Source organism: Campylobacter sp. CNRCH_2013_0855 (genome assembly GCF_025773025.1).
Taxonomy (GTDB): domain Bacteria; phylum Campylobacterota; class Campylobacteria; order Campylobacterales; family Campylobacteraceae; genus Campylobacter_D; species Campylobacter_D jejuni_C.
In genome coordinates, this window is sequence record NZ_JAKMTE010000010.1 from 1 (window position 1) to 52,748 (window position 52,748).

General features: G+C 28.9%; 52 protein-coding genes, 8 tRNA genes and 1 pseudogene. 20 read left to right on the forward strand and 41 right to left on the reverse strand.

Annotated features, from left to right (window positions below; genetic code table 11):
- Positions 1–246: 246 nt before the first annotated feature.
- The 15 genes from L8X40_RS06235 to L8X40_RS06305 form a co-directional block, all read right to left on the reverse strand.
- The gene (locus L8X40_RS06235) at positions 247–933 is read right to left on the reverse strand and encodes a class I SAM-dependent methyltransferase (RefSeq protein ID WP_263667545.1); all 687 of its coding nucleotides are present in this window, start codon (positions 931–933) and stop codon (positions 247–249) included.
- 128 nt (positions 934–1,061) lie between these two features.
- A tRNA-Glu gene (locus L8X40_RS06240) sits at positions 1,062–1,137 on the reverse strand.
- Between the two features lie 6 nt (positions 1,138–1,143).
- Positions 1,144–1,219, reverse strand: a tRNA-Lys gene (locus L8X40_RS06245).
- 2 nt (positions 1,220–1,221) lie between these two features.
- Positions 1,222–1,298: transfer RNA gene (locus tag L8X40_RS06250), tRNA-Asp, on the reverse strand.
- Positions 1,299–1,317: 19 nt separating this feature from the next.
- Positions 1,318–1,393: transfer RNA gene (locus L8X40_RS06255), tRNA-Val, on the reverse strand.
- 15 nt (positions 1,394–1,408) lie between these two features.
- Positions 1,409–1,484: transfer RNA gene (locus tag L8X40_RS06260), tRNA-Lys, on the reverse strand.
- A 2-nt stretch (positions 1,485–1,486) separates the two neighbouring features.
- Positions 1,487–1,563 (reverse strand) — tRNA-Asp (locus L8X40_RS06265).
- A 19-nt stretch (positions 1,564–1,582) separates the two neighbouring features.
- Positions 1,583–1,658, reverse strand: a tRNA-Val gene (locus L8X40_RS06270).
- 15 nt (positions 1,659–1,673) lie between these two features.
- Positions 1,674–1,749: transfer RNA gene (locus L8X40_RS06275), tRNA-Lys, on the reverse strand.
- An 87-nt stretch (positions 1,750–1,836) separates the two neighbouring features.
- Positions 1,837–3,945, reverse strand: a complete 2,109-nt coding sequence (locus tag L8X40_RS06280) for a polyribonucleotide nucleotidyltransferase (RefSeq protein WP_263667546.1) — start codon at positions 3,943–3,945, stop codon at positions 1,837–1,839.
- Positions 3,946–4,078: 133 nt separating this feature from the next.
- Entirely contained in the window at positions 4,079–4,735 is a 657-nt protein-coding gene (locus tag L8X40_RS06285; protein ID WP_214100441.1) for a phosphoribosyltransferase, read from the reverse strand.
- Positions 4,735–6,771, reverse strand: coding sequence for an LPS-assembly protein LptD (locus L8X40_RS06290; RefSeq protein ID WP_263667560.1), 2,037 nt, complete (start codon positions 6,769–6,771; stop codon positions 4,735–4,737). Before L8X40_RS06290 ends, L8X40_RS06285 begins: the two co-directional genes overlap by 1 nt.
- On the reverse strand, positions 6,761–7,219 hold the full coding sequence (locus L8X40_RS06295) for an RDD family protein (protein ID WP_087700065.1): 459 nt from the start codon (positions 7,217–7,219) through the stop codon (positions 6,761–6,763). The genes L8X40_RS06290 and L8X40_RS06295 overlap by 11 nt, the downstream gene beginning before the upstream one ends.
- Positions 7,216–8,466, reverse strand: a complete 1,251-nt coding sequence (gene purD / locus L8X40_RS06300) for a phosphoribosylamine--glycine ligase (protein ID WP_263667547.1) — start codon at positions 8,464–8,466, stop codon at positions 7,216–7,218. The genes L8X40_RS06295 and purD overlap by 4 nt, the downstream gene beginning before the upstream one ends.
- A 263-nt stretch (positions 8,467–8,729) precedes the next feature.
- The gene (locus L8X40_RS06305; protein ID WP_214100445.1) at positions 8,730–10,169 is read right to left on the reverse strand and encodes a hypothetical protein; all 1,440 of its coding nucleotides are present in this window, start codon (positions 10,167–10,169) and stop codon (positions 8,730–8,732) included.
- Positions 10,170–10,281: 112 nt separating this feature from the next.
- Here L8X40_RS06305 and L8X40_RS06310 point away from each other — a divergent pair, with 112 nt between their 5' ends.
- Entirely contained in the window at positions 10,282–10,833 is a 552-nt protein-coding gene (locus tag L8X40_RS06310) for a class I SAM-dependent methyltransferase (RefSeq protein ID WP_214136333.1), read from the forward strand.
- On the opposite strand, the gene guaA is transcribed toward L8X40_RS06310, so the two are convergent.
- Together guaA and nhaD are read right to left on the reverse strand one after the other, a co-directional pair.
- On the reverse strand, positions 10,834–12,369 hold the full coding sequence (gene guaA, locus L8X40_RS06315; protein ID WP_039641066.1) for a glutamine-hydrolyzing GMP synthase: 1,536 nt from the start codon (positions 12,367–12,369) through the stop codon (positions 10,834–10,836).
- A 9-nt stretch (positions 12,370–12,378) separates the two neighbouring features.
- Complete coding sequence (gene nhaD, locus L8X40_RS06320) at positions 12,379–13,737, reverse strand: sodium:proton antiporter NhaD (protein ID WP_214100446.1); 1,359 nt, start codon at positions 13,735–13,737, stop codon at positions 12,379–12,381.
- Positions 13,738–13,871: 134 nt separating this feature from the next.
- Here nhaD and L8X40_RS06325 point away from each other — a divergent pair, with 134 nt between their 5' ends.
- From L8X40_RS06325 to L8X40_RS06335, 3 genes are read left to right on the forward strand one after another with little or no spacing between them, the layout of a single operon-like run.
- The gene (locus tag L8X40_RS06325) at positions 13,872–14,345 is read left to right on the forward strand and encodes a hypothetical protein (protein WP_214126375.1); all 474 of its coding nucleotides are present in this window, start codon (positions 13,872–13,874) and stop codon (positions 14,343–14,345) included.
- Positions 14,338–16,131, forward strand: coding sequence for an excinuclease ABC subunit UvrC (gene uvrC / locus L8X40_RS06330; protein ID WP_087700076.1), 1,794 nt, complete (start codon positions 14,338–14,340; stop codon positions 16,129–16,131). Before L8X40_RS06325 ends, uvrC begins: the two co-directional genes overlap by 8 nt.
- On the forward strand, positions 16,128–17,147 hold the full coding sequence (locus tag L8X40_RS06335; RefSeq protein WP_087700077.1) for a hypothetical protein: 1,020 nt from the start codon (positions 16,128–16,130) through the stop codon (positions 17,145–17,147). Before uvrC ends, L8X40_RS06335 begins: the two co-directional genes overlap by 4 nt.
- On the opposite strand, the gene recR is transcribed toward L8X40_RS06335, so the two are convergent.
- The 3 genes from recR to L8X40_RS06350 are packed head-to-tail and all read right to left on the reverse strand — an operon-like array spanning position 17,134 to position 19,608.
- On the reverse strand, positions 17,134–17,706 hold the full coding sequence (recR, locus tag L8X40_RS06340; protein ID WP_087700079.1) for a recombination mediator RecR: 573 nt from the start codon (positions 17,704–17,706) through the stop codon (positions 17,134–17,136). The genes L8X40_RS06335 and recR overlap by 14 nt on opposite strands.
- 1 nt (position 17,707) lies before the next feature.
- The gene (locus L8X40_RS06345; RefSeq protein WP_087700082.1) at positions 17,708–18,940 is read right to left on the reverse strand and encodes an ArsS family sensor histidine kinase; all 1,233 of its coding nucleotides are present in this window, start codon (positions 18,938–18,940) and stop codon (positions 17,708–17,710) included.
- Entirely contained in the window at positions 18,937–19,608 is a 672-nt protein-coding gene (locus tag L8X40_RS06350; protein WP_087700084.1) for a response regulator transcription factor, read from the reverse strand. The genes L8X40_RS06345 and L8X40_RS06350 overlap by 4 nt, the downstream gene beginning before the upstream one ends.
- Positions 19,609–19,721: 113 nt before the next feature.
- Between L8X40_RS06350 and dnaJ the strand changes: the two genes are divergently transcribed.
- Positions 19,722–20,843, forward strand: a complete 1,122-nt coding sequence (dnaJ, locus tag L8X40_RS06355; protein WP_087700085.1) for a molecular chaperone DnaJ — start codon at positions 19,722–19,724, stop codon at positions 20,841–20,843.
- Here the strand turns inward: dnaJ and L8X40_RS06360 are convergent.
- From L8X40_RS06360 to gatC, 8 genes are read right to left on the reverse strand one after another with little or no spacing between them, the layout of a single operon-like run.
- Positions 20,840–21,622 carry a shikimate dehydrogenase gene (locus L8X40_RS06360; RefSeq protein ID WP_263667548.1) on the reverse strand — a complete coding sequence of 261 codons (783 nt, stop codon included), beginning with the start codon at positions 21,620–21,622 and terminating at the stop codon, positions 20,840–20,842. The genes dnaJ and L8X40_RS06360 overlap by 4 nt on opposite strands.
- Positions 21,619–22,425, reverse strand: coding sequence for an SPOR domain-containing protein (locus tag L8X40_RS06365; RefSeq protein ID WP_263667549.1), 807 nt, complete (start codon positions 22,423–22,425; stop codon positions 21,619–21,621). The genes L8X40_RS06360 and L8X40_RS06365 overlap by 4 nt, the downstream gene beginning before the upstream one ends.
- Before the next feature lie 19 nt (positions 22,426–22,444).
- Positions 22,445–22,990, reverse strand: a complete 546-nt coding sequence (locus L8X40_RS06370; RefSeq protein WP_263667550.1) for a DUF1882 domain-containing protein — start codon at positions 22,988–22,990, stop codon at positions 22,445–22,447.
- Positions 22,987–24,228: a serine hydroxymethyltransferase gene (locus L8X40_RS06375; protein ID WP_087700093.1), complete on the reverse strand. Its 1,242-nt coding sequence runs from the start codon at positions 24,226–24,228 to the stop codon at positions 22,987–22,989. Before L8X40_RS06375 ends, L8X40_RS06370 begins: the two co-directional genes overlap by 4 nt.
- The gene (gene lysS / locus L8X40_RS06380; protein WP_263667551.1) at positions 24,229–25,731 is read right to left on the reverse strand and encodes a lysine--tRNA ligase; all 1,503 of its coding nucleotides are present in this window, start codon (positions 25,729–25,731) and stop codon (positions 24,229–24,231) included.
- Between the two features lie 11 nt (positions 25,732–25,742).
- Positions 25,743–26,198 carry a Fur family transcriptional regulator gene (locus tag L8X40_RS06385; RefSeq protein ID WP_039617809.1) on the reverse strand — a complete coding sequence of 152 codons (456 nt, stop codon included), beginning with the start codon at positions 26,196–26,198 and terminating at the stop codon, positions 25,743–25,745.
- Positions 26,188–26,757, reverse strand: a complete 570-nt coding sequence (locus tag L8X40_RS06390; protein WP_087700098.1) for a CvpA family protein — start codon at positions 26,755–26,757, stop codon at positions 26,188–26,190. The genes L8X40_RS06385 and L8X40_RS06390 overlap by 11 nt, the downstream gene beginning before the upstream one ends.
- Positions 26,758–26,778: 21 nt before the next feature.
- Entirely contained in the window at positions 26,779–27,066 is a 288-nt protein-coding gene (gene gatC / locus L8X40_RS06395) for an Asp-tRNA(Asn)/Glu-tRNA(Gln) amidotransferase subunit GatC (protein WP_039625566.1), read from the reverse strand.
- Positions 27,067–27,217: 151 nt separating this feature from the next.
- Between gatC and L8X40_RS06400 the strand changes: the two genes are divergently transcribed.
- The 6 genes from L8X40_RS06400 to pyk all read left to right on the forward strand — a co-directional run bounded on the left by L8X40_RS06400 (position 27,218) and on the right by pyk (position 32,619).
- Positions 27,218–27,763 (forward strand): hypothetical protein, encoded by a 546-nt coding sequence (locus L8X40_RS06400; RefSeq protein WP_087700100.1) that lies wholly within the window; start codon positions 27,218–27,220, stop codon positions 27,761–27,763.
- Positions 27,760–28,755, forward strand: a complete 996-nt coding sequence (locus tag L8X40_RS06405) for a hypothetical protein (RefSeq protein ID WP_087700101.1) — start codon at positions 27,760–27,762, stop codon at positions 28,753–28,755. The genes L8X40_RS06400 and L8X40_RS06405 overlap by 4 nt, the downstream gene beginning before the upstream one ends.
- Position 28,756: 1 nt before the next feature.
- A complete protein-coding gene (locus L8X40_RS06410; protein ID WP_087700103.1) occupies positions 28,757–29,089 on the forward strand; it encodes a hypothetical protein in 333 nt (110 codons plus the stop codon).
- Positions 29,076–29,699, forward strand: a complete 624-nt coding sequence (locus tag L8X40_RS06415) for a type III pantothenate kinase (protein ID WP_087700105.1) — start codon at positions 29,076–29,078, stop codon at positions 29,697–29,699. Before L8X40_RS06410 ends, L8X40_RS06415 begins: the two co-directional genes overlap by 14 nt.
- A 109-nt stretch (positions 29,700–29,808) precedes the next feature.
- A complete protein-coding gene (locus L8X40_RS06420) occupies positions 29,809–31,155 on the forward strand; it encodes an FAD-dependent oxidoreductase (RefSeq protein ID WP_087700107.1) in 1,347 nt (448 codons plus the stop codon).
- A 12-nt stretch (positions 31,156–31,167) separates the two neighbouring features.
- Positions 31,168–32,619, forward strand: coding sequence for a pyruvate kinase (gene pyk / locus L8X40_RS06425; protein ID WP_087700109.1), 1,452 nt, complete (start codon positions 31,168–31,170; stop codon positions 32,617–32,619).
- 7 nt (positions 32,620–32,626) lie between these two features.
- Here pyk and gmhA read toward each other — a convergent pair whose 3' ends face one another.
- From gmhA to L8X40_RS06445, 4 genes are read right to left on the reverse strand one after another with little or no spacing between them, the layout of a single operon-like run.
- Positions 32,627–33,187, reverse strand: coding sequence for a D-sedoheptulose 7-phosphate isomerase (gene gmhA / locus L8X40_RS06430; protein ID WP_087700111.1), 561 nt, complete (start codon positions 33,185–33,187; stop codon positions 32,627–32,629).
- Positions 33,177–34,550 carry a D-glycero-beta-D-manno-heptose-7-phosphate kinase gene (gene rfaE1 / locus L8X40_RS06435; protein ID WP_263667552.1) on the reverse strand — a complete coding sequence of 458 codons (1,374 nt, stop codon included), beginning with the start codon at positions 34,548–34,550 and terminating at the stop codon, positions 33,177–33,179. Before rfaE1 ends, gmhA begins: the two co-directional genes overlap by 11 nt.
- Positions 34,543–35,496 carry an ADP-glyceromanno-heptose 6-epimerase gene (gene rfaD / locus L8X40_RS06440; protein ID WP_087700115.1) on the reverse strand — a complete coding sequence of 318 codons (954 nt, stop codon included), beginning with the start codon at positions 35,494–35,496 and terminating at the stop codon, positions 34,543–34,545. The genes rfaE1 and rfaD overlap by 8 nt, the downstream gene beginning before the upstream one ends.
- Positions 35,493–36,008, reverse strand: a complete 516-nt coding sequence (locus tag L8X40_RS06445; protein WP_261545234.1) for a D-glycero-alpha-D-manno-heptose-1,7-bisphosphate 7-phosphatase — start codon at positions 36,006–36,008, stop codon at positions 35,493–35,495. Before L8X40_RS06445 ends, rfaD begins: the two co-directional genes overlap by 4 nt.
- Positions 36,009–36,137: 129 nt before the next feature.
- On the opposite strand from L8X40_RS06445, the gene L8X40_RS06450 reads away from it, so the two are divergent.
- Positions 36,138–36,443: a c-type cytochrome gene (locus L8X40_RS06450; RefSeq protein ID WP_087700117.1), complete on the forward strand. Its 306-nt coding sequence runs from the start codon at positions 36,138–36,140 to the stop codon at positions 36,441–36,443.
- A gap of 11 nt (positions 36,444–36,454) precedes the next feature.
- On the opposite strand, the gene ccoS is transcribed toward L8X40_RS06450, so the two are convergent.
- Together ccoS and L8X40_RS06460 are read right to left on the reverse strand one after the other, a co-directional pair.
- The gene (gene ccoS, locus L8X40_RS06455; protein ID WP_087700119.1) at positions 36,455–36,664 is read right to left on the reverse strand and encodes a cbb3-type cytochrome oxidase assembly protein CcoS; all 210 of its coding nucleotides are present in this window, start codon (positions 36,662–36,664) and stop codon (positions 36,455–36,457) included.
- The gene (locus L8X40_RS06460; protein WP_263667553.1) at positions 36,661–39,006 is read right to left on the reverse strand and encodes a heavy metal translocating P-type ATPase; all 2,346 of its coding nucleotides are present in this window, start codon (positions 39,004–39,006) and stop codon (positions 36,661–36,663) included. The genes ccoS and L8X40_RS06460 overlap by 4 nt, the downstream gene beginning before the upstream one ends.
- 175 nt (positions 39,007–39,181) lie before the next feature.
- Here L8X40_RS06460 and rho point away from each other — a divergent pair, with 175 nt between their 5' ends.
- Together rho and L8X40_RS06470 are read left to right on the forward strand one after the other, a co-directional pair.
- Positions 39,182–40,486, forward strand: a complete 1,305-nt coding sequence (rho, locus tag L8X40_RS06465; RefSeq protein ID WP_087700123.1) for a transcription termination factor Rho — start codon at positions 39,182–39,184, stop codon at positions 40,484–40,486.
- Between the two features lie 2 nt (positions 40,487–40,488).
- On the forward strand, positions 40,489–42,021 hold the full coding sequence (locus L8X40_RS06470; protein ID WP_263667554.1) for a DNA polymerase III subunit gamma/tau: 1,533 nt from the start codon (positions 40,489–40,491) through the stop codon (positions 42,019–42,021).
- On the opposite strand, the gene L8X40_RS06475 is transcribed toward L8X40_RS06470, so the two are convergent.
- On the reverse strand, positions 42,018–44,108 hold the full coding sequence (locus tag L8X40_RS06475) for a TonB-dependent receptor domain-containing protein (RefSeq protein ID WP_263667555.1): 2,091 nt from the start codon (positions 44,106–44,108) through the stop codon (positions 42,018–42,020). The two genes, L8X40_RS06470 and L8X40_RS06475, sit on opposite strands and share 4 nt — an antisense overlap.
- Positions 44,109–44,263: 155 nt before the next feature.
- On the opposite strand from L8X40_RS06475, the gene exbB reads away from it, so the two are divergent.
- Genes exbB through L8X40_RS06490 form a run of 3 tightly spaced genes read left to right on the forward strand, consistent with a single transcriptional unit; the run spans position 44,264 to position 45,727 of the window.
- Positions 44,264–44,695: a TonB-system energizer ExbB gene (exbB, locus tag L8X40_RS06480; protein ID WP_039625543.1), complete on the forward strand. Its 432-nt coding sequence runs from the start codon at positions 44,264–44,266 to the stop codon at positions 44,693–44,695.
- Positions 44,688–45,077, forward strand: coding sequence for a TonB system transport protein ExbD (gene exbD / locus L8X40_RS06485; protein ID WP_087700129.1), 390 nt, complete (start codon positions 44,688–44,690; stop codon positions 45,075–45,077). The genes exbB and exbD overlap by 8 nt, the downstream gene beginning before the upstream one ends.
- Positions 45,074–45,727: an energy transducer TonB gene (locus L8X40_RS06490; RefSeq protein ID WP_263667556.1), complete on the forward strand. Its 654-nt coding sequence runs from the start codon at positions 45,074–45,076 to the stop codon at positions 45,725–45,727. The genes exbD and L8X40_RS06490 overlap by 4 nt, the downstream gene beginning before the upstream one ends.
- A 10-nt stretch (positions 45,728–45,737) precedes the next feature.
- On the opposite strand, the gene L8X40_RS06495 is transcribed toward L8X40_RS06490, so the two are convergent.
- The 5 genes from L8X40_RS06495 to L8X40_RS06515 form a co-directional block, all read right to left on the reverse strand.
- The gene (locus tag L8X40_RS06495; protein WP_087700133.1) at positions 45,738–46,190 is read right to left on the reverse strand and encodes a DUF411 domain-containing protein; all 453 of its coding nucleotides are present in this window, start codon (positions 46,188–46,190) and stop codon (positions 45,738–45,740) included.
- 22 nt (positions 46,191–46,212) lie between these two features.
- On the reverse strand, positions 46,213–46,677 hold the full coding sequence (locus L8X40_RS06500) for a hypothetical protein (protein ID WP_087700135.1): 465 nt from the start codon (positions 46,675–46,677) through the stop codon (positions 46,213–46,215).
- 113 nt (positions 46,678–46,790) lie between these two features.
- The gene (locus tag L8X40_RS06505; RefSeq protein ID WP_263667557.1) at positions 46,791–48,059 is read right to left on the reverse strand and encodes a citrate transporter; all 1,269 of its coding nucleotides are present in this window, start codon (positions 48,057–48,059) and stop codon (positions 46,791–46,793) included.
- A 12-nt stretch (positions 48,060–48,071) separates the two neighbouring features.
- Complete coding sequence (locus L8X40_RS06510) at positions 48,072–49,046, reverse strand: asparaginase (protein ID WP_263667558.1); 975 nt, start codon at positions 49,044–49,046, stop codon at positions 48,072–48,074.
- 75 nt (positions 49,047–49,121) lie between these two features.
- Positions 49,122–49,322 (reverse strand): hypothetical protein, encoded by a 201-nt coding sequence (locus L8X40_RS06515; protein ID WP_039628089.1) that lies wholly within the window; start codon positions 49,320–49,322, stop codon positions 49,122–49,124.
- A 143-nt stretch (positions 49,323–49,465) separates the two neighbouring features.
- Between L8X40_RS06515 and L8X40_RS06520 the strand changes: the two genes are divergently transcribed.
- Complete coding sequence (locus L8X40_RS06520) at positions 49,466–50,110, forward strand: helix-turn-helix transcriptional regulator (RefSeq protein ID WP_087700140.1); 645 nt, start codon at positions 49,466–49,468, stop codon at positions 50,108–50,110.
- A gap of 4 nt (positions 50,111–50,114) precedes the next feature.
- Here L8X40_RS06520 and L8X40_RS06525 read toward each other — a convergent pair.
- Positions 50,115–50,470: pseudogene (locus L8X40_RS06525) on the reverse strand (phage tail tape measure protein); the annotation flags it as partial.
- Between the two features lie 41 nt (positions 50,471–50,511).
- Between L8X40_RS06525 and L8X40_RS06530 the strand changes: the two are divergent.
- Both L8X40_RS06530 and L8X40_RS06535 read left to right on the forward strand, forming a co-directional pair.
- On the forward strand, positions 50,512–50,817 hold the full coding sequence (locus tag L8X40_RS06530) for a hypothetical protein (protein ID WP_087700144.1): 306 nt from the start codon (positions 50,512–50,514) through the stop codon (positions 50,815–50,817).
- Between the two features lie 840 nt (positions 50,818–51,657).
- On the forward strand, positions 51,658–52,536 hold the full coding sequence (locus L8X40_RS06535; RefSeq protein ID WP_263667559.1) for a hypothetical protein: 879 nt from the start codon (positions 51,658–51,660) through the stop codon (positions 52,534–52,536).
- The last annotated feature ends 212 nt before the right edge of the window (positions 52,537–52,748 follow it).

Below are 52,748 nucleotides of genomic sequence, written 5' to 3' on the forward strand. Positions count from 1 at the left end.
AAAAAGAGAGAGACGGGGATGAATGTTTGACAGTGGAAGAATAGAGAAAGAATAGAGAAAGAAAGATAGAGGTTGTATTATGATATGTAATATATAGGTTTGATATTGAAAAGTTGAAGGGGATAGATATATAATATAAGTATTAGAGTTTAGCAAAAAAGGATTGGGATATTGGTTGATAGTATGCGGTAGTTATAATAGCAAGAAAAGTAAACTAAAGGCTTGTTAAAACCTTTAGTGTAAAAATTATTTTTGCCCTATGTAAATGAAGTGTTGTATACTTCCTTCAAAATTATATAAATTTATCAGCTCATAATCTCCCCAAAACAATGGCTTGAAAGGTTTAAATTTTTCTTTTAGTTCTTCAATCGTATTTGTAAAATTTATATAAGTAGATTCGCCATTTAATCTTGGACTCGATTTTACTTCTACTAAACTATTATCTTTAACATCTCCTGCAACAAATTCCTGATAAGCTTTAGAGCTAATCATTGTCGCGAAAATTATTGCACCATCATTGCATAAATCATAAAATTCTTCAATAGTTTTTTGAAAGTCTTTGTTTGGTAGATAATATAAACTTTGATTTGCAAAAATAAAATCCATTTTTACATCAAATAAATTTTTAAAGCTAGAGTTAGGTGCAATTACGTGAAAATTATTTTCATTTATCCTAGAATCTTTTTTCCAGGTATTTTTTAAACTAGAAACAATATCTATACCATAAGTCTTAATACCCCCCCCTGTTACATCTTGAAAATACTTAGAATGCACTCCATTCCCACAACCAAAATCAAGTAAATTTCCATTTGTTTTATTTAATTTGTATTTTAAGATTCTCTCATAAAATCTTATAACATGTCCATCAGGATATTGCAAGCCATATCCTTCATTGTCGTATTTTTTAGTATATCCTGATAATGAATTATCCATTATTTCTCCTTTAAATTTAAGATACAATTTCATTATACAATAAAATAAAAAATATTATAATAATTTTTAATTCTTCTTTTAGAAAAGTAATAAAATATATTAAAAATACAAATGCTAATTTAATTTTATGGCGACCCCTAGAGGATTTGAACCTCTGTTATCACACAGAGAGAGTGACGTCCTGAGCCACTAGACGAAAGGGTCAATAAGTGGTGTCCCGTGTTGGATTCGAACCAACGGCCCCCTCCTTAAAAGGGAGATGCTCTACCGGCTGAGCTAACGAGACAATGGCGCGGCGGACGGGGCTCGAACCCGCGACCTCCGGCGTGACAGGCCGATATTCTAACCAGCTGAACTACCGCCGCACCTAAAACAATAAAAGAATGGTGGTCACTATAAGACTCGAACTTATGACATCCACCTTGTAAGGGTGGCGCTCTACCAACTGAGCTAAGCGACCATTAAAGATTTTTAGTGGTGTCCCGTGTTGGATTCGAACCAACGGCCCCCTCCTTAAAAGGGAGATGCTCTACCGGCTGAGCTAACGAGACAATGGCGCGGCGGACGGGGCTCGAACCCGCGACCTCCGGCGTGACAGGCCGATATTCTAACCAGCTGAACTACCGCCGCACCTAAAACAATAAAAGAATGGTGGTCACTATAAGACTCGAACTTATGACATCCACCTTGTAAGGGTGGCGCTCTACCAACTGAGCTAAGCGACCATTAAAGATTTTTAGTGGTGTCCCGTGTTGGATTCGAACCAACGGCCCCCTCCTTAAAAGGGAGATGCTCTACCGGCTGAGCTAACGAGACAATCAAAAAATGAAATTATGCCAAAAGAATATTCTTTTGTCAAGATATAATACAAAATTTTGAGCATATTTTTAATATGCTCAAAATTTAGGCTAAATCTAAAGAGACTTTTCCGTTTTTAATTTCCGCAACCTTAACTTTAATTTCATTGCCTACTTCTAACTTTTCTTTAATCTTAGAATTATGCAATAAACCATCCACTCCATCTTTAAGTTCTACAAAAACTCCAAATTCTACAACTTTTTGAACTTTTCCTATAAATTCTTCTCCGATATCAAATTTAGGCATTTCTTTTCTATCGCGTTTTTTATTAGAGCCTTTGGAATGGAGCAAATTTAATATATATTCTTTGCTTTGAGAAATCAAATCATGATTAACTCCTGCTATTTTAACTTCACCTTTATCTCTATCTAAGTCAATATTAACTTCAAATTTTTCGATGATTTCTTTTATAGTTTTACCACCTTGACCTATGATATCAGGGATTTTGTTTGGATCTACATTAAAGATCTCAATCTTTGGCAAAATAGCTTCATTAACAATGATGTTTCTATCAGCTTCTTCCATTAGTTTTAAAATATGTTCTCTAGCTTCTTTTGCTTGATATAAAGCTTCTTTTAAAACCTGTTGCTCTATACCACCAAGTTTTATATCCATCTGCAAAGCGGTGATTCCTTCATAACTTCCTGCCACTTTAAAATCCATATCTCCATCGTGATCTTCAAGCCCCATAATATCTGTTAAAATAGCATATTTTTCATCTTCAAAAACAAGCCCCATTGCCACACCTGCTACTAGTTTTTCACTTTTTATTCCTGCAGCTCTTAAAGCCAAAGCACCACCACAAACAGTGGCCATAGAACTAGAACCATTGCTTTCTAAAATTTCAGATACCAAACGAATGGTATGAGCATAATCTATATCTACGCTAGGATGTAAAGCTCGTTTTGCTAAATTTCCATGCCCCAGTTCTCTTCTACCAGGAGCTTTTATAGGGCTAGCTTCACCTACAGAAAAACCTGGAAAATTATAATTAACCATAAATTTTTCACAAATTGGATTTTTTTCTGTTAGCAAATCTGACATTTGAGCATCATTATCATTTCCTAAAGTTGCAACAACTAAAGCTTGGGTTTGTCCTCTAGTAAAAAGACAAGATCCATGAGCGTTTGGTAAAATATTTGTTTCTATGTCTATTTTCCTAACATCTTTCAAACCTCTACCATCTGCTCGTTTATTTTCATTAATAATTTGACTTCTAATAAGTTCTCTTTTACATACATGCAAAGCTTTTTCAATATCTTCAAATTTCCATTCATTTTCGATAGCTATTGCTTCGCTTTCAATTTCTTTTGCAATTTGCAAAATTTCACTCGCTCTTTCACTTTTTGCCATTTGATTAATAGCAATTTTAAGTTTTGTTATATAAGTATTTTTTATATAATCAATAATTTGAGCATTATCTAGCTCTATTTTAAACTCAAGTTTGGAATTTTTTCTATAAGCAGCAAATGTTTTTTCATATTCATTGGAGCCACGTAAAATTGCATTACCTGCAAAATCTAAAGCTTTTAAAGTATCATCTTCACTTAACTCATTCATACAATGTTTATTGTTTTGATTATTTGCCAAAGCTCTCATTTCTATCATTAAAAGCTCATCTTTCACACCTGCTACATAAAGATCTAGGGTGCTATTTTTTAGCTCACTGTTGCTTGGATTTAAAACAAATTCATTATTTATACGACCTATTCTTACACCACAAACTGGCGCTTTAATAGGAATATCACTTAAATATAAAGCAACACTTGCAGCATTTAAGCTCATTACTTGTAAATCTACTTCAGGATCAGCAGAAAGAACCATAACTACAATTTGGGTTGGATAAGCATAGCCTTTTGGAAAAAGAGGTCTTAAGCTTCTATCTATAATCCTTGCACTTAAAGTTTCATTATCACCTGGTTTAGTTTCTCTTTTTACATAGCCACCTGGAATTTTACCTGCTGCATAAGCTTTTTCTATATATTGCACCGTAAGAGGTAAAAAATCCTCTTCTACCATTTTTTCTTCTCTTGCTACAGTTGCTAAAACTACTGCATTTTTTTCTTGCATTAAAACTGCACCTGCGGCTTGTTTTGCTACCTTATCGGTATCAAATATTTCAATATGATTATTGATATTTATTTCATGTCGCATGATTTTTCCTTTAAATTTTTATCATAGACAAAACCAAATAAGCTTTTTAAATTTTAAAAATTAAAACTTAAAAAGCCTGTTTTTATTTTGCCTATAAATTTATATCTAAACAACAAATTGTTTAGATATAAATTTACTTTTTTAAAGGAAGATAATATTTACTTTCTTCTAAAATATCTAAAATTTCATGGGCTTGCAAAATCGTTTTATTTTTAAAATAGAACTCAATATTCACAAAATGATCAATTTTTTGCGCGCAATAAACCTCATCTACAAAAACACTAATATAATCATACACATCGCTTGGCATTAAAGCAGTGGCATAAATAATGCTATTTACTTCTTCTTTTAGCAAACTTTTAATACATGAAGAAGCAGTAATCCCACTTTCACAGCCCTCATGCAGCATTAAAATATTTTTTCCTTTTAAACCTTTTAAAAGATTTCCTTTTCTATAACGATATACATTTTTTAAAATTTTTTCTTCATAAGTCCTGTTTGCCTCACCATAAATATAATCTAAGCTTATATCAAAAGCTTTAACTAAAGCCTTATTGTAAACAAGCTCTTTTGTCTCGCTAATCATAGCTATTTGACACTCATCATTATTAGGAGCTTTAATTTGCTCTGTGAATAAAAAATCATATGGAATTTCTAATTTTTGTGCCAGCGCATCAACAAAAACTATAGATTTTAAAGAAGGTGTGATGATAATATAATCTTTTAGTTTATTCAACGGCAATATATCATATAATCTCTCAAGTGCATCTTTTTCATCTTCAAAAAACATTATATAGACCTTTCATTCTCTTCCAAAGAAAAATCATAAGAAACTCCACCCAATGGATAAAAATTAAACATAAAATATACACCGCTTTGATCTTTGGCGCTAATCCCTCCGCTAGTAAGCTTAGGTGAAATATCTTTACGATACATCAAAGAATAATTCCAACATTTTCTTTGATAAGTATAACCCACCTCCCATTTATCAGGATTTTTATCTAAATCAAACCATAATCCACCAAAAATTTGATAATTAGTGTTTATATCATATTGGGCTTTAGTTCCCAAAAAGTTATATTTTTCCTTTTCATAAATTCTATAAGCATGATTTAGGCTAAATTTCCATTTATCATAATCAAATAATACTTCACTAAAAACTTTATCAAAACGACTATCTACTCCTGAATATTCTGCTTCATTTCTAAAGCTTATATAATCATTGTAAAAATATTCTACAATATTATCAAAACCACCAAAACTACCTTCTTTGGTAAAATATTTTAATTTTAAACTATGGTATAATTTTTTTTTGCCTAAAGTATTATAAAAATACTGAAACATTGAAAAATTAAATTGTTCAGGATTGTTATCAATATTTATAAAATCTTCTGTTATTTCTCCAGACTTGGCTCCAGGTAGAAAATAATTAACTCCTAAATACAAAGTATGATAAAAATTTTCATATGGCTTAGAAAGATCTGTATATAAAGAAAAATTATGAGAATTTTGAAATAAGTGCTCTTGGTTTTTAATATCTGTATTGGAATAATCCACAAAATTAGCATAAACCCTTTCGGTAAAGGTAAAATTTAAAAAATCATCCATAAAACTTGTATGATAAATTAATGGTAAATCAAAATCTAAAATTTTAGCATAAATACCAGTATGTCTATAATATCTATGAAAAGAAGTATCTAGACTATACTGTATATAATTATCAAAAAAACCATTTAGATATCTATGATATTGAAAAGATGGATATTCTTGCAAAGTATCTTTATTGCTAATTTTAGAAGTATCTATATAATACTTTGCATAAGCACCGTAATAATTATCATCATCTGATAAAAAATAATTTATTTTAGAAGTGACCAAAGAAGCTTCTGTTTTTGCGCTAGAACTCAAATTCATATAATCAACATCATTTAAATAAGTAGCATCAACCCATAAACCTTCTTGAAATTCATCACTCAAAAGACTTTTAAACAGAGCTTCACTTGAATATTTAATTTCTAAACCATAGTGTTCTTTGTTTTTTAAATTTTCTTCTCTTTTATAGCTTGATTTTTCTCCAAAAATACCACCACTAATTTCGCCTTGAGAATAAGGACTATCGATAAATCTTAAAGTTGAATATAGTCCATAACCTCTTTTTGTTCTAATTTGAGGTTCAAATTGTATATCTGCATTATCATCAATAACATAATAGATTGGTTGATTATAATATAATCCCTCGCTTTGTTTTAAAACTACCTGAGGAATTAACAAACCACTTTTTCTTTTGGTATCCACACTAAAACCAAAATACGGCAAATACATCACAGGAGTATTTTTAACATATAATCTTGCATTATAAAGATGCAAAAAATTACTTTCTTTGTTTAGTTTTCCTTCATCAAAACGAATCTCCCAATCAGGATTTTCAACATTACAACTAGACACAACAGACTTTTTACTTATTATAAATTTATCATCAATTTTAGCTTGATGACACTGCAACCAAACTTCCAAATCATTATTTGAAAAAAATAAATTTTTAAAAGCTGTTGTATTATCTTTGAGATTAATTTTAGTATAAGTAGAATTAGTTCTTTCTTTCTGTCCTCTTAAGATATTTATATCACCAAATAATTCTAAATCTTTAGTTATTTCATTAAATTTAGCCTCGCTTGCGGTTATTAAATACAAATCAGAAACTACAACTACATTATTTTTTGCTTCTATAGTATCATTTTTTTTTACAACATCTAAAGCATAAATATCTACTTTAGAAGCATATAAACTTCCTATGCAAGCCAAAGAAAGTAATATTTTACGCAAGATCTATCACCACTGTTTTTGCTGCATAATCATGCCAAGTTTTTAAAACAATGTTACTCAAAGCCCAAGCAAAACCTAAACCATATAACATATCACTAACTTGTCTTATACCTGCCCTTAAGGCACTTTGGGTAAAATTTGGTTTATCTAGTAATTCTTGATCAATCACCATAATTTTCAAAAGTATTTTTCCTAAAGTTGCACCATATAAATAAGTAAACAAGCTATGATACGCAAACTGCAAAATCAAAATTCCACTAGCAAAACGCATTAAAAGATTATGAATTTCATCATAAGTTTGCATAGAGTCAATCTTATCAAATAAAATAATACTCACAATAGTTAAAATCACAAAACTATCAACAATATAAGCTAAAAATCTTTTTTTAAAACTTGCTAATTTTAGCTCTTCTTTTTCTAATTTATCAAACAATTCTTGATTTGCACTCATTTAAGAACCTGAAAAGCAATATCTTTTCTATATTGTTTTCCTTTAAAATGGACATTTTCACAAAGTAAATAAGCGTTTTTTTGAGCTTCTTCAATGCTTTTTCCAGTTCCCACACAAACCAATACGCGACCACCACTAGCGTATAATTTATCATCTTCCAAACTTACACCAGCATAAGAAATATGAGAATTTTGCGGGATATTGTCTATCTCAATCAAGGCTTTTGGTGAGTCCTTGTAAGGATAATTTTTACTTGCACAAACTACGCCCACAGCAAATTCGTTTTTAATTTTTATATGAGCATTGGCAAGATTTTTATTCACACATGCTAAAAATAAATCCAAAGGATTTTCTATCAAAGGCATCAAAACTTCACACTCAGGATCGCCAAATCGCACATTATATTCCAAAACATAAGGTTTATTATTTACAACCATCAAACCTATAAATAACACACCGACAAATTCAGCACCTTCTTCTTTCATGCCTTTAAGAGTCGGTGTTATTATATCTTTTTTTACTTGCCCTAATAAGATTTCACTTGCTAAAGCACTTGGAGCATAAGCCCCCATACCACCTGTATTAGGTCCTTTATCGTTATCTAATAATCTTTTATGGTCTTGCGCAACAGGTAATAATACAAAATCATTTCCATCACAAACCGCAAATACACTTAATTCAAAACCATCGAGATATTCTTCAATTACAACAATTTTTCCAGCTTCGCCAAAACTTTCACCACTAAGCATATTTTTAGTAACTTCCAAAGCTTCTTCGTGACTTTGCGCTATAATTACTCCTTTACCTGCACACAAACCATCTGCTTTCACAACAATAGGAGGTGTTAAGGATGTAATAAATTTCTTAGCCTTTTCATAATCTGTTGTATTTAAAAATTTAGCTGTTTTAATTTTATATTTTTTTAAAAAACTCTTCATATAAGATTTTGAAGCCTCTAGCATAGCAGCAGCTTTAGTAGGCCCAAAAATAGCAATATTGTTTTCTTTAAAAAGATCTACTATACCCTCTGCTAAAAAATTTTCGCTCCCAACTATACAAAGATCAATTTCAGATGCTTTTGCATAAGCTGTAATCACCTTAGGATCTTTCATATTAAGATTAGTTCCTATTTTAGCAGTAGCACCATTTCCTGGAGCAAAATAAAATTCTAAATTATCATTTGTTTTTTGAAGAGCCAAAGCGATAGAATACTCTCTTGCACCGCTTCCTAATATTAAAATTTTCATTATTTTCCTTAAAAGTGTTGCAAAAACCCAAATGGCCGGAGTATAAGTGTCTGACCCTCAAAAAGTCAAAGTATGCCATTAGGTGATTTTTAAAGGCTGCAGCTTCTCGCTTTTTTCAAAACTCAAACGAAGTCACAGAACACGGTAAATCACACATCACAGCTTATAATTAATGTGTTGGATCCTCTTTAATACCATATCGAACCATTTAGGCAATATAATTATAACTAAGAAAACTTAAAAATAGGGTTTAAAAAGGATTTTTATAAAATTTTAAATTTAGTTTTAGAATCTTTTTTTAAGAAATATTTCCCTTCTAAGATAACATCAGCAACAGGTGCCCATATAGTCTTTTCATCTACATAAACTATATCAAATTCAGTATTTTTCATTAATCCTTGATAATTTACTTTTTTAGGCGCATGCTTAACTACATAATAAGGATTCATTGCAAAAATTTGAATCTTCATGCTAACATATAAATCAGGATTAGAAGTAACTACTAAAAAACTCTTTTCGCATTCCTTTCTTACTTTTTTAACATAAGAAAATAAAAGCTGATCATTTGGGTTTAGTGCATGTTTGTTTAATCTATTTAAGTAAAGTTCAGCAAAAGAAAGAGTACAAAAAGAAATTTCACTTGCTGTTTTAAAATAAGAATTTTTTATACTTGTCGACTTTAAAGATTTTTTCCAAATTTCTATATCTAGTTTTGTAGCACAAATATTCAAGCCTTGCTTAATTTTTTCAAAAAGTTTTTCTCTTGCCATATTAAAACTATTACTAAAAATAGTAAGATTTTTTTCATAAAAAGACTTTTTCATCGCCTCTAATTTTTCTACACTTTTTGTAAAATAATCCGCTTCATTTTTAATTTCTATTAATTTTTGTTTTTTACTTTGTATTAACTCTTCAAATTCTTGGCGTTTTTTACCATTTTCAGATTCCAATCTTGCTTGTTTTGATTTTATATCTGTAATTAAAGTACTCATTTGACGATCAAGTGCTAATTTCCTATTTTTCCTATTATCAATTGAAGCCAAAAGAGCTTGATAATGACATTGATGAGATAAAAATACCTCATCATACAAACGTTCCATATTAATATGTTTTTGCTTATCTTTCATATCTTTATATGCCATTTCAAGGTGTACTATGATATTTTTCATTGCAGAAAAATCAGCTTGATTGATGGTATTATCTGAGAACAACAAAGTATCTAAAGCCTTATATAAGAAACGTTTCATAGCAAAAAAATCTATAATATATGGCACTTCATCTGTGTTAATATCTTTTACTGCATTAATTGACAAGGTTTCATTATAAAAATACCTTTGAATAGCTTGCGGAATGGTTAAATTTAATGTGATTTTATCAAGATTATCATAATCAGTTTCTCTATAAAGTTCTTGAACATAAGCATCACGTCTTGTTAATCTTAAATCTTCTAATTCATCATCACTATCTGTTTTCCAAAAATCTCTTTCTTTAATAAAATCATTATCTGTAAATTCTTGGAATTTAGAAGGTCTTAAATCAGTAATATGCTTTCCATCGGATCTAAATTCAACAAACATACCAACCGTTGGCATACTTCTTTTATCATGCCATGCATGTTTATTAAATTCAAAAAATGTTTTTGCTAGATTAATTACTGTTCCTCTCCCAGTAGCATCCACATAAACCATTATTTTTCCGTGCATATCCAAATCCTTGATCTAAAGAAAAATTAAATTCTTATTTTAACTTTGTTTTTATAAATTTACAATAATATTTTAGAATTTCTTCAAAACAAATATTTTAGGTATTTTATTTATGTTTTTATATCAATATTTTAAAAACCCAAAACAAACAGGAGCGTTTTGTGCAAGCTCTAAAAAATTAAGCAAACTCATAACTTCCCATGTTAAACATGCAAAAAATATCGTTGAAATAGGACCTGGCACAGGAAGTTTTACAAAATATATTTTCAAGCAAAAAAATCATAATGCAAGTTTTTTTGCCGTTGAAATCAACCCTCACATGGCAAAAAAATTAAAGCAAAATATAAAAAATATAGATATAGAAATCAGCTCAGCAGAATTCTTGCCTAATATGCTAGAAAAAAGAGCGATCAACAGCGTTGATTTGATCATCTCAGGAATTCCTTGGGCTTTATTAAATTCCAAAGAGCAAGATTTATTATTAAAATCTATCCATGATGCTTTAGAGGAAAACGGTTGTTTTGCAACATTTGCTTATATACTCCCAACACCAAAAGGAAGGGCTTTTAAGAAAAAACTTTTTGCTACTTTTAGCAAGGTAGAAATTTCACCTATCATTTGGCAAAATCTTCCCCCTGCTTTTGTATATTTTTGTACTAAATAATCATTCCCATTCAATCGTTGCTGGTGGCTTACTAGAAATATCATACACCACGCGATTGATTCCTTCTACTTCATTAATAATACGGCGCGAAATATTTTCTAATAATTCATAAGGCAAATGAGAAAAAGTCGCAGTCATACCATCACTTGCATTAACAACACGCACACAAACTGCGTTATCATAAGTCCTATTATCTCCCATTACACCAACACTTTGTACGTTTAAAAGCACACAAAAAGCTTGCCATGTCTTATCATACCAACCACTACTTTTTAATTCTTCAATCAAAATAACATCTGCTTTTCTTAAAAGCTCCAAACTAGGCTCATTTACCTCACCCATTATACGTATAGCAAGACCTGGCCCTGGGAAAGGGTGACGATAAACCACATCTTTACTTAAGCCAAGCTCCATTCCCAAAGCTCTTACCTCATCTTTAAAAATTTCCTTTAAAGGCTCGATGAGTTTTAAATTCATCTTTTCAGGTAAACCACCCACATTGTGATGAGATTTTATAGTTTTACTAGCTCCTACGACCGAACTTTCAATAATATCAGTATACAAAGTCCCTTGCGCTAGATATTTTACATCTTTATGTTTTTTAGCTTCTTCTTCAAAAACTTCTATAAAAGTATTTCCTATGATTTTTCTTTTTTGCTCAGGATCTCTCACCCCTGCCAAACGACTTAAGAAAATTTCTCTAGCATCAATACTAATTAGATCAATACCCAAAGTATGTCTAAACATATACTCAACTTGTTCTTTTTCACCGCTTCTTAAAAGACCATTATCAACAAAAACAACCACTACTTGATCTTTAATTGCACTTGCTAACAATGCAGCCACTACGCTACTATCCACTCCACCACTTACTGCACAAAGTACTTTATCATTTCCTACTTCTTCTTTGATTTTTTGTGCTTGAGTTTTTGCAAAAGATCCCATATTCCATACACTATCACAATTACATGCATACTTAGCAAAATTTTTCAAGATGCTTTTTCCAAATTCACTGTGTTGCACTTCAGGATGAAATTGTAAAGCAAAAAATTTACGCTTCTCATCTCCAAACACACAAAATGGACTATTTTCACTAGTTGCTAAAACCTCAAAACCTTGTGGTAAATTTTCAACCTTATCAGAATGGCTCATCCACACTGTTTGCTTTTTAGGTAAGTTTTTAAACAAATCACTATCATTTTGAATATCTATAGTTGCTTTACCATATTCTTTATGACCTGCTGGAGCGACATTTGCTCCAAAATGATGCGCCATAAGTTGCATACCATAGCATATCCCTAAAACAGGTATATTTAAATCAAAGACACCCTTATCACAAAAATAAGCATCATTTGCATATACACTAGCTGGTCCACCACTTAAAATAATACCCTTAGGCTCTTTAGCCTTAATCTCATCTAAACTCACATTAAAAGGTAAAATTTCTGCATACACACCCTGCTCTCTTAATCTTCTAGCAATGAGTTGTGTGTATTGTGAACCAAAATCCAAAACTAAAATATCTGCTTTTTTCATCTAACTCCTTTATAAATTTAACAATTGAAATTGTACATACCAAACTATAATAGATATTATATAACCAACCAAAATCGTCCATGCATATTTTAAATGAGCATTAAAAGTATAAATTCCTTTCATTTTACCCATTACTCCTACTCCAGCAGCCGAACCAAAACTTATTAATGACCCCCCTATTCCTGCTGTAAGAGTTACTAAAAGCCATTGAGTATCATCCATGCTTGGATTTGCTTTTAGTACCGCACTCATAACCGGAACATTATCTACAATAGCAGATAAAAATCCTACGCCTATATTAATACTAGTAGCTCCAAATTTTGCATAAAGATCAGAAGCGTAAGCAAGCCAACCAACAAAATGCAAGGCGCCAACTGCAGATAAAATACCAAAGAAAAACAATAAAGTATCCATCTCTATACGCGTCATATAATGAAAAATATTTAAGTCTTTCTTTTTTTGCTTTCTATTAAAAAAATATACATATAAGCTAAGCAAAGAAAGGCCAAATATCATACCCCACATCGCAGGTAAATCGCAAATACTATGAATAAATACTGCTAAAGCAATAGTTAAAAAACCAAGTACAATAAAAACTTTGCCACCTGGTTTAATCTCAATTTTTTCTAGATTATTTTTGTGAAAATTTGGCTCAATATTAGGCACATAACGCGATAATAAATAAGCAGTAAGCAACCAACCAATAAAAGAAGCAGGAAAAAGAGCAAAAAATTCAAAAAATGTAGCTTTTTTTGCCGTCCAAACCATTAAAGTAGTAATATCACCAAAAGGCGACCAAGCTCCACCTGCATTAGCCGCCACTACAATATTTATAGCACCCGGGATTAAAAATTCTTTGTTATGCTTATCTATGGTTAAAAGCACGGTAGATAAAATCAAAGCAGTTGTAAGATTGTCTGCAATTGGGGAGATAAAAAAAGCTAAAATTCCTGTTAGCCAAAATAACTTTCTATAAGTATAACCCTTGCTCACAAGTTTGTATTTTAAAGTTTCAAAAACTGATCTTTCTATCAAAGCCTCTATAAAAGTCATAGCGGCTATTAAGAAAAAGACAATTTGTGCAATTTCTAAAATAAGGTGGTTAACACTTTCTTCAAGTATCTGCGTATCTAAATCATTCATTACCATATATATACCTATGATAACAAAAGACAAAGTTCCTATAAATAAAGCGGGTTTGGTTTTATTAATATGATATTTTTCTTCTGCTGCAATAAAATAATAGCCTAATATAAAAATTATTAAAACGCCTATACCCAAAGCACTAAAAGCTAAATTTAACTCATGTGTTTGACTAGCTAATAAAAAACTAACGCCAAAACAAAGTAAAAAAAGTATTTTACTCATATTTCACTCTCCAAAGATTGGAATTTTTTTATCTCTTTTACACTACCATTATTATCTTTTATTTCATAAAATGGAGTAGCTTTATAGCCACACGCACTTAACAATATTAATAAAAAAAATGTTACAATAATCAAATGAAAGTTGAAAATAAAATTAAAACAAGTCATGATGTTATCAATACACTTGCCAATTCTGAAAAATATAAACATTATAGACCTTTAAAAGTACTTTTACAATATAAAGAGTTTTTAAATTTGTTAAACCTTAATCACCAACAAATGATTACTAAACTCTTTATAAAAAATAATACTTTGGTTATTTTAGTTAAACACCACATTGCATATATGGAGCTTAATCACGATAATACCAAAAAAATGATTAAAAGTCTCATAAAAAACTATACTTTAGCTAAGCCAATGAGTAATTTTGCAAAAGTAGAAAACATAAAAATACTTAATGATAAAAACTTTACATCTAAAAATAGTATTTTTATTGAACATAAAAATACTCATCTAGAACTTTCTAATGGAGATTTTAGAAACCATTTTAAAAATCCTATTTTATATAATAAATTTGAAGAACTGCGAAAGCTTATAAAAAATGCTTGAAAACGAACTCAAGACTTTACCCAATTTACCTGGCGTGTATCAGTATTTTGATATACAAGGTAAGCTTTTATACGTAGGTAAAGCCAAGAATTTAAAAAACCGCGTTAGAAGTTATTTTAATTTCACTCCAAATCTTTGCCCAAATCCCAACAATAGTTTAAGAATTCAAAAGATGATCAGCCAGACTCATCATTTAGAATTTATTACCACAAAAAGTGAGGCCGATGCTTTAATATTGGAAAATTCTTTTATAAAACAGCTTCATCCAAAATACAATATACTATTAAGAGATGATAAAACCTACCCTTATATTTATATAGACTTAAATGAAGATTTTCCAAGATTTGAAATTACAAGAAAAATCATCAAAAAAAATAAAATAAAATATTTTGGTCCGTTTTTTAAAGGAGCAAAAGAGCTTTTAAATGCTTTGTATTTATCATTTGAACTAAGACAAAAAAAATCTTGCAAAGAACTTTGTCTTTTTTATCAAATTAAGCGTTGCAAAGGACCATGTGAGCAAAAAATTTCTAAGCAAGAATATGAAAAAATTATCCAAAAGGCTACTCAAGCTCTTTTAAATCCTCTATCTTTAACAAAAAAATTAGAAAATAAAATGCTAGAGTATGCAAAAAACGAAAACTACGAAGAAGCAGCTATTATAAGAGATCAAATCAAAACAATAGAAGATTTAAGCGTAAAAATACAAATAGACCTTGCAAAATTAGAAGATTTTGATGTTTTTGCCATATACCATGAAGCAAATATACTCTCTATGGTGCGTTTTGTCATCAATAATGGTAGGATAATTAGCTCAAACCATAAAGTGCTAACCCTAAATCATCAAGATGAATTTGACTTAAATGCAGTATACAAGCAATACATATTAGAAAATTACACCCAAGATAGCCCAATAAATTCAACCCGAATTTACACACATGAAGAATTTGAAGATATGAATCTTTTGCAAAATTTACTTAGCGAGAGATTTTCTAAAAAATTTCACCTTAAGACTCCAAAACTTGGTGAAAAAAAGGCCTTGTGTGAGCTTGCATTAGAAAATGCAAAAATAAATATACAAAAACACTTAAAAAGTGATGATTATTTATTTTTAAAAGAATTAAAAGAATTTTTTAACCTACAAAATTATCCTAATCATATAGAAATTTTTGATAATTCTCACATGCAAGGTGAAGCAAATGTCGGTGCTTTGGTAGCCTATAAAGATGGAAAATTTGACAAAAGTTCTTATAGGCACTACCATTTATCCTATAAAAATGATTACGATCAAATGCTTCAAACTCTTAGTAAAAGAGCCATGTCGTTTGATAAAAATCCTCCGCCTGATTTATGGTTAATTGATGGAGGAGATACTTTATTAAAGCTAGCAAATAATATCATCAAAAGTTCTGGAGCAAATGTAGATATTTTAACAATTTCTAAAGAAAAAATAGATACAAAAGCTTATAGGGCAAAAGGAAATGCAAAAGATAAAATTTATACTCAAGAAGGCAAAATTCAACTTTCCACCGATGATAAAAAATTACAATTTTTACAAAAATTGCGTGATGAAGCACATCGCTTTGCAATTAGTTTTCATCAAAAAACAAAAAGAAAGCAAGATTTGCAAAGTTCTAAGCTAATGCAACTTGGAATTTCCCAAGGATATATTAAAAAATTTTTAGATTATTATGGTAGTTTTGATAAGATTAGTGAAGCTAATTTTGATGAGTTAAAATCACTTTCTAATGCAAAAATAGCCAAATTAATCAAGGATAATTTATGATATTACTTATTAGTCTTTTGACTTTAATTTTATGCTTTTTAAATTATTATTTTTTATACCCTATTGACCAAAAACTATTCTTCGTTTATACCTTTGTGAGTATTTTGATTTTTATCATTGCGTGTATTTGTATAACTCTAAAAAATCAGAAAATCAAAAAAAATAAATTTTTAACTCAGGAGATTGAAAAATATTTTTCTTTGCCAAAATCAAATTCTTTGGAAGAGTTAAAGGAAAATTTAAAACTATTATTTGATTCAATCAACAAGCAATTACAAGATCAAAAACTACAAAATAAACTTGTACAAAAAAATTTCCAGTATCTTATTCAAGGTTTAAGTTATTTACAAGCAGATAATTTATCTACACTAAAGCCAATTTTACAGCAATATCACCACAATAAAATTTCCACAAATAATTGTTTTGAAAATATTCATGTGGGTATTATAAACAACAATGTTATTGAAAATTTTCTTTTACAATGTATATTATTAAATATAGGAATTAGCAGTGAAATTATAAATGATTATAAAGAAAGAAATTTTACTTTTATTATCTCAAAAGAAAGAGTTGATGATATTTTAAATTTTACTTTTACTGAAATTTACACTGAAGACATAATTAATTTTTTAAATGTTAATTTTGCGCAAGAGAACTATAGAAAAGAAAATTCTAATGTTTTGATTTTTAAATCTACTAGTTTTGAAAATAATCTTATTTTAAATATAACCAATCAATTTTGTCCAAATAATCAAGCTGTAAACAATTTAAGTGATTTTAAAAAGGCTTTACAATTAAATTTCAAATTGATTTTAATAGATTATGAAGTTATTAAATTTGATTTAATACATATTAGCCAAATACTACATGAATACAAAATAAAAAATCCCAAAAATACCATTTTGCTTTTTTCCAAAGATAGGATTAAAAACTGTGACTTTGCCAATATGGTCTTAAATGACATTAACAAAATTGAATGGTTAGCACTGTTAAAAAAATACATCAATCAAGCTTAGTTCTATGATTTACTGCCTTATGCAAAGATATAAAATCCACATTTTCTAAACTTACACCACTTGGAATACCTTGGGCTATTTGTGAAAAGCTTAAATTTAAATCTTTTAGTTTTTCCTCTATAAAAAAAATAATAGCATCAGAATTTAATCCTTGTGTGAAAGCAAAAAATATTTCTTTTACATTTTTACTTTCAATTATTAATCTTAATTTTATAATATTATCCTCACTAGTATTCTCTAGTACAAAATAAAGTCCATCATAACTTCCACTATCTTCTAAAACCAAAACATCTTTTGGATCTTGTACTATACAAACTATATTATTATTTCTTTCTATATTAGAACATACTTCACATAATTCATTTTCGCTTAAAGATCCACATTGGATGCATTTTTTAATCGCTCTAATAGATTCTTCAATATGATAAGCAAGTTTTGAACCAAGTAAAGGATCTTTTATACACACATGATATGCAAGCCTTAAAGCCGTTTTTTTACCTATAGTGGGAAGAGCAGAAAAAATCTCTACTAACTCATTGAATTTTTCTATACCCTTCAAGCTATTTTAACCTTGAAAAAACAATTTTGAAGGTGTGATATCCATCTTCATAACTATAGGTTAAATTATAACCATGAAGATTACAAATATTATTAATAATATAAAGTCCTAACCCCATGCCCTCAACTTGGGTATTTTGTTCTCTTACAAATGGCTTTAAATAATAATCAAAAGTTTTTTTAAGCTGCACACCCTTATTTCTAACAATTATATAATCTCCAGAACATATAATTTCACAGCTTTTATCATCAGAATATTTAATAGCATTATCAATTAAATTTTTAAGCATTAAAGAGAAGAGTTCTAAATCTGCCACAATCATAACATCATCTTTATATACAATCTTAACCTTCTGATAAAAATCATCTCTCATCAAATAATCTTCAGCTTGTTCTAAAATTAAACTAAGATGGTAGGTTTGCAAATTGAGTTGACAATTTCTTGATAAAACCTTTTCAATCTTTCCAAATTCATCAATCAATAGTTCAAGCCTTTCAAAAATCGCCACCAAGCGATCTTTTTGTTTTTGGTTGTCTAACATCTCACAAACTATCCTACCCTTTCCAATAGGTGTTTTAAGTTCATGCATAATCATTCTTAAAAAAAATTGTCTAGATTTTACAAGTTCTTGTATTTTATTAATTGCGTGATCAAATTCAAAAGAAATTTCAGAAATTTCATCATTAATTTGAGAATACTCAGATAAAGGTTCTATTTTACCTGTACTAATATTTTTAATTTTTTTCTTTAAAATTTTTAAAGGTGTTAGTGATTTTAATACAGAAAAGTATAAAAATATAATTAAAATCAAACTGAAAAAAAAGCTAAGCAAAAACAAATATTCTAAACGTGTGGAAGAATTTAATTCATAAAGCCATCTTGTTTTATCTTGCTCAACATAAAAATAAATTTGATTATGATAAACAATAGAAGCAAAGTTGCCATATAAAGAATTGATTCTAAAAACCTTTTCACCTTTTGTAACAATATGTTTTATACTACGCTCACTTTCAACCAAGACAAAGGACTTAGAAAGAAGATAATCATGAACAGAAAATTTCTCCTTTCTTTCCAAATTATAAATAATCTTTTCGATAATATCTTTTTGTCTATTTTGCTCACTTGTTAAATACGAATCAATTTGAATTTTTCCAAGCAAAACAAATAATGCACAAACAAACAAAAAAGCTGTTGCAAAAAGAGCAGTAATCTTAAGATTAATTGTGATTTTCATCCTATCAACTTATACCCTATTCCTCTAACAGAAAAAATATGCTTTGGTGCTTTAGAACTATCACCGATCTTAGTTCTTAACCTACCAATAATTACATCTAGACTTTTGGAATCTTTATCTTTTAGGCTTTTACAATGATACACAAGCTGCTCTCTACTTACCGAAAAGCCATGCTGTCTTATCATATAACTTAAAATTTCATACTCAGCAGGTGTTAATATTAAAACTTCATCATTATAACTTATCTCATGTCTTTTTTCATCAATTTTAAATGCTGAATTGATTATTTTTTCAGGAGTTTCATTAGTTCGCTTAGAACGACGAATCAAACTCATAATTCTTGCATGCATTTCTTTTGGATCATATGGTTTTGGTAAGTAATCATCTGCGCCTATTTGAAGGCCTACAATTTTATCACTTAAATCACTTCTAGCTGAAGAAATAATAATAGGAATACTATATTTTTCCCTTATTTCACGACAAACTTCAAGACCATCAAGTCCAGGTAAAGTTAAATCAAGAATTAAACAATCATAGTTTTTTATACCAGCACTCATTCCCAAATATGGATCTTCATAATTAGTAACTTTTATATTAAACTGGGCCAAATATTCTGCCAAAAACTCTGCAAAATCTGGATCATCTTCGATCATTAAAACATTAATCATCTCTACCCCTTTAGTGAAAATATGTTACAAACTTAACATTATAACACATAATTTAACTATTCATTTATTTTTTTGCTAAAATTACAATATTAATTTTTCAAGAGAGGAAAAAAGTGGAACTTAATTACTATGAAATACTAGAAATTTCTCAAACTTCAGATAAAGAGACCATAAAAAAAGCTTATAGAAAAATGGCATTAAAATATCATCCTGATAGAAACCAAGGAGATAAAGAAGCGGAAGAAAAATTTAAACTTGTTAATGAAGCCTATGAGGTGCTTAGCAACGATGAAAAAAGAAGCATATACGATAGATATGGGAAAGAAGGGCTTAAAGGACAAGCAAGTGGATTTGGCGGTTTTGGAGATGTTGATTTAGGAGATATATTTTCAAGCTTTTTTGGAGAAGGATTTGGTTTTGGCAGTTCAACACGTAAAAAGGAAAAAGAAAACAAATACCCCCATGACTCAAAGATAACAACAAAAATTAATTTTAAAGAAGCTGTGTTTGGTTGTAAGAAAAAAATTGATTTTACCTATAAAAGTTTTTGTAAATCTTGCAAAGGAAGTGGCTCAGAAAATGGAAAATTAAATACTTGTTCTCATTGTGATGGGAAAGGTCAAGTTGGTATTAGGCAAGGCTTTATGACCTTTGTACAAACTTGTGATCATTGTAAAGGTAGCGGTCAAATTATAAAAGATAAATGCAAAATATGTCATGGTAATGGTTATGAAGAAATTAAAGATTATATAGAACTTGATATACCAGAAGGTATAAATAGCGGTATGAGTCTTAGAGTGCAAAACAAAGCCAACGAGCTTCCAAATTATTCTCAAAGAGGTGATTTATATATCAAAATCATTGTAGAAGATGATGATAAATTTATCAGACATGATGATGATATCTATACTATAGTACCTGTATTTTTTACTCAAGCTGCTCTTGGAAAAACTATTAAAGTTTCTACCATAAGAGGAGAAGCTGATCTTAAGCTTCCAATAGGTGCAAAAGATAAGCAAAAATTTGAATTAACCAATGAAGGTGTTAAAAATATTCACAATGGAAAACTTGGTTCGCATATTGTACAAATTGAAATAAAATTTCCAAAAACTCTCACCGAAGAACAAAAAAATCTATTGTTACAACTTGAAAAAAGCTTTGGCTTGGCAGATGAAGAAGCTTTTATAGAACAAGAAAGCTTGTTTGATAAAATCAAATCCTGGTTTAGTCATTAAGGAAGTTTTAAAGCCATCTCCATGGCTTTAAAAATTTCTTCTGTTTTTTGACATTCCAAAAACAACTCAAAAGCAAAAACACCTTGCCATAAAAGCATTTGTGTACCATCTTTTATTTTCAAGCCATTTTCTCTTGCTAATTTTAAAAAAGGTGTATTTTTACCATAAATCACATCAAAAGCATATTTGGCTTGTTGAAAAACACCTTTTAAAATCTCTTCTTGACAAGGTAATTTTTCATCATTTAAGCCTGTGCTAGTTGTATTAATAATTAAATCAAATTTTTCATTTAAGTCAAGTTGATCATATAAAAAACACAGATAATTACTTAAATTTTCAAACCTAGCATTAGAGCGATTTGCTATTGTGACTTTAATATTCTTAGATTTTAAAGCATATGCCAAAGCCTTGGCTGTACCTCCAGCACCCAAGATCAAGGTATTTTCAACAGAAGAAAAATCTTCAATCGCTTTTAAAAATCCTAGATAATCTGTATTATAAGCATAAATTTTATTATTTTTATTCAATAAAGTATTAGCAGAGCCTATATGCATAACGCTTTCATCTTTAAAATCAGCGATTTCGCAAGCTACTTCTTTAAAAGGTATGGTAATATTAGCCCCATCTAACTTCTGAATAGTTTCTTTTAATTTTGTTTTATCTTTTAGGTGACATCTTATATAAACTGCATCCTTTTTGAGAGCTTGTAAGGCATTATTATGCATTCTTGGGGATTTAGAATGCATAATAGGATCGCCTATAACTGCAAAAGTTTTCATTTTACTCTAAATGTAAAAGCACCTTTTGCAATTTTAGAACGTACTTTTTCTAATTCAGTCTTTAATTCACTTTCTTTATAAGGCCCAACTAAAACTTTTGTTAACTCTTTACCATTTACTGTTGTTTTATAAATTTTGTAATCATATCCATTTTCTTTAAGTATATTCAATTCTTTTGATTTAGGATCCAAACTATTTAAAGAAAAAACTTGAATATACGCACCTACAGGAAGTTGCGTTTGAACACTTGGAGTTTTTATACTCTCAAACAATTCATTTGTATTGCTTTGCTCTGGAGCTTTTGGCTTTTCAACTACATTATTTTTTGGTTTTTCAGAAGGTTTTTGAATTGGTTTTTCTATAGATTTTTCTACAGGCTTAATCTCTTCTTGTTTTTCTTCTACCTTAGTTGACTCTTCTTTTGATTCTACTGTAGCAATTTGATCTAACACACTATTATTTGGAACTTCTTGCTTTTCCTCTATAGTAGTATTTGTATCAACCAAAGAGCTTTCTTCTTTTAATTTTCTAGCCAAAGCTTCAAATTCATCTTCTTCTTTAGTACTATCTGTAATAGGTAAAGAATTAAAATTATTTTCATAAGCAGCTTGCTCTTGTGGTTCTGATGGCATTTGCAAAGTTTTTTCTTCACCTGGATCATTAATTAGCTTCATTACTATCATAACAACTAAAAATACAATGATTAAAATAATCGATCTAAATAAAATTTTTTTGAGTTTTTCGCTTTTATTGCTTTTTTGCAAAATAATATCATCAAATTCGTTTTTATTGTTTTCTTCCATTTTTCATCCTTTCAAAAAATTACATATGTTTAGACCAAGAAGCACCGCGTTCTTTTTGATAAACTTCATAGGGTAGGGTTAAAATATTAAATTCTCTAGGTATATCCATACTAGGAAAAACTTTCCACTCTACAGGCATTTTTTGAGAAAAAAGTAAAGATAATTTTGAACCCAAAGAACAAGCCTCATTAAAGGTTGTATGTCCTTTATGGATATATAAATGCAAATGATTATTAGCTCTTGTTCTATAAGCAGTAAAATTAATAAAACCTTCTTCTCTTAAAATAAGTTGTGCTCTATGCCAAAAACGCTCCGCATTAAAACCATTATAATCAAATACAATATTTTCAACTTTATCAAAACTATTGATCAAAGAATGTGCCACGATTATCTTTTTTTCCATATGCTCTTGTATAACACTAGCAGTTAATGGAGCATTGACTTTCTCAAATTTGTCAAAGAAAATTCTACCCTTGTATTCGTATTTATTTACTATAGTATCACGCTTTATATAATAATGGCTTGTAACCATTTTAATTAAAGCTAAATCCATTGTTGTAATCAAAATAAAGCCCTTTCATAAATAATAAAATTACTTGCTAAATCCTTCAGTTTAACCTTGATTTCTTCTTGTAATTTAGTATTTTGTATATCATCTAAAATATCAGCTATATAATTTGCAACAGTAGCAATTTGCTCTTCTTTAAAGCCTCTTGCCGTTAAAGCTGCTGTCCCAAGTCTTAAACCACTCGTTACAAAAGGACTTCTAGTTTCACCTGGAACAGTATTTTTATTAGCTGTAATACCTGCTCTTTCTAGCGCTAAATCTGCATCCTTACCGCTAAATTCTTTATTTAAAAAACTTAATAAAATCAAATGATTATCAGTGCCACCACTTACTAAATCATATTTTCTATCTATTAAAACTTGTGCTAAAGTAGCAGTATTTTTAATAATTTGCTTAGCATAAATTTTCCACTCATCGCTTAGGTTATATTTAAACCCAACAGCCTTAGCAGCAATTACATGCATTAGTGGACCACCTTGAATACCTGGGAAAATTGCAGAATTTATCTTTTTAGCAATTTCTTCATCATTACACATAATAATCCCACCCCTTGGACCTCTTAAAGTTTTATGTGTAGTAGAGCTTACAACATGAGCATAAGGGAATGGACTAGGATGCTCGCCTGCTACAACTAAACCTGCAATATGTGCAATATCAGCAAACAAGTACGCACCAACCTCATCTGCTATTTCCCTAAATTTAGCAAAATCAATCACTCTAGGATAAGCACTAGCACCACAAACAATAAGTTTTGGCTTAACTTCTTTTGCTATCTCTCTCACTTTATCATAATTAATTCTTCCATCAAGCTCAACTCCATAAAAAAAGCTTTCATAAACCTTTCCAGAAGAACTTACTTTAGAACCATGAGTTAGGTGTCCTCCATGGCTTAAATCCATACCCAAAATTCTATCACCAGGATTTAATAATGCCATATACACACCCTGATTTGCTTGTGAACCTGAACTAGGTTGTACATTGGCAAAATTACAATTAAAAAGTTTTTTACATCTTTCTATAGCAATCGTTTCAATCTCATCTACAAATTCACATCCGCCATAATATCTTTTACCAGGATAGCCTTCTGCATATTTATTTGTTAAAATGCTACCCATTACCTCCATAACTTCTGGTATGGTAAAATTTTCACTTGCTATCATTTCAAGACCATCGCATTGTCTTGCTAACTCTTTTTGGGTTAAATCAAAAATTTCTTTATCAAATTTTTCCAACATTTACTCTCCTTTTATCTCATTTTTAAGTGATCTCATAGCTGGGAAAAGTACTACATCACGAATTGATTTTTTATTAATTAAAAGCATAACCAATCTATCTATTCCTATACCTTGACCTGCGGTTGGCGCCATAGCATAACCTAGCGCATTAACAAAATCTTCATCCATTTCACATGCTTCTTCATCGCCTGCATTTTTTGCTTCAATTTGCTTTAAAAATCTCTCATATTGATCTAGTGGATCATTAAGCTCATTAAATCCATTAGCAATTTCTCTACCTGCGATAAACAACTCAAATCTTTCAGCAATATCTTTGTCTTTATCACTTCTTCTAGATAAAGGACTTATAGAAATAGGAAAATCTATCACAAAAGTAGGATTAATCAATTTATCTTCAACATAATTATCAAAAAGTTCAGCTTGCAAATGACCTAATTCTAATTTTTCATTAGCTTCAAAGCCGTCTTTTTTTAGCTTTTCTAAAATCAATTCTTTATTGTTAATAAGCTCATCATCTAAACCACCATATTTTTTTAATGCATCTTTATAAGTAATTCTTTCAAATGGCTTAGAAAAATCAATTATTTTTTCATCAAATTCAAGTTTTTTATCCAAATTTAACTTATCTAAAAGCATAGCAAAAAGCTCTTCTGTTAAATCCATTAAATCATGATAATTATGATAAGCCCAATAAAACTCGATTGTAGTAAATTCAGGATTGTGCGTTAAATCCATTCCTTCATTTCTAAAACATCTATTAATCTCATAAACCGCCTCAAAACCGCCTACAATCAAACGTTTTAGATATAATTCTGGGGCAATTCTTAAAAATCTTTCCACGCCCAAAGCATTGTGATAAGTCACAAAAGGCTTTGCATTTGCTCCCCCTGCAATAGGATGCATCATTGGTGTTTCAACTTCCAAAAATCCTTTATTATCAAAAAAAGATCTAATATAAGAAACAATTTTGGAACGCAAAATAAAATCTTTTCTTACCTCACTATTCATAATCATATCAAGATATCTTTTTCTATATCTTTGCTCAATATCTGTCAGTCCATGATATTTTTCCGGTAAAGGCACTATGGCTTTTGTAGCTATTTGAATTTGTTCTACATGAAGACTAAATTCTCCTGTTTTAGTCATAAAAGGAAAACCTTTAACCAAAACAATATCCCCTACTTCAAGATATTTTTTCAAAATAGCAAAGTATTCTTCCCCTAAAATGTTTTGATTAAAATAAATTTGTAAATTATCTTGCTCATCTTCTATATTAGCAAATACCGATTTACCAGCTATTCTAAGAAGTTTTAATCTTCCTGCTAATACTCCATGAGCATTTTCATCGCGCTGATTTTCCATATCTTTAACGTAAGCAAATTTAACCTTATACTCATCTATACTCATTTCTTTTTTTAAAAAATGCGGATAAGGGTTGATTCCTAGTTCTTTTAGTTCTTGCGCTTTTTGAATTTTTTGTTGCTCTAAAATATTATCAAACATTAAATATACCTTTATTTTTTACTACATTGTGGACATAGACCATAAAGTTGCATTAAATGTCCTGTTAATTTAAAATTATATTCTTTTGCGATTAACATTTGTTGTTGTTCGATAATAGGATTTTCAAATTCTACAATCTCACCACAACTTTTACAAATTAAATGATCATGATGAGGTTTATTTGCAAGTTCAAATTTCTTTCCTGAAGCACCAAAAGATATAGAAGTAGCCATACCTGATTCTTCTAATAAATTTAAAGTTCTATAAACTGTTGCAATGCCTACATTTAATTCGGGATTTTTTTGCTTTATTTCTACATATAGACTTTCTGGAGTATAATGCATATCACTATTATATAAAGTTTTTAAAAGCACCTCTCTTTGCTTGGTATATTTTAGGCCATTGTCTTTAAGTGTTTTTTTAAAACGCTCAAGCAAAACATCGTATTCTATATTTTCAATTTGCATTGTCTACCTCCGAATTTAGACTTATATTAGAATCTATAAGTTGTTCTTGTATTTTATCTAAACCATTTTGAGTAAAATTAGTATTCATTATATATTCACCTGTTTTTCTAAGTAAATCCAAGGTTTGACTATTTTTTGCATATTTTTCTAAACTTGAATTTAAAAATTCTATATTATTAATGCAAGCCACCAAAATAGCAAAAATTAAAAATATTTTAGCACTACCAAATAAAAATCCACCAATACGATCTATAAAACCAAGACCACTCATGCTAAACATTTTTGATAATATATTTCCCAAAGCCATACATGCTATCCATATCACAATCAATAAAGCTAAAAAACCTGCAAAAATTGCAAGATTTTCATTTTCAATTGCATAAAAATTATTATTGATAATTTCTGCTACTTCTTTAGCATATCTTGAAGCAAGTAAAACCCCACCAACTATACCTAACAAGCCAAAAATTTCTTTAAATAAACCACTTACTAAACCTTTCAAGCCTAAAATCACAGTTAAGCCCAAAACAAATACATCAAACCACGAAAAATTTTCCATCTACACTAAACTCCAAATATTTTATTCAATTATTTTAGGAACTATAAAAAATCCATCTTGAGAATTTGGAGCATGCTTACTAATTACATCAAATACTTCAGATTTTATACTTTCATCTAGTCTAAATGGCGTTCCACCTTTTGTAGTGCTTGTCATAGCTTCCACATCATCAAGTTTTAATTCATCTAATTTTTCTACAAAATTAACAATTTGACTTAATTGTTCTTCTAATTCTTGTCTTTTCTCATCAGCAATTTTTAAAGCACTTAGCTTTTCAAGTTTAGTCAATAATTTATCATCAATTTGCATGATTTACCTTAATTTTTAATTTATATCCAAGAAAACTCTTTTTAGATTAAAAATTATAACATAAAATCATTTATTTTTTCATTTTTATATGTTACAATTATAGACTTAAAAACAATAAATAATATTTATTCTTGCTAAAAAAAGGGAAAATATGGCTTTAAAAGAAAACTTAAAAGCAGTCCAAGAAGAATTAAGCTCTCAAGAGCAAATGATGGAAAATTTTATTAAATCCGAACGCTTTATAAAAAAATACAAATACTATTTCATTGCAATTATTGTGCTTTTAATTGCATATTTTGGTGGAAGTTATTTTTATAATCTAAAACAAGAAAGTAATATTCAAGAAAGTAATATAATTTTTAATAATTTATTAAAAAATCCTTCAGATCAAAAATTACTCAAAGAATTAAAACAAAAAAATGCAAATTTATATACCATATTCATCATGGGTCAAAACAATCAAGATCTTAACCAAACTTTAAATCTTAATATAGATCCTTTGTTAAAACAAATAGTACTTGCTCAAAATAATCAAAAGTCAGAATTTTTAAAAGATTATAATACCTTGCTAGCAGGTTTTGAATTTCTAAAACAAAATGATTTTAAAAATGCAGATATAGAATTTAATAAAATACCTATAAATTCTCCCTTATGGCAGATTATTACAAGCTTAAAACATTACCAAGGAATAAAATGAAACACTTTTATTTATTTATTATCACTTTAATATTTTTTAGTGCTTGTGGCACAAAAAGAGAGTATTATCAACCAACACAAACAGAACAACTTCCTTATAGTTCTCAAAATGTTAACGGTAAAATTATCAATTTCAATAATAATATAGCACAATTAAGCAATAATTCCTTTGTAGATAGCATGGGTAATATTATTAATTTTAAGTTAGATAAAAATTATCATATCCTAAATGCGTATTTAGAAGAAATCATCATAGCTGATGATAATGGAAACTTTAAAATCTTAAATTTACAAGGCGAAGAATTATTTTCTCATAAATTTAACGAAAGTGTGGTAAGCGCTAGTATAGATGGAGATGATATAGCTTTGGTTTTAGCTAGTAATACCTTAGTATATGCAAATAAAAACCTTGGTATCAGAATGCTTCAAAACTTAGGCACATCCTATGCTCAAGATAGTCGTTATGCTAATCCTTATTTTTTAAATACTATTATAATATATCCTATGCTTAATGGAAAATTAGCTATACTTAACAAAAGCACATTAAAAGTTAGCAAAGAGATTTTAGTAAGCAGTGAAGAGTTTTTTAACAATATTATTTATCTTCATGTAAAAAATGATACAATGGTTGCCGCAACAGCACAAAAAATCATTGTTGTCACTCCAAATAGAACCTTATATTTAAACGAAAATATTAAAGAAGTAAATACCAATGATAATGAAATTTTCATACTTACAAAAGATGGAAGAATTCTTAAAAATGATTATAATCTTAGAAAAATTGATGAAGTAAAATTTCAATTTGCTCTATTTTCTAAAAGTACCTTATATAACAACTCTTTATATATTTTTGAAAAAACAGGCTATTTAATTAAACTGAATACAAATTTAAAAGATTACATAGTATATCCACTCAATGAAGCTGTTGATGAGAAAAGTTTTATGGTTAATGGTAAATTTTTCTATCAAAATAAATTTTTGCAATTAAACTAAAATGAATCAAGAACTTAGTGATATTCTTATAAAACATGGGATTATTTTAAAAAACACTAAGTCTTTAGATATTCATGTTTTTAGCAAAAAGAAAAAAACAATTTGCATTTATGGAGAAAATACAAGTAAGCAATACTGCTTAATTTTATTTTCTTTTGCGAAAAGTAAAATTTTAACAAAAGAATGTCTAGAATTTGAAAGTATTTTTCAAAATATAAACCAAACTCTAAATTTAAATTTCAAAAATTATTTTATTTTTCATCAAGCTTTAATTTGCTCAAAAGCAAAAGAATATTTAGCTACCAAAGGGATTAAAAGCTATGCTTTTATGTGATATTGGCAATACAACCGCAAGTTTTTTAAACGAGCAAAAATTTCATTCTATGAGTATAGAACAGTTTTTACAATATGAGCCAACACAGAAAGTATTTTATATCAATGTTAATCCAAATTTAGAGCAAAGATTGAAACAAAATCCCTTATTTATCAATCTTGCTCCATATTTTAACTTTGATACTATTTATGATAATTTAGGGGTCGATAGAATAGCAGCTTGCTATACTATAGAAGATGGTGTTGTAGTTGATGCGGGTTCTGCAATCACTGTAGATATTATCTCTAATTCTATTCATCTTGGCGGATTTATTCTTCCTGGTATTGAAAGCTACAAAAAATCTTTTTCTAATATTTCATCACGTTTAAAATATGAATTAAATACCCAAATAAATTTTGATGCTTTTCCCCAAAGAACTGTTGATGCTTTAAGTTATGGTGTATTTAAAAGCATATATTTACTCATAAAAGATAGTGCATATGGTAAAAAATTGTATTTTACCGGCGGTGATGGACAATTTCTCGCAAATTTTTTTGACTATGCTATTTATGATAAATTTTTAATTTTTAGAGGTATGAAAAAAGCTGTTTGTGAAAATTTTATACTTTAAAATTTATTTCTGCACCCCCACTCTTAAAATTATAAGCTTTATTTAAACTCAAAACAACTATATTTTGATATCATTAGCAAAAGTAAACATACAAAAGGAATTGACAACAATGGATCAAAAACATTTTGATACCGTAGTAATTGGCGGTGGGATTTCTGGTGCTGCGGCATTTTATGAGCTAGCTAGATATACAAATATTCAAAGTATTGCTTTATTAGAAAAATATAATAATGCCGCAACTTTAAATAGTCATAGCACAAGCAATTCGCAAACTATCCACTGTGGCGATATAGAAACAAACTATACCTTAGAAAAAGCAAAAAAAGTCAAAAAAACTGCAGATATGATTGTTAAATACGGTCTTTTGCAAAATGCACAAAATAAATTTATGCACTCACACCAAAAACTTGCACTTGCAGTTGGAGATAAAGAATGCGAGTATATGAAAAATAGATATGAAGAATTTAAAGAATTATATCCTTATATTAAATTTTATACCAAAAATGATATTAAACAAATAGAACCCAATGTTGTCTTAGGTGAAGATAGCATCAATGATAGAGCAGATAATATAGTAGCTATGGGTGTAGAAGAAGGTGAAATTTACACCACGGTAGATTTTGGATTAATGAGTCAAAATCTTATAGAACAAGCTTGCAAACAAGGTAAAAATACCCATGTAGCTTATAATCAAGAAGTTGTTTTTATAGAAAAAAAAGATGATATTTTTTATATAAAAACAAGAGATTTTAAAGAATATAGTGCAAAATCGATTATAGTAAATGCGGGAGCGCATTCTTTATTTTTAGCACATAAAATGGGCATAGGATTAGATAAATCTTGCTTTCCTGTTGCAGGAAGTTTTTACATGGCAAAAAGAAAAATTTTAAATGGTAAAGTTTATATGGTACAAAATCCAAAACTCCCATTTGCAGCGCTACATGGTGATCCTGATTTATTAGCTAATATGAATACGCGCTTTGGTCCTACTGCTTTAGTTATCCCTATGCTAGAAAGATATCATGGCTTTAAATCACTACCTGAATTTTTCAAAACATTAAATTTGGATATGAATGTAGTTAAAATTTGTTTTAATCTTTTTAAAGATTCTACTATTAGAAATTATATTCTTTATAATTATTTGTTTGAAATTCCTTATATCAATAAAAGACTTTTTGTAAAAGATGCCAAAAAAATAGTTCCTAGTTTAAAAACAGATGATATTTACTATGCTAAAAACTTTGGCGGAGTACGCCCTCAAGTGCTTGATAAAAAAGCAGGAGAACTAATGCTTGGCGAGGCAAGCATCACTGAAATTCCAGGTATAATTTTCAATATGACACCAAGTCCAGGTGCTACAAGCTGTCTTGGTAATGGCTATAGAGATGCAAAACTTATTTGTCAATACTTGGGTGCTAATTTTAATGAGGATTTATTTACTAGCGAACTACTATAAAAAGGATAAGAAATGTTAAAAAAAACAAAAATAGTTGCAACGATTGGGCCAGCAAGCGAAAATGAGGCTACAATAAGACAAATGATTATTAATGGAGTGAATGTTTTTCGCTTAAATTTTTCACATGGAACCCATGAGTATCATAGTAAAAACTTAACTACTATTAGAAAAGTAGCAGCTGAACTTAATGCAAGAATTGGAATTTTACAAGATATTAGTGGGCCAAAAATTAGAACCTTAAAGATTTCAGAAGCTTTTGAGCTAAAAAATGGAGATAGACTAGACTTTTACAAAGATACTTTTGAAGGTGAAAAACTTTCTAATGAACATTATAAGGTCTGTATTAATCATCCTGAAATTCTTTCTATGCTAAAGGTTGGGGAATATATCTACCTTTGTGATGGCTCTATAAAAACTAAAGTTATACAAGTTGAAAAAGATTTTATCCAAACCCAAGTAGAAAATAGCGGGGTGCTTAGCTCAAACAAAGGAATTAATTTTCCAAATACAAAAATCAATATCGATGTTATCACTCAAAAAGATAAAGACGATCTTGCGTGGGGTATTAAAAATGATGTTGATTTTTTAGCCATATCTTTTGTGCAAAATGCTCATGATATTGATGAAGTTAAAAAAATACTTGATGAAAATAATGCTAAAATTGCTATTTTTGCAAAAATAGAAAAATTTGATGCTGTTGAAAATATTGATGAAATCATAAATTGTAGCGATGGGATAATGGTTGCAAGAGGAGATTTAGGTATTGAAGTGCCTTATTATAGAGTGCCAAATATACAAAAACTCATCATTAAAAAAGCCAACGAGGCTAATAAACCTGTCATTACTGCTACTCAAATGCTTTTTTCACTTGCAAAATCAAAAACTGCCACAAGAGCTGAAATTTCAGATGTTGCTAATGCAGTACTTGATGGTACTGACGCAGTTATGCTTAGCGAAGAAAGTGCAGTGGGGATTGATCCGGCAAATGCAGTTGATATTATGACTCAAACTATCATTGAAACAGAAAAAAATTATCCTTATGAAAAATTTGAAAATTTTAAATGTTTTAATGAAACTGATATCATTGCTAAATCAAGCACGCAACTAGCAACCGATTTAAATGCAAATGCAATTTTTACCATCACAAGTAGTGGCGCTTCTGCAGTTAAAACAGCAAGATATCGTCCAAAAATGGATATCATAGCTATTACTCATTCTAAAAAAGCTTTAAATTTTTTAAGTATAGTTTGGGGAGTTCAACCTGCTATACTAATAGAAAAACATGAAAATTTAACAGAGCTTTTAAGCAATTCTGTAAAACTTGGAGTTGAAAAAGGCCTTATGAAAAAAGATGGAGTTTACACTCTTACCGCAGGATTTCCAGTAGGTGTCGCAGGAAGTACAAATTTAATTAGAATTTTACAAAAAGATCAAATTGAATATTATTTAAGTTTGGGAAAATAACCCAAACTTAATATTCTTCTTCTATCAAATCACATAAGCAGTGTATAATTAAAATATGCATTTCTTGGATTCTAGCCGTATCATCACTTGGAATGACTATATTGTATTCACATAATGCATTCATCACTCCACCACCCTTTCCACTAAGCCCTATACACTTAGCACCAACTTCCTTGGCTTTTTCAAAAGCTTTGATCACATTTGGACTTTTTCCACTAGTAGAAATTCCAATCAATACATCATTATTATTAGCTAAAGCTTCAACTTGTCTTGAAAAAACAAATTCAAAACCATAGTCATTTCCTATAGCACTTAAAGCAGAAGTATCAGTGCTTAGAGCAATAGCAGCTAAAGCTTTTCTTTCTTTTTTATATCTTCCGCTAAGTTCAGCTGCAAAATGTTGGCTATCTGCAGCGCTTCCACCATTTCCACAAATTAAAATTTTCCCACCTCTTTTCAAACACACTTTTAACTCTTGAGCAATCATAGCAATTTGCTCTTTTAAATTCAAACTTTGTTCTAAAATTTTTTGATGTTGAATAAATTCCTTTTCGATTTTATTTATCATTTGCAATCCTATTAATTATATTAGTAGTACTAAATCCATCTTCAAAGTCAATCAATTCTACTTTTTTTACTAAATTTGAACCCACCACTTCTTTGTCTTTATAATCAGCTCCTTTAACCAACACATCGGGTTTTAAAAACTCTATTAATTCATAAGGAGTATCTTCATTAAAAATCACTACATAATCTACAAAATACATGCTCGCAAGCATACATGCACGTTGAAACTCTAAATTTATAGGTCTTGAGTTTCCTTTTAGTCTTTTTATGCTTTCATCTGAATTTAAACCTACAACTAAGACATCTCCTAATTTTTTAGCTTTTTCAAGATATTTTATATGGCCATAATGCATAATATCAAAACAACCGTTGGTAAAAACTACTTTTTGATTTTGCATCAATTTTATAAGTTCTTCTTTGCTTTTAATTTTATCTTCAAAAGAAGCTTTTTTTAGGTTTTTTATCTCTTCTAAACTTACACTCACACTTCCTACTTTTGCTACTACAACAGCTGCTGCATCATTTGCTAGCTCGCACGCTTTTACAATATCAACTTTTAAAGCCAAAGCATAAGCAAGCATAGCTATAACACTATCTCCAGCTCCTGTTACATCATAAACCTCCAAAGCTTTTGCAGGAATAATATGTAATTTTTCATCAAAAAGCGCTATTCCTTCTTCAGATAAAGTTATAATAGAATAGGTTAGATTTAAATCATCTTTTAATTTTTTTAAAGCTTTTTCTAAATTATCAATTTTTTCTACACCCAAAGCTTGAATAGCTTCTTTTTTATTTGGAGTTAACAAGGTTGCATTTTGATATTTACTAAAATCACTTCCTTTTGGGTCAATCAAAATAGGTAAATTTAAAGTATTTGCATATTCTATCAAAGCCTTTGTAACTTTTGAAGTTAAAGCTCCTTTAGCATAATCACTCAGAATAATCGCATCATAATCTTTTGCGATTTTTTTATACTCTTGAATAATTTCATCTTCTAATTTAGTATCAAAATCATTCTCATTATCAAGTCTTAAAACTTGCTGAGAATGTGATAAAACCCTGCTCTTAAGAGGAGTTTTTCTGCCTTTTTCTACTAATAATTTTGCATTTAAATTCTCTTTTAAAAATCTCCCACTCTCATCATCACCCACAAGTCCTAGAGCAAAAACCTCAGCGCCAAGACTTTTTAAATTTGCATATACATTACCAGCTCCACCTAGTCTTTTATCTTCTTTTTGTGATTTCATCACCATTACAGGAGCTTCTGGGGAAATTCTAGTGCAATCACACCATATATAATGATCCACCATAAAATCCCCAACAACTAAAATTTTTGGCTTTTTAGAACTTAAAAAATCAAGCATTCACTTCCTTTTCATAAAGTCTTTTAATCTCATCTAAATAATCTTTTATACCCTCTTCAAGACTAAATTTAGCTCTATACGAAAAGCTCTCATCTAGTTTTGCTTGGGTATGGAATTGATAAGCGTTTTTATAAGGATTAGAAATATATTCACAAGGATAATTAGTATTTAATTCTTTTTGTAAAATATCAACTATATCTTGAAAAGTTCTTGCCTTGCCTGTAGCTACATTATAAATTCCACTTTTTGCTTCTAAAGCTTGCAAATTTGCACTCACAACATCTTTAATATACACAAAATCACGATAAATTTGATCGCTTCCTTCAAACAAACGCGGACTTTTACCCGCTAAAATTTGATGTCCAAATTGCAAAATCATAGAAGCAGTGCTATTTTTAAAAAATTCTCCCTTACCATATACATTAAAATATCTAAGCCCGACTATATGTATTTTATCAAAGTATTTTTTTGCTAATTTATCCATCATTAGCTTTGAAAACGCGTAAGGGTTTTTAGGGGCTTCACTTAAATTTACAGTTTGTGGGCTTGGAGCATCTCCATAAACTGAAGCCGAACTTGCATAGATTAGTTTTGCATTAAGCTCCAAAGCAAGTTCTATAAAATCTTTAAAAGTGTTTAAATTAGTCTTTAAAACTTTATTTTGATCATAAACAGTTGTATCTGAAATTGCAGCCTTATGAAAGATCACATCAGGTTTAAAAGCTTTTATAACTTTTAAAGTTTTTTCATCATTAATATCACCTACATAAAGCTCACCTTCAAAATCTAAAATATTCTTAAAATGACCAAAACTTTCTAAATTTCCATTTTCAAAAGTAGCGCTTGAGCGCATTTTATCTACAATTAAAACTTCATGTTTATCTTGAAGTTCTAAAGCAAGTGCAGAGCCTATAAAACCTGCTCCACCTGTTATCACTATTTTCATTTTCTATCCTTTAAATAATGCAAAAACTCTTTTAAAGTTTTAAATACTTTATAATTTTCATCATCATTATAATTTTCATTGATTAAAAATAGATTTTTTATACCAGCATTAATTCCAGCTTGCATATCACTTAAATTATCCCCTATAAAAAAAGATTGAGAAAAATCTATATTAAATTCTTTTTGTGCTTTTAAAAACATACCAGGTTTTGGTTTACGACATTCGCAATTTTCTAGATGTGGGCAGTGATAAATTTTTTCTATTTTAATATTTCTTTTTAAAAACTCACCTAACATATATGAACTTAAAATTTCAAAATCTTTTTCACTATAATAAGCCCTTGCAATACCTGATTGATTAGTAGCTACAAAAATTAAAAAATTTTGCTTTTGAAAAAATTCGCAAAGTTCAAAAATACCATCACAAAATTCAAAATCACTGATCTTATGAACATATTTTTTATCAGTATTTATAATACCATCTCTATCTAAAAATAATGCCTTAGTTTCCATAAAAAAATTATAATGTATTTTTTTTAAGATTTTATAATTTATCAAGTAAAAAAGTTTTTTAAGCGACTTTAAATAAAAAAAGCTTATAATTAAACACATTTTATTTTCAATTTATATAGGAGTGATATAATGAAAAAGCTACTTGTTTTATCAGCTTTAGCGTGTCTTGGTGTTTCAGCTTTTGCTGCAGATGGTGCTACACTTTATAAAAAGTGTGCAGTATGTCATGGTGCTAAAGCAGATAAAGTTTATCTTAACAAAGTTCCTGCTTTAAATACTTTAACTGCAGCTGAAAGATTACAATACATGAAAGATTATGCAGCAGGTAAAAGAAATGCTTATGGTCAAGGAGCGATCATGAAAATTAATCTTAAAGGTTTAACAGAAGCAGATTTTAAAGCAATTGAAGATTATATCGAAAGCTTAAAAAAATAATTTAACAGCCTTTATGGCTGTTTTTTGTTCTTTTCTAAAGCTTCTTTTTTTCTTTTTTCTAAAATCACTGCATCATTTAAAGCGTCTTCACTATCATTTAAAATAGTAAATTTATAATCATCATCAAATTGCTTATTCTTTATACCCCAAAGCAAAGCACAAATTGCCAAAAATAAAGCAATCAAAGAAACACCTATCATCATCATTAAAACACCATTCATTTTTTAATCCTTAAAGCATTTAAAATCACTATTATACTACTAAAAGACATCGATAAAGCCGCAATTAAAGGATTGATCAAACCAAAAAAAGCTAAAGGCATGCTCAAGGCATTATAAAATAAAGAAAAAGCTAAATTTTGTTTAATAATTTGATAAGTTTTTTTAGCTATTTGTATAGCCTTTTGTAAGCTTTTTAGGTCGTTTTTTAACAATATAATATCACTATTTTCCATAGCAAGCTCAGAACCTTCTTTTAAAGAAACCCCAACACCTGCATAAGAAAGTGCTAAAGCATCATTTACCCCATCTCCTACCATTAAAACCTTACTTGTTTGATTTAAGTTGGCTATTGTTTGCATTTTGTCTTCTGGCATACATGAAGCTTTGAAATTATTTATTTTTAATTTTTCGGCCACCTTACTCACAGCAGGTAAATTATCACCACTTAACATATAAATTTGCATTTTGCATTCTTTCATAAATTCAATCAACTCTTCAGAACTTTCTCTCATACTGTCTTCTAATTCAAAAACTGCTAATATAATTTTATTTTTAGCAAATATAAAATGCGTGGTTTGAAATTCTTGTACTTGCATATGATTTTCTTTAAAAAATTTCTCATTTCCTCCCAAAAATTCATCTTTACCCAAAAAAGCTTTATAACCTCTTGCTTGAAAATTTTGAACTTTTTCAAATTCTATTCTACTATCAATTTTTTCATCCAAAAATTTCAAAATACTTTTAGCTACTGGATGGTTAGTTAGGTGTAAGAAATTTAATAACTCATTTTTATCTAACCTTTCATCCAAAAAGCTTTTTTTAACTTCCAAACTAGCCTTTGTCAAAACCCCTGTTTTATCAAATACAGCCACATTACACTTACTCAAATCTTCTACAACACCTGCTTCTTTAAATAAAATTTTTTCTTTCAAACCAGCACTAATTGCCACTAAAGAACCCACCGGAGTAGCCAAAGCCAAAGCACATGGACAAGCTATGATTAACACAGAAACCATACGTATCATAGCCTCCTCAAAACCTAAATTTAATACAAAAAAAGTAAAAGCAAAACACAGCACAGCACAAGTTAAGATAATAGGCGAAAAATACTTACTTACTTGTTGCACTATTTTTTCTATTTTAGCTTTTTTTGAACTTGAGTTTTCGAGTAAATTAATAATTCTAGCTAATTTAGAATCCTTATAAAGTGCATTTGCCTTATATAAAGCATTCCCGCTTAAAACCAAAGAAGCAGAATAAATCATATCATCTTTTTGCGCATCAAGCGGTAAACTCTCTCCGCTTAAACTAGACATATCCAAGCTAATATTACCACTAATACACACTCCATCTATTAAAACCCTATCGCCTTCTTTTAACTCTATAATATCTCCTATTTGCACTTCTTCTATATCAATATTTTCTATTTTGTCATTTTTTAATACCCTTACTTCATTACTTAAAAATGATCGTAAATGATCAAGCGTATCAAGAGCTTTTTTCTTACTTAAAAGCTCTAAGTACTTTCCTATAAAAACAAAACAAATAATCATCGCCACAGAATCAAAATACACTTGCGAAGCTCTTGAAAACATCGCCCACACTGAATATATATAAGCTAAACTTGCTCCACTAATTACCAAAGTGTCCATATTAACATTTTTAAATTTTAAAGCATAATAGGCATTTTTATAAAAGATCGAGCCTGTGTAAAAAAGCACAGGAGTGCAAAGTAAAAATTCAGCAAAATGCAAAATATCTTTAGTATCAGCTTCCATGCCACTAAAAAATCCAGCATACTTAGCTACAGATATCCACATGATATTCATCACGCAAGCTATGGCAACTATTAATTTTGCATAAAAATCTCTTTTGGTTTGAGTTGCTCTTTGTTCATTCTTTGTAGGCAAATACACACTAGCTTTATAACCAATACTTTCTATACTTTGGATAATTTTTGCTAAATTTATACTTTTTTCATCAAAAACAATTCTAGCTTTATGAGTAATAGAATTAATATCAACTTCTATCACTCCTTCGCTTTTAATGAGGATTTTTTCATTAAGCCAAACACAAGCAGCACAGTGAATTTCTTCTATAAGTAAAAAAATCTCACTAAAACCTTCTTTGGTTTTTTGTATGTATTTTTCATAATCTTTAACATTGTGTTCTATTATCGCAGGGGTTAGGGTTTGATTGCCAAGTTTTTCATAAAATTCTTCTAAATTATTTTCTTGCAAAATCTCATAAACACTCTCACAACCCTTACAACAAAAATAATTTCCATTTTTTTCTATCATTTGATCTTGTCTAAAGCTTAATTGGCAGTGTTTGCATTTCATCTTATACTTTCTTTAATAATTTTTTACAATATTTTATCATTTTTTTAAAATCACTATTTTAAAAATTATTTACAAAGCTATATTATAATTTTAAAAATTTGACAAAAAAGCATTTTTTTGAATAAAATCTCTTATTTATTATTAAATACTACATTTTCTACATTTTAGAGGATACATGGAAAATACAAAAGAAAAAAAACAACATCAAAGAACACACGTTCCAGTGGAAGGTTACAAGATAGAAGATTTAAAGTTGCTTGATCTAGAAAGCTTAGTTAAAATCGCCAATGAAGCAGAAATAGAAAATCCAAGAGAATTTAGAAGACAAGATCTTATTTTTGAAATTCTAAAAGCACAAACCAAAAAAGGTGGCTTTATACTCTTTACGGGGATTTTAGAAATTTCACCTGAAGGCTATGGCTTTTTACGTGGAATGGATTCAAATTTAAGTGACAGTGTAAATGATGCTTATGTATCAAATTCACAAATTCGCAAATTTGCTCTGCGTGTTGGAGATATAGTTACTGGTCAAGTTAGAGAACCAAAAGATCAAGAAAAATACTACGCTTTATTAAAAATCGAAGCGATTAATTATCTTCCATTAAAAGAAGCCAGAGAAAGACCTTTATTTGACAATCTTACTCCAATTTTTCCAACTGAAAAAATCAAATTAGAATACGATCCTTTAAAACTAACAGGTAGAATGCTTGATCTATTTGCTCCTATAGGAAAAGGTCAAAGAAGCTTAATTGTGGCACCTCCAAGAACTGGTAAAACTGAGCTAATGAAAGAACTAGCTACTGCTATTGCTAAAAATCACCCAGAGGCTCATTTGATTGTACTTTTGGTAGATGAGCGTCCTGAAGAAGTTACAGATATGCAAAGATGTGTTAAAGGTGAGGTTTTTAGCTCAACTTTTGATTTACCTGCTTATAATCATGTTAGAGTAGCTGAACTTGTTATAGAAAAAGCAAAAAGAATGGTAGAAACAGGTAAAGATGTTATTATTTTGCTTGATTCTATTACAAGATTAGCAAGAGCTTATAACACTGCCACACCAAGTAGTGGCAAGGTTTTAAGTGGTGGGGTTGATGCAAATGCCTTACATAAACCAAAACGCTTTTTTGGTGCAGCTAGAAATATAGAACATGGTGGCTCATTAACCATCATAGCAACTGCTTTAATAGAAACAGGCTCAAGAATGGATGAAGTAATTTTTGAAGAATTTAAAGGCACGGGAAATAGTGAAATCGTTCTTGATAGAAATATTTCAGACAGAAGAATTTATCCTGCAATTAATATCATAAAATCAGGTACTAGAAAAGAAGAATTACTTCAAGGTGTTGAAAAACTTCAAAAAATTTGGGCAATTAGATCAGCTATTTCACAAATGGATGATATAGAAGCTTTAAAATTCTTATACTCTAAAATGCTAAAAACTAAAAGCAATGAAGAGTTATTATCTATCATGAATGAGTAGCAATGCTTCAAGCTCTTGCTGTTAAATACAGACCAAAAAATTTCAATGAACTTATAGGGCAAAATACTGTTTCTACAAGCTTAAAATATGCTCTTGAAAATAACCGTTTAGCACATGCTTATTTATTTTCAGGATTACGCGGAAGCGGAAAGACTTCAAGTGCAAGAATTTTTTCAAGAGCCCTAGTATGCGAAAATGGACCAAGTGCTAATCCTTGTGGGGAATGCTCTCAATGCTTATCTTCGCTTAATGGTTCTAATATAGACATTATAGAAATGGATGCAGCAAGCCATAGAAGCTTAGAAGATATACAAGAGCTTATCGAGCAAGTTAAATACGCTCCATCTTTAGCTAGATTTAAAATTTTTATTATCGATGAAGTGCATATGCTCACCCCGCAAGCTGCAAATGCTTTGCTTAAAACCTTAGAAGAGCCACCAAGTTATGTAAAATTTATACTAGCAACAACCGATCCTTTAAAACTTCCTGCCACAGTTCTTTCAAGAACGCAGCATTTTAGATTTAAGCAAATTTCTACTCATGATATCTTAAATCATCTTGAGTGGATTTTAGAAAAAGAAAATATTAGTTATGAAAAAGAAGCTTTAAAACTCATTGCAAGAAGTGGAAATGGTTCTTTAAGAGATACCCTAACCTTGCTAGATCAAGCCATAGTATATTGTCAAAATGATATACAAACACAAAAAATCACCGCTATGCTAGGCTTTTTAGATCCAGCTAAAATTGAAGAATTTTATCAAGCTATTTTAGCTAATGATAAAGATAAAGTTCTTGAGTTTTTAAAAGAATTTGAAGATTATGAGGCAAGTAATGTCATTGATGAGATGATATTTTTTCTAAAAGAAGCATTTTTTGCCAAAAACAATCTTTTTTCTATGTTAATTTATGAAAGATTTTTTAGAATTCTTTCACGTGCTAAGACTATGTTAAATTCTAGTGATGATGATAGTTTTGTACTTTGCGTTATGGCTTTCATGCTTATAGAGGCAACTTATCTAAAAGGCATTGATGAGGCTATTAAAAGCTCAAAACAAGATAACACGCCAAGTCCAAAACAACAAGAAATTCCTTCTATTCAACAAACTCTTAAAGAAGAAAAGCTTAGTCCTTATGAAAATCTCTTAAAAGCAATATATAAAAGAGATTATGACTTAGCTGAAGTTTTCAAAAAAACCACGCAGTTTATTTCTTTTGAAGGTAATATTTTAAGTATTAGTTCACATGCTAAAGATGATGATAGAATGGTTTTAAACAATGGTTTTAAATTAATCAAAACATTACTTCATGAGCTTTTTGGAGAAAAAACACAAATTAAAATTCAAAAAATAGAAACCATAGATACTCAAAAACTACAAGATATATTCAAAACCCCTATAAAACAAGAAGTAAAAAGCACTCCAAATTTAAATGAGCATTTTGAAAATTTTAAAAAAGACGCTAAAAAATATGATCCTAAAGATGAAACCAAAGAAGCTCTTAACAAGCTCTTTGGTCCTCCGACAATACAAAATTAAAAACTACCATTGATTGAAATATAAATTCTTCTTCCCTCTTCTATGCGATTATAAGTATTTACCCAAACATCTTTGCCATCACTCTTATAAGAATCCCAATCATTTGTAAAACTTTTATCAAAAAGATTATAAATTGCTGCATTAATGTTCCATTTTTTATTAATATCATAACGCACACCCATAGAAGCTAGAAAGACATCTTGATAATATTCTCTATTAATATTTGTATCACCCATATAACGATCTATTTGCCATTCACCTTTTACCCATGGAGTGAATTTATTGAAGATATTATAACTTGCTTTTAACATGATATTGTGTTTTAAACTATCAATTTCTGGTTTTCCTATCACAGCCTTATCTTGTGCATCTTTTACTTCACTATCAAGATAAGTATAAGCTAGATCTAAATTTAAATGCTCTATAGGAGTAATCCCCGCTCCAAGCTCTATACCTTTGTATTCAACCTTGCCATGATTAATCGCTTGATAGCATGTATCAGCCTCGCATTTTCCAATACCCGAAATCATACTATCTTTGCCGAATTTTTGACTAGAAATTTTATCTTTAAAATTTGTTAAAAAGCCAGTTGCTGAAATATAAAATAAATCATTATTATAAACAGCAGCTAGTTCATAATTAAGCGAGGTTTCTTCTTTTAAATTCGGATTTCCATACATAGGGTACTTACCCTGTCCGCTATAATTATAAGCACCAGCTATCAATCTATTAGCATATGGGGTTCTAAAGCCTGTTGAAACACCACCTTTTAAAGTAAGTTCGCTGGTGGGATTATAAACCAAATAAGCTCTTGGAGAAATATTATTTCCAAAAATTTCATGATAATTATATCTTGCACCAAAAGTAAATCTTAAATCATCTCTTATACTATACTCATCTTCTGCAAAAAAAGCTAATAAATACTGATCAAAATTAGTAGGATTAGCGATTTTATCTTGCATTTTTTCAAGTCTATATTCACCACCCACGCTTAAAATATGGCTTCGACCTAAAGGAATAACTGATTTTGTATCTAAAATAATATCTTCAGCAACTATATTTCTATTTTGTCCTAAAAATGGTTGTGTTTTTTGACCAACCACTTCGCGTCCATCATTACTTACACGATTATACTGCAAGGTAGAAGTAATCGAAAAATCTTCATACACACCCTCATGACTTAGGTAAGTTACCAACTTATCTACTTGCATAGTGTCTGTATAGCCACCTGTTAAGGCCCCATTATCACCAGATGGTTTAGTCAGCGTTCCTAGTTGTCCTTTTTTATTATCATAATGATTTCTTGAAAAATCAATATCAAATATCAAAGTATTATAATCATCTACTAAATAATTTAACCGAGTTCCTAAGTTAAAATTATTTGCTTTTGTAGGACTTTGTGCTTGATCACCTTGCACTCTTTGTCCACTTCCATTGCTAAATTCAACATTAGATTGTTCCCTATAAAACTCTCTAAAACGTAAAGTTAATCCTAGGCGATCATTCATCAATGGACCACTTGAATATATACTTGTGCCATAAGTATCACCCCATTCTTTATGTGCATTAAAAATACTATCTAGACTAACTGATGTTTCCCATTTATCACTTACTTTTTTTGTGATGATATTTACAACACCACCTAAAGCTTCAGATCCATATAAAGTACTCATTGGTCCTTTGATTACTTCTATTCTTTCTATGCTAGAAATTGGAGGTAGGAATGAATTTGAAATTTCATTAAAACCATTAGGCCCGACTTCTCCGCCTATCCCTTGACGGCGCCCATCAATTAAAATTAAAGTATATCCAGTAATACCTCTCATGGTAATATTATAAGATCCAGTTTTTCCTTTGCTAGCAAATAAATCCACACCAGGAATATCAGCAATAGCTTCGGCAACATCTCTATAAGGCTTACTTTCCAAATCTTTTTTGCTAATCACATTTATAGTGGCAGGGGCTTCTTTAATATCTTGAGAAAAACCAGAAGCACTTACTATGGAGCTATCTAATAAAACTTCTTGTGATAAAGCATTACAGACCAAAAAACTAGCAACACAAAATGATAAACAATGTTTTTTCATTATTTCCTTTCTTGTAAATATATTTTCAAAACTGGAATATTATGATAATAATTATTAATTTAAAATAAATTTATTGTATCAATTATGATAATTGTTATTAATAAAAAATTTAACTTTTAGTAATATAATCACAAAAAATTTAAAATGAGGATATGATGGAATTTTTAAAAACTTATATTGATTTAATTATATTTGTAGTTTTAGGGATAATGGCATTTATTGCTATATGGTGTACTATAGAACGTATATTGTTTTTTAGAAAAATTAAACTAAATGATTATCAATGTCAAGAAAAATTTGATGATGCAATTAGTGAAAATCTTACTATGCTTTATATCATTTACACTAATGCTCCTTATGTAGGACTTTTGGGAACTGTAGTGGGGATTATGATTACATTTTATGATATGGGTGCAAGTGGGAATATTGATGTTAAATCTATTGTTATTGGTTTATCACTAGCCTTAAAGGCTACTGCTTTGGGAATTTTAGTTGCCATTCCTTCTTTAATGGCTTATAATGGATTGCTTAGAAAAATATCAACCTTGAGTAATGCATATCGTATTTTTAAGGATAAAAATGCTTAAATTACCAAAAAATGAAGGTTTAAACATCATTCCTTTTATAGACATAATGCTTGTTTTACTAGCTATTGTTTTAAGCATATCCACTTTTATCGCACATGGTGAAATCAAAATCAATCTACCACAAAGCGAAAATTCAAATTCCATAAATGAAAACAAGGACAAAGTGAGTATTTTGATTGATAAAGAAAATAAATTTTATATCGATGGAAAAGCAATCTCCCTAGAAGAAATAAAAGTAAAATTTGACACTATAGATTCTAAAACCTTAGTGGAATTAAAAAGTGATAAAGAAGCAAAATTTGAAAGTTTTGTAAAAATTATTGATATTTTAAAAAATAAAAATCATGAAAATTTTCAAATTTTAACAGAGCAAAAAAGATGAAAACATTTATAAATAATCATAAAAATCAGTCATTTTTTATCACTTTATTTCTCTTTTTACCTTTATTTTTTGTTTTTATTTATACTAAGAATTTTTTACATATACAACATAGCTCTTCAAAAGAAGAAAAATTTAATATAGCTACAAAACAGTTTTTACAAGATTCTCCTAAAGCAAAAACCGAACAGCCTAAACAAGAAAAAATAAAAAAACTAGAACAAACGAAAGAAAAATCTGTTATTCAACCTAAAAAAGTAAATACTTTAACTAATACCAAGATAACAAATCAATTAAATGAAGAAATAAAACCTCAAAAAACTTTAACCCAAGAAAAAAATACTCCAACAACTTCTCAAGAAAGCATATCTTTAACTAATAACAATGAACTTTTAAAAGAAGTCAAACAAGCTATAGATGAAGCTTTAATCTATCCTAGACAAGCCAAAAAAATGCGAATGAGTGGTGAAATTTTAGTAGAATTCACATGGACTAAAGATAAAAATCTATTAAACTTAAAAATATTAAAACCATCAAAATATAAATTATTGAACGATAGTGCCTTAGAAACTATACGTATAGCGTCTAAGAATTTTCCACAATATGAAAAAACTTTTCATATAAGAATACCCTTAATATATAAAATAAACTAAGCAAAATTGCTTAGTTTGTCGTGATTAAATTATGTCCTTTATAGATCCCATAAATTTTATAATCTCCATTTTTAAGCATTAAAACTACAGGATATTCTTCTTCGTAACCTTGCTCCATCCCAGGACTTCCTTGAGGCATACCAGGAGCAGAAATACCTATAACATCTTCAGGTTTATTTTTCAAAAGCCAAGCAACTGCATCTTCAGGAACATGTCCTTCTATAGCATAACCATCAATTACGCCAGTATGGCAACTTTGATACATAGGCTGAATATTCATTTTTTCTTTTATTTTTAAAAAATCCTCGCTTTTGTGTATTTGCACTTTATAGCCTTTATCTTTCATATAATTAGCCCAAAGATCACAACATCCACAAGTAGGACTTTCGTAAATATTTAATAATTTATCTCCACCAATTAAAACTATACTTGATAACACTAAAACACTAATAATTTTCTTCATAATATTCCTTTACCATAAATAATTACATAAAAACGTCTGATGTTTTAAGAGTCGTTTTTTGCTTTTCTTCAAATTGCGCTTGTGCTATTAACTGTTTAGGACTCAATTGAATATTGATATGAGAAATTTTATCTTGCAAACTACTTTGTATATTTTCTTTAATTTGCTCTTCTACTTTCTCTTTTATCTTTTCTTTGTATTTTTCATTACTTTCTGTAAATTTTTTCTCATATTTACCGGTCTCTTTATTATAATACATTTCCTCTCTGTATTCTTTCAAGGCATTCTCTGAAGCTTCTTTTGCTTCTTGAAACAATTCCTTTAAAGGTCTATCATACAAGCTATTTTTTTCTTGGATACTTGAATTTAATTCAAGTGAAAATGCTTGTTCTTGATGGGATTGCACAGTTTGTTTTTCATTTTTTTGTTTTGAACTAAAAATATCATATGAGTGATTAAAAAATCGATTTTCCTCTATACGAAACATCTTTATGCTCCTGAATAAAATTATAAATCACAACAAGCAAAAAATATTCCGATATATAAGTTACAAACCTATAAAACAATAAATTTTTATAGGTTTAATAACATATGTCAAAACTAAAACTTAATAAAAAAAGAAATAATGAAAATTAAAAATAAAGCAAACAGTTGCGAAGGTCTTTGAAATTTATTTGAATCCTTTAAATTTGATCCTTCAACCAAGGGTATTACAGTTGACAAAGCAGCAACGGGTCCTCCTGTTAAAAAGTATTGAGCTATAGAAGCTCCACCCGCTGCTACAAACGCCAAAGCAAAATTATAATCACAAACCTCCATAGTAGCTTGTAAGAATGGCAACAAAATAGCTGAGCTCGCACCATAACTTTGTGTTATAAATCCAGCAAAAACAGCTACTATAAACATTGCTTGAACTGGAGCTACATTTAAAATTGGCTCAAAGATAGTTGCAATAGTTTTTGCTAATCCTATTTCTTTAATCACAGCACTCATAAATAAAAATGTTATAGTCGCAACCAACGGAATAGCTATCTTATTAACTCCATCTATCATATTTTTTTCTGCATTAAAAATATTGACCCTGCTAAGTACAATTGTTAAGATACTAGAAAATACCCCCAATAAAAAAATAGGATATCCTAAAATAAAACCACCAAATAAAACAATAAAAGGCAAAAAAATAACATAGACACTATGTTTACTATTTTGATTTTCTATTTCTTTTACTATTTCTTGTATTTTATTCTTATCAATAACTACAAAATTTTTCCTCTGATAAATTTTAGACCGAAACGCTGAACATAAAATTAAACTCACTGTAACAAAAATAGCAAAAATATTAATCAAACCAAAACCAATATTAGTAGCCCCAATAATCGCAACTTGCGTTGGGTGAGTAAAACCACCAAAATTACCAAGGTGGCCAGCATGCCCATGTATAGCAGCAGAATGATTCGGATTCATACCTAATAATACTGATGGTTTTGCGGTAATTACGGCTGTTACAGATGGTTGAGTAAAACCTGTCAACATTCCTATAACTCCAGCACATATAGCACTAGCAGAAGCAATTCCTTCTCCTCCACCAATTCTTCTACCAAATTTTATGATAATTTTTATAATCTCATCCATAAATCCACTTGACTGCATTATACCTATAAACATCAAAATACCCGTCATATCTAAAATAACAGGATTTAAACCTGCAAGCAAAAGAGAGTTTATAAGAATATTATCTGAATCTAACATTGCAATCAAAACGCTTATTGTTGTACCAACAACAGCAGTTAAATACAATGGGGTCTTTCCAATTACCATTAAAAAAAGAGTAATACACATAAATATTTGTGAAATAAACAAATAGCTCATATTATTTCCTAACTAAAAATACATATAATAAGAATTAAATTCTTTTAATATGTCTTCTTTATTAAAACCAATTGATAACAATAAAGTTAGAAATATTCTAGCTTTCATACAGTCAAAAAAACCACCCATAATAAAACCATTTTTTTGCAAATCAATTTCACTACCCTTATATGAGTATGTATTATAAGCAGTAGGACCGCTTCCTGTTCTAGTTGTAACAATGCATGGTATATTTAAATTTAATGATTTTACTTTTTCAATAAAGTCAAATGAAACATGTCCCGCACTAAAGCCATTTATTATCAAGCCATGAAAACCAGATAAATTATCTAGAAAATAATCATCCCCAGATAAACAAGTAGGTATAATAGCAATTTTTTTATCCATTTTGTTTGGAATTTTATAAATTTTATATCTATATATTGGTGCAATATATTTTACTTGTTTTTCATATATGTATCCAATATTACCCCCATTGATGGATTTAAAAGTTTCAAGAGAAAAAGAGTTACTTTTATGTAAAAATCTTGGCAAATATATCACATGATTAAACACAACTAAAACACCTCTTTTTCTAGATAAGTTACTACTTGCAACAAGAATTGATTGGTATAAATTACTAGACCCATCACTCCCAATCTCACTTGGATTCTTCATAGCTCCAGTTACAACTATAGGAACTTCTTCATCCCACAATAAGCTTAATAAAAATGCACTTTCCTCTAATGTATCAGTGCCTTGTGTAATTACTATCCCATCTGAGCGATTCTTAACTTCATCTTTTGCTATTCTAATAATCTCTAAAACATTCTCAAATTTTAAAGATGGACTCGGAATGGATAATATGCTTTTTGTTTCTATACTTATATTATCCGTCATACCAATACCATCAACTAAGGCTTTTGCATTTAATTTAGGACTAACACCTCCTGATTCATCTTTCAACATACAAATAGTACCACCAATACTTAAAACACTAATTTTCATCAACCCCTCCTTTTTTAAAGTAAGCTAAATGTAAATCAATTATACAATTGACTTAAAATTAACTTATTCTCATTATTATTTCAAAATATCAGGAAGCTCATTAATAATATTGAGTTCTAAAAGTTTCTTATAAACAGCTTTGGTATTTGCTTTAGCTGTATATTTTTCAGAATAATAACCATTAACAACTCTAAAAAGACTCATGTAGTCTAAATCATATTTTTGAGCAAACTTTTTAAGATTAATATTATTATCTTCAAAATATTTTTTTAACAATTACTATCCTTTCATTTTGTAATTTTTATTTCAAATTGATTTTTTTAAGATACAATTTAGAAATATATTTTATACATTATATAGTTATTTTATTTATATGTCAATAATTTATAAATAAAATAACTATATTTAGAAAGCGGTGAATGGAAAATTTTAAAACATTAGTAGAAGAAATGAAGCTTTATTTTAATGTTACTAGTTTAGAAATGGTAGCTGAGAAATTAGGTCTTAAAAAATCTACTGCAATAGGCTGGAGACAACGAAAAAGGATATCTTCACATGCTATATTAAAATTTAATCAACTAAAATATAAACAAAATAACTATATAAATTCAGTTGATAAGAATTTACAACAAACTGAAAAAATAAACAATAAAGATACAATATTGATTCCATTTTATAAAAACTATTATCTTTCATCGGATTTTATTAGTAATAGCAACATCATTACACAAACCATACCTTTTAATAAAAATGAATTAAATAACATGTTTAATTTACAAGAATTTTTAAAGATAGGTATTGTCTCTATGATAGGGAATAGCATGGAGCCCACGATAAAAGAAGGAGAAATGATTGTATTTCAAAAAGATAACTCGAGTATAGAAGGTGGTATATATATTGTTGAATATCAAAAAGAAATTTTAATTAAAAGATTAAAAAAAAGACCCTTATGTTTGATTAGCGATAACAAAGAATATCCTAATATCAACATTAAAAAATCTAACGAATTAAAAATCATAGGAAGAATTATTGGAGCATATAAAATTAATTATAAAAAATTATAAATAAAATTTTATTTATATTATTACTCTCATCAAAATTTACAATACTCCTAATATCAGCTATAGTATATTTAAAGTTAATAGCTTCCCTAAACCTTTACCAATAATTCCACCTCTAATGACATTACCTAGACTTAAAAACTCATCTTGCAAACCTTTTCTTTGAGCTTTTAATTCCGCTCTTAAATTGGTATTGAGTTTAAGAGTGTTTAATTCTTTTTGTAATCCACTAATACAGAGTTTAGTTTTTGCTGCTATTTTTTCTAAATTACTAAAATCTTTAACCACCTTACCAACAGCACTTGCATTTTTAATTGCTAAACCTAAAACAACACCAATTCCAATACTTCCAGCATTTTCCACATTCAACCCTTTTTAAGTGTTTGTATTTTAAAATCTTTGCTATGAAAATTTTAAAATTTATTAATGATGATACAATTTCGCACATTGCTTTATTACTAACAACACTTATACCTGCTTTTTTAATAAGTTATCAAAGTGCAAATGATGGTTTTTTCAATACAATAGCTATTTTTATCTTTTCTTATTTTATAGGCATTATCATAACTGCTATTTTAATGATGATTGTGCCACCTATTGCCTTATTGCTTATTTTACCCACTTGGCTAATTGTAATAAGTTTAGATTTTATTCTTTTTGTTATTTTAAAGATTTATTCTTTTAAAAATAAAACAATTAAAAACTCTTAGTTTTTAACAACTCTTTTGCTATTTCTAAAGCTTTTTCAAATTCTTCCAAATCTAAATCTAACACCTCATTTAAACCCCAATTTAAACTATGGCTTATAAGAGCTATAGCTTCTAAGCTATAACTCCTGCTTCTTGCAAAAAATCTTTAAGAGCGTTTTCTTATTTTATTTATAAATGCAACTATCGTATAAATACTTATTCCATTTCTTTATTCGCTTTTATTGGTAGTATTTTAATTTTTCGCTCAAATATTTTCTTATATTTTAATTACTTACATACAAATATCAAATTATTGTAATAAAATACAAAAATATAAAATAAATCACAAAATAAAGAATGAGCTATCACTTAGAAAAGTAGATAAAAACAGAAAAGATCTTAAAACTTGAAAAATAATAGAGTAGTGTGAAAACTTGCACCCTAATACAATGTATCCTAGAATTGATTATCACACTCTCAGTTACTACATTATAACCATCAATTTTATCTAATTAAAATAATTCTAGCTTTACTAAACCAAAAAGAAGTTTAAATGGCCTTAGTCTTGGTAGAATTTGAATTTAAAGTTTTAAATTTTGATAATTTAGAAAGAAGTTGCGATTGCAAAATTACTAATTAAATAGAATTAATAACCATAGTGCTTTATTTATAAGTTCTAAGAAAAATAAGAAATACAAGGTAAAACCCTACTTTAATTACAAAAAAATTATAGAGGAGGCTAAGAGTTTATATAAGCCTGATTTAGAGCAATTATTATCTAGAGTTTGGCTTAAGAATGCAAAATTAATAGCTGATAAATTAACAGAAGAAAACGAATTTTTTAAAAAACAAACCGATCAAATGATACAAGAAAAAATAAAAGAAGCGTATCAAATTTTATCATTACCACTAACTATTAAGCAATATAATATTAATAGAAAAAATGCATCATATTTTAGCAATTCATTAATAGGATTAATTTCAGATAATTCTTATAATACGCTTGAGAATTTAGATCTTGTTTTTAATTTAAAAAAAGAAGAGCACGAAGTTTTTAATTATATAAGAGAAAATGTTGATTTTTTAAATCTAATAAAAAAATATTATACTTATATATCAAGACTTGATTTTTTACAACATTTTGAAAATTTGGTATTCAATGAAGGAAAGACAGAAACAAAAGAAAGAACAGAGTTGTATAAAATTGTAGAAAATAATTTATGGTTATTTGATGAAGAATATTTAAATATTGATTTTTTTAGCGATCAATCATTAAAAGGAATTTTTACTGAAATAAAATTGCCAATAAATACAGATGATGAAAAAGAGTTAAATAAAATTTCGGATATTTTCATACCTCGCACTAAAGATAATGAGTTGATACTTATTGAATTAAAATCGCCAAAAACAAAAATTACTTTATCAACACTTCATGATGTGTTTAATAAATATATTATTAAAATTCTTAATTCACTATCAAAGCAAAAAAGTAATATTAAATACATAAGAGCCATATGCATTTCATCAGAAAAGCAAGAGTATCTAGGAAAGATGGATGACAGTAATTATATCGTAGAGGCAATGACTTGGAAAGAAATAATCAGTACAAGAAAAAAAGAACTAGAATATCGTATAAAAGATATTAAAGGTTGTTTATTTTTGTCAAAATATCAAAATATTTACGATTTTAAAGAAAAGGAAATAAATAAAGAAAGAGTTGATAATTTAAAAAGAATATAAAAGTTTAAATATTTATCTAAGAAAAATATTAAGATGTAAATAAAATGTATTTATATATTTTACACATAAAAAATAGTTTTCTACAATCTTTATAAAAATTATTATATAGTTTTTACTTTAGAAATCAAAGTGAAAAAACGAGACTTTGATTTGAAAAGCGGTTTTAATAATCCTAACCCAATTAAAAAATTAAAACCAAATTTAGAAACTAT

What these genes read in the sequence shown, in the direction of transcription:
- rfaE1 (WP_263667552.1), bottom strand. Translation starts at nt 34,550, where the DNA reads ATGCTTGATTTTTTAAGTTCTAAAAAGCCAAAAATTTTAGTTGTTGGG.
- purD (WP_263667547.1), bottom strand. Translation starts at nt 8,466, where the DNA reads ATGAAAATTTTAATATTAGGAAGCGGTGCAAGAGAGTATTCTATCGCT.
- L8X40_RS06305 (WP_214100445.1), bottom strand. Translation starts at nt 10,169, where the DNA reads ATGCACGGAAAAATAATGGTTTATGTGGATGCTACTGGGAGAGGAACA.
- L8X40_RS06445 (WP_261545234.1), bottom strand. Translation starts at nt 36,008, where the DNA reads ATGGAAACTAAGGCATTATTTTTAGATAGAGATGGTATTATAAATACT.
- L8X40_RS06235 (WP_263667545.1), bottom strand. Translation starts at nt 933, where the DNA reads ATGGATAATTCATTATCAGGATATACTAAAAAATACGACAATGAAGGA.
- L8X40_RS06390 (WP_087700098.1), bottom strand. Translation starts at nt 26,757, where the DNA reads ATGGAAAATTTTTCGTGGTTTGATGTATTTGTTTTGGGCTTAACTGTG.
- pyk (WP_087700109.1), top strand. Translation starts at nt 31,168, where the DNA reads ATGTTAAAAAAAACAAAAATAGTTGCAACGATTGGGCCAGCAAGCGAA.
- L8X40_RS06460 (WP_263667553.1), bottom strand. Translation starts at nt 39,006, where the DNA reads ATGAAATGCAAACACTGCCAATTAAGCTTTAGACAAGATCAAATGATA.
- L8X40_RS06530 (WP_087700144.1), top strand. Translation starts at nt 50,512, where the DNA reads ATGAAAATTTTAAAATTTATTAATGATGATACAATTTCGCACATTGCT.
- L8X40_RS06335 (WP_087700077.1), top strand. Translation starts at nt 16,128, where the DNA reads ATGATATTACTTATTAGTCTTTTGACTTTAATTTTATGCTTTTTAAAT.
- L8X40_RS06500 (WP_087700135.1), bottom strand. Translation starts at nt 46,677, where the DNA reads ATGTTTCGTATAGAGGAAAATCGATTTTTTAATCACTCATATGATATT.
- L8X40_RS06325 (WP_214126375.1), top strand. Translation starts at nt 13,872, where the DNA reads ATGAAAGTTGAAAATAAAATTAAAACAAGTCATGATGTTATCAATACA.
- L8X40_RS06285 (WP_214100441.1), bottom strand. Translation starts at nt 4,735, where the DNA reads ATGTTTTTTGAAGATGAAAAAGATGCACTTGAGAGATTATATGATATA.
- lysS (WP_263667551.1), bottom strand. Translation starts at nt 25,731, where the DNA reads ATGTTTGATAATATTTTAGAGCAACAAAAAATTCAAAAAGCGCAAGAA.
- L8X40_RS06510 (WP_263667558.1), bottom strand. Translation starts at nt 49,046, where the DNA reads ATGAAAATTAGTGTTTTAAGTATTGGTGGTACTATTTGTATGTTGAAA.
- gmhA (WP_087700111.1), bottom strand. Translation starts at nt 33,187, where the DNA reads ATGATAAATAAAATCGAAAAGGAATTTATTCAACATCAAAAAATTTTA.
- exbD (WP_087700129.1), top strand. Translation starts at nt 44,688, where the DNA reads ATGCTTAAATTACCAAAAAATGAAGGTTTAAACATCATTCCTTTTATA.
- rho (WP_087700123.1), top strand. Translation starts at nt 39,182, where the DNA reads ATGGAAAATACAAAAGAAAAAAAACAACATCAAAGAACACACGTTCCA.
- L8X40_RS06385 (WP_039617809.1), bottom strand. Translation starts at nt 26,198, where the DNA reads ATGCAAATTGAAAATATAGAATACGATGTTTTGCTTGAGCGTTTTAAA.
- L8X40_RS06280 (WP_263667546.1), bottom strand. Translation starts at nt 3,945, where the DNA reads ATGCGACATGAAATAAATATCAATAATCATATTGAAATATTTGATACC.
- L8X40_RS06415 (WP_087700105.1), top strand. Translation starts at nt 29,076, where the DNA reads ATGCTTTTATGTGATATTGGCAATACAACCGCAAGTTTTTTAAACGAG.
- L8X40_RS06375 (WP_087700093.1), bottom strand. Translation starts at nt 24,228, where the DNA reads ATGTTGGAAAAATTTGATAAAGAAATTTTTGATTTAACCCAAAAAGAG.
- L8X40_RS06520 (WP_087700140.1), top strand. Translation starts at nt 49,466, where the DNA reads ATGGAAAATTTTAAAACATTAGTAGAAGAAATGAAGCTTTATTTTAAT.
- gatC (WP_039625566.1), bottom strand. Translation starts at nt 27,066, where the DNA reads ATGCAAATTGATGATAAATTATTGACTAAACTTGAAAAGCTAAGTGCT.
- L8X40_RS06495 (WP_087700133.1), bottom strand. Translation starts at nt 46,190, where the DNA reads ATGAAGAAAATTATTAGTGTTTTAGTGTTATCAAGTATAGTTTTAATT.
- L8X40_RS06490 (WP_263667556.1), top strand. Translation starts at nt 45,074, where the DNA reads ATGAAAACATTTATAAATAATCATAAAAATCAGTCATTTTTTATCACT.
- rfaD (WP_087700115.1), bottom strand. Translation starts at nt 35,496, where the DNA reads ATGAAAATAGTGATAACAGGTGGAGCAGGTTTTATAGGCTCTGCACTT.
- exbB (WP_039625543.1), top strand. Translation starts at nt 44,264, where the DNA reads ATGGAATTTTTAAAAACTTATATTGATTTAATTATATTTGTAGTTTTA.
- L8X40_RS06475 (WP_263667555.1), bottom strand. Translation starts at nt 44,108, where the DNA reads ATGAAAAAACATTGTTTATCATTTTGTGTTGCTAGTTTTTTGGTCTGT.
- L8X40_RS06400 (WP_087700100.1), top strand. Translation starts at nt 27,218, where the DNA reads ATGGCTTTAAAAGAAAACTTAAAAGCAGTCCAAGAAGAATTAAGCTCT.
- L8X40_RS06360 (WP_263667548.1), bottom strand. Translation starts at nt 21,622, where the DNA reads ATGAAAACTTTTGCAGTTATAGGCGATCCTATTATGCATTCTAAATCC.
- L8X40_RS06450 (WP_087700117.1), top strand. Translation starts at nt 36,138, where the DNA reads ATGAAAAAGCTACTTGTTTTATCAGCTTTAGCGTGTCTTGGTGTTTCA.
- L8X40_RS06350 (WP_087700084.1), bottom strand. Translation starts at nt 19,608, where the DNA reads ATGATTAATGTTTTAATGATCGAAGATGATCCAGATTTTGCAGAGTTT.
- L8X40_RS06345 (WP_087700082.1), bottom strand. Translation starts at nt 18,940, where the DNA reads ATGAAAATCACAATTAATCTTAAGATTACTGCTCTTTTTGCAACAGCT.
- L8X40_RS06505 (WP_263667557.1), bottom strand. Translation starts at nt 48,059, where the DNA reads ATGAGCTATTTGTTTATTTCACAAATATTTATGTGTATTACTCTTTTT.
- L8X40_RS06365 (WP_263667549.1), bottom strand. Translation starts at nt 22,425, where the DNA reads ATGGAAGAAAACAATAAAAACGAATTTGATGATATTATTTTGCAAAAA.
- L8X40_RS06410 (WP_087700103.1), top strand. Translation starts at nt 28,757, where the DNA reads ATGAATCAAGAACTTAGTGATATTCTTATAAAACATGGGATTATTTTA.
- guaA (WP_039641066.1), bottom strand. Translation starts at nt 12,369, where the DNA reads ATGAAAAAAGCAGATATTTTAGTTTTGGATTTTGGTTCACAATACACA.
- ccoS (WP_087700119.1), bottom strand. Translation starts at nt 36,664, where the DNA reads ATGAATGGTGTTTTAATGATGATGATAGGTGTTTCTTTGATTGCTTTA.
- L8X40_RS06405 (WP_087700101.1), top strand. Translation starts at nt 27,760, where the DNA reads ATGAAACACTTTTATTTATTTATTATCACTTTAATATTTTTTAGTGCT.
- uvrC (WP_087700076.1), top strand. Translation starts at nt 14,338, where the DNA reads ATGCTTGAAAACGAACTCAAGACTTTACCCAATTTACCTGGCGTGTAT.
- L8X40_RS06310 (WP_214136333.1), top strand. Translation starts at nt 10,282, where the DNA reads ATGTTTTTATATCAATATTTTAAAAACCCAAAACAAACAGGAGCGTTT.
- L8X40_RS06420 (WP_087700107.1), top strand. Translation starts at nt 29,809, where the DNA reads ATGGATCAAAAACATTTTGATACCGTAGTAATTGGCGGTGGGATTTCT.
- L8X40_RS06535 (WP_263667559.1), top strand. Translation starts at nt 51,658, where the DNA reads ATGATACAAGAAAAAATAAAAGAAGCGTATCAAATTTTATCATTACCA.
- nhaD (WP_214100446.1), bottom strand. Translation starts at nt 13,737, where the DNA reads ATGAGTAAAATACTTTTTTTACTTTGTTTTGGCGTTAGTTTTTTATTA.
- L8X40_RS06295 (WP_087700065.1), bottom strand. Translation starts at nt 7,219, where the DNA reads ATGAGTGCAAATCAAGAATTGTTTGATAAATTAGAAAAAGAAGAGCTA.
- L8X40_RS06470 (WP_263667554.1), top strand. Translation starts at nt 40,489, where the DNA reads ATGCTTCAAGCTCTTGCTGTTAAATACAGACCAAAAAATTTCAATGAA.